A 56,184-nucleotide genomic window follows, 5' to 3' on the forward strand; every position below is an offset into this window, starting at 1 on the left:
CGGGGCCGTCGCCCTTCGAGGCTCGCCGAAGAGGCGAGCACCTCAGGGTGACGGTCGGAGATGAGCGCTTGCCGCTTGACATCAGCCTCCGTTCCACGGCTGTTGGCTCTGCCGGACCACCGAACTCCATGTGAGGACTTTAATGCCCACCACTTCGGTCGGCGTCTTCAAGATAACCACCAAAGGCCCCGGCGACGTTTCCGGCCTCATGAGCCTGATCGGCTCGGGCGCGATCGATCCCGCATCGATCCTTGCCATCCTCGGCAAGACCGAGGGCAATGGCGGCGTCAATGATTTCACCCGGGAATATGCCGTTGCGGCGCTGTGCGCGGCGCTGGCGCCGAAACTTGGTCTGTCGCCGGAGGCAGTCGAGCAGCGCATCGCCTTCGTGATGTCGGGCGGGACCGAAGGCGTGCTCAGCCCGCACATCACGGTGTTCACGCGGCAAGAGGCCGAGCGCCCGGCAGACCTGTCCGGCAAGCGGCTCAGCATCGGCATGGCACACACACGCGATTTCCTGCCTGAGGAGCTTGGCCGCTCCGCGCAGATCATGGAGACGGGCAAGGCGGTGAAAGCCGCAATGGCGGATGCCGGCATTTCCGACTCGGCCGACGTCCATTTCGTGCAGATCAAATGCCCGCTGCTCACCAGCGAGCGCGTCGAGGCGGCAGCCGCGCGCGGCAACAAGACGGTGACCACGAGCGCCTACAGCTCGATGGCCTATTCGCGCGGCGCTTCCGCGCTCGGTGTTGGCGTTGCGCTCGGCGAGATCGCGCCCGAGGTCCGCGACGAACACGTACTGCGGCGCTACGACCTGTTCTCGAAGGTCGCCTCGACCTCGTCGGGGATCGAGCTGATGCACAACGTCGTCATCGTGCTCGGCAACTCGGCGTCCTCCGCGAGCGAATTCGAGATCGGACACGCCGTGATGGATGATGCCATCGATGCCGCAGCAGTGACATCTGCCTTGAACAGCGTGGGGCTTGGAAGCACACCGCTGCCGGGCCGCGAGCTCGTCAACATTTTCGCCAAGGCCGAGGCCTCGCCTGACGGCACCGTGCGCGGCTACCGCCATACCATGCTCGAGGACACCGACATCAGCTCGACGCGCCACGCCCGCGCGGCGGTCGGCGGCCTGATCGCGGGCCTTGCCGGCACGGGCGCGGTCTATGTGTCCGGCGGGGCCGAGCATCAGGGGCCGGCCGGTGGCGGCCCGGTTGCGGCGATCGCGCGGCTGATCTAAAGCGCGATTGACATCGCGCTTCAGGTTGTTGTTTGGGCATGATCTTGTCGGAAAACCGCTGCGCACTCTTCCGGATCATGCCGGATTGAGCGGCCACCTCTCCGCCCGGCGCAACCCTGCCCTTCGCGCCGGCTCAGTTGATAAACGCGGGCCCTTGCGAAAAAGGTGACGCGACACCTCAAGGGGATTTTGACTTCATGACTTTGCCGATGACCTGGAACGAGTGGACGCAGCACGATGGCGTTGGCCTGGCGGCGCGCGTCCGCAAGGGCGAGCTGACGGCAAAGGAATTGGCGCGTCAGGCCGCGGCCGCCGTGGCTAAAGTCAACCCGACGCTGTCGGGCGTGGTCGAGCTGTTCGAGGACGTGATCGCCGATCCCGCCAAGGACGGCGCCAATCTCGCCGGTCCCTTCGCCGGCCTGCCCTTCCTGATGAAGGACCTCGGGCCGACCATGAAGGGCCGGCTCCAGGAGATGGGCTCGCTGTTGATGCGCGACAATCGCGCCGCGGCCGACACCTTCCTCACCGGCAAATTCCGCCAGGCCGGACTCAATCTGATCGGGCGCACCACGACTCCGGAATTCGGCGTGTGCTCGTCGGCCGACAATCCCGCGGTCTACGTGACGCGCAATCCCTGGAATACCGACTACACCACCTGCGGCTCGTCGGCGGGCAGCGCCGCAATGGTCGCGGCCGGCGTGGTGCCGATCGCGCATGCGACCGACGGCGGCGGCTCGATCCGCATTCCCGCCGGCGTCAACGGCAATATCGGCCTGAAGGTTTCGCGCGGCGTGTTCTCGCTGGCCCCGCACATGTCCGACCTCACCGGCCTTGTCTCGATCCAGGGCTGCCAGTCGCGCAGCGTGCGCGACACCGCCGCCTTCGTCGATCATGCAAGGGGACCGGCACCCGGCGAGTTCATGCCGTTCTGGACCACGGCGCAGCCTTACAGCGAGATGATCAAGCGCGATCCCTCGAAGCTGCGCATCGCGCTGTCGCACAGCTGGGGCGACTACAAGGCGACGCCGGAGCTTGCCGCCGAGCTGGAGAAGACCGGCCGCTTTCTCGAAGGTCTCGGCCATCACGTCGATTACGCACTCCCCGCGCTCGACTTCCGCGCCGCGTTCGAGGCGCAGACGCTGTGCTACATCTCGAACTTTGCCGTGGTGATCTCCAACATGCTCGCCGCGCGCGGGCTGGAAAAGCCGCCGGAAGATCTGATCGAGCCCATGAACATCCGGATCTGGGAAGCCGGCCGTCACACCACCTTCGCCGAGCGCGCCAAGATGCAGGGCGTGTTCAACACGACCTCGCGCGGCTTCGGCGCGTTCTTCGAGCAATGGGACGTGATCCTGACGCCGATCACGGCGCTGCCGACGCCGAAGGTCGGCACCAGGGAATACCTCACCATCTCCGACAACCCCGACGTGCTCGACTGGTTTGGCAATCTCTGGCGCTTCTTCGCCTTCACCCCGCTCGCCAATCTCTGCGGCATGCCCGCGATCTCGCTGCCGATGGCCGCGCAGGACCACGGCCTGCCGCTCGGCATCCAGGCGATCGCCAAGCAGGCCAATGACGGCCTCCTGCTCCAACTGGCCGCCCAGATCGAGCGCGCGCTTGACGGCAAGTGGAACGGCGGGAAGAGACCGAAGGTGCACGTCGTAAACGGATAAGCGGAGACCCGCTCACGGTTTCGGCTTGGCCGCGTCGTCCGGCGGCCAGGCGCCTGCTGCCTTCGTATACTCGTTCTTGATCCGGTCGAACGTGATGGGTCCGATGATGCCATCGCCGAGAAGCCCCTGACCGACCTGGAAATCCGCGATTGCTCTCCGATAGCCGCCGCCGGCGGCGTCATCATCGATGGCGCCCTTGTACGTGCCCAGGCGCAACAAAGCCGTCTTGCCGACCCTTGGAGGGATCACATCGCGCGGGGCGGCGAAGTCCGGCAGCGCCTGCGGGTTCTGCGCCAACGCGGAGATTTTCTCCGCGCTGAACTGGTTGATCAGCCCCGCGTCCACCAGAAATTTGAGATTCTGCGCGGCCTCTTTCTTGTCAGCCACGGCAAGCGCTTTCTCGATCAGAGAGAACTCGAATTTCTCGCGCTCGAGCCGTGTGTTCCAGAAGCCCTGCAAGACCGCGCCGACTCCCGTGCCGACTAGCCCGACAAGGGCCAGCAGCAAGGGCGATGTCACCCAGAACGGAGCGACAGATCTCGGTTCTGCATCCGGCATCGGAGCCTCCACGGCGCTCCGACGAGATTAGCGCGGCGGGACGATCGACGGTAGTACCTGCGCCACACTGAAACTGCTGCGCAGCCTCAGTTCTTCACCGCCGGGATCTCCTCCGGGCTCTGCTGCTGGCCCTGCTTGTACATCGCCAGCGCCTTGTCGAGCGCTTCGCGCAAGGCCAGCGCGGCGGCGACGCTGCAGCGCAGATGCGCGGTCTGGACCACGTCGACCCTGACGGCGGCCCCAACCGGCATCAAGAGGTTCGCGGCGAGTTCGATCTGGATCGCACCGTTGTGGTGGCCGAAGCAGGAGGCGCCGTCGAAGTAGATGATCGGCGCTCGTTCCGAGCTCGAGCTGGAAATGGTGACGGGCCCCGGGTTGGCGGCGGGCGTTTCGGGGTCGGCCATGGGCACTCCTTACGGCTGGTCGAACGAACGAAGCGCCCACCATCGTTGCTTCGGCCGGCCCTGTCGAGGCCAAACCGGCCGTAAGCGCGACGAGATCGCGCTTCAGATTGTTGCGGGGTTTTGCGCGGCGCCCGGCACTGGTCTAGAACGTTGCCATGTCCGAGCCACCTGCCACGCTCCCGTTCGAGGAACTCGCCGAGGCCATCCGAGGCCGCCGGTCCGATTACGGGCATATCAGCGGGCTCCAGCTCGACCGCTTCGCGCCCGGCGAAGCTTGGTCCAGCCTGCCCTACCGTCCCGTCTTCGTCGGCGACACCGAGACTGGCGTGCTGCACGGCGGCGTCGTCACCGCGATGCTGGACGAGAGCTGCGGCATGGCCGTGCAACTTGCGCTCGACGGCACGCGCGCGATCGCAACCCTGGATTTGCGCATCGACTACCAGAAGCCGGCAACGCCGGGCCTCGACATCAAGGCGCATTCGGTCTGCTATCGGACCACGCGCTCGATCGCCTTCGTTCGCTCCACCGCCTATCAGGAATCCGAGGACGATCCGGTCGCGACCGCAACCGCCTGCTTCATGATCGGCGCCAACCGCACCAACATGCTCGCCGATCGCAGGATGGATTCGCGTGATATCCGGACGCTCGAAGCGCCGGAGGATCCGGACGGCCCGTTCGCCCGCAGTCCGTTCGCGCGCGCCCTCGGCATCCGCATCAATGCGGACGGCACGCTGGCGATGCCGTTCTCGCCAATCATCATCGGCAATCCGATCCTGCCCGCGATCCATGGCGGCATGACCGGCGCGTTCCTCGAGACCACCGCCATCATCGGGGTGGCGCGCGAGCTTGGCACGGTCGCGCCGCCCAAGCCGATCGGACTCACCGTCAACTACTTACGCTCCGGCCGCGCGCTCGATACGTTTGCGAATGTGTCGATCGTGAAACAGGGCCGCCGCATCGTCGCCTTCGAGGCGCGCGCCTGGCAGGATGATGCCGACAAGCCGATCGCCACCGCCTTCGGCCATTTCATGCTGCGGCCGACGCCTGGAAACGACGAGGAATAGGCGTATTTTACTTGACGGCCGGGGTTTGGAACCACAACGATAGCGCGTTACCTTCGAAAGGTATTGGGTTGCGGCATCCGATCGACATCGTCGCCATGTTCGCCGCCATCTGGCTGTTGGCGGCGCTCATGCTCGACGTGCTGACGCCGAAGGAGCTGACGGCGGTGATGATCGCCATCGCGATCGGCCCCGCGATCGTCATCACCGCGGTCTTCTATTATCTGCGCTGCCCGCGCACCGATTTCGCGGTGATGTTCGCCGCGCTCTGGCTGATCTCGGACATCGCGATCGCCTTCGTCTCGCCGAAGGAGCTGCCGCTCTGGCTGCTCGTGCTCGGCTTCATGCCGGCCATGCTGATCGGCATCGTGCTGCACTGGCAGCGCTTGCAGCGCCGCCACGAGCGCTTGCCGTTGCCGTCTGCGAAGCGGGGCTGAGGCGATGTCCACCTCTCCCCATGGGGGAGAGGTCGGATTGCTATGGCGCGCAGTTGCGCGCCTGAGCAATCCGGGTGAGGGGCCGCGGCACTCACTGAGACAAGAACCCCTCACCCGGATCGCATTTTCAATGCGATCCGACCTCTCCCTTCGGGAGAGGTGAACAAACCGCCTCGGCTGAATCACCGCGACAGCAGATTCGTCTTCGCGAGATCGATGACCTCGTCGCCACGGCCGCTCATCACCGCGCGCAGCACCCAGAGGCTGAAGCCCTTGACCTGTTCGGCCGTGATGGTCGGCGGCATCGACAATTCCTGCTTGGCCGTGACGACGTCGAGCAGTGCCGGCCCGTTATGGGCCAGCATCTCCTTCATCGCGCCGGGGAGCTCGCCGGGGTCCTCGACGCGCTTCGCAAAGATGCCCATCGCGCGCGCCATCGCCGCGAAGTCCGGATTCTCGAGATCGACATTGGTGTCGACGAAGCCGGCGGCCTTCATCTCCAGCGCGACGAATCCGAGCACGCCGTTGTTGAAGACGACCACCTTCACCGGCAGCTTCATCTGCGTCAGCGTGATCAAATCGCCCATCAGCATGGTGAAGCCGCCATCGCCCGACAGCGAGATCACCTGACGGCCGGGCTGGGCGGCCTGCGCGCCGATCGCCTGCGGCATCGCATTGGCCATCGAGCCATGCACAAGGGAGCCGATCAGCCGGCGACGGCCGTTCATGTCGAGATAACGCGCGGCCCACACGGTGGGCGTGCCGACATCGGCGGTGAAGACGGCGTCTTCGGAAGCGTGGTCGCTGATGACCTTTGCCAGATATTGCGGATGGATCGGTTTGCTGCCGGGCGTGCCCTTGGCGAGCGAATCGAGTCCTTCGCGCGCCTTCTTGTAGTGCGCGATGGCATCGTCGAGATGCTTGCGCTGCGTCTTGGGCTTGAGCAGCGGCAGCAGCGCCTCGATGGTGAGCTTGACGTCGCCGACGAGGCCGAGATCGATCTTGGCGCGGCGGCCGAGATTTTCCGGGCGGATGTCGATCTGCGCGATCTGGCAATCGGTGGGGAAGAACTGCTTGTAGGGAAAATCCGTGCCCAGCATCACCAGCGCGTCGCAGGCATGCATGGCGGCGTAGCCCGAGGAGAAGCCGATGAAGCCGGTCATGCCGACGTCGTAGGGGTTGTCGTATTCGACATGCTCCTTGCCGCCAAGTGCATGCACGATCGGGCTCTGCAGCGCCTCCGCGAGCTGCATCAGCGGCGTATGCGCGCCGGCGCAGCCGCGGCCGCAGAACAGGGTGATGCGCTCATTGGCATTGAGGAGATCGGCAAGCGCCTTCAGCTCGTCGGCCTGCGGCACGACTTTCGGTGCCGACAGCGCAAGCCCGCGATTCGTCGACAGCGCGCGCTTCGGCGGCGAGCGAAACGCGACATCGCCGGGCATCGCCACGACGGCAACGCCGCGCAGGCCCACGGCCGCACGGATCGCATTCTCCAGCACGAACGGAAGCTGGCTCGGATCCGACACCAGCTCGCAGTAGTGGCTGCATTCGCGGAAGAGATTCTGCGGATGGGTTTCCTGGAAATAGCCGCCGCCGATCTCGGAGGACGGGATCTGCGCCGCAATAGCGAGCACGGGAACGCGGCTGCGATGCGCGTCGAACAGTCCGTTGATCAGATGCAGATTGCCTGGGCCGCAGGAGCCGGCGCAAACCGCAAGGCTGCCGGTCATCTCGGCTTCGCCGGCCGCCGCGAACGCCGCGACCTCCTCGTGACGGACATGGATCCATTCGATGGTGCCGCGGCGGCGCAGCGCCTCGGTGATCGCGTTCAGGCTGTCGCCGACGATGCCGTAGATGCGCTTGACGCCGGCCTGTTCGAGCGTTGCCACGAACAGATCGGCCACGTTGTTGATCGCCATGTCGGTCTCCTGATTCAGCCAGTCGCATGTTTACGGTGCGCGAATATCAACATCGCGACACAATGCGGCACAATAAGCTATGACAGGATCACTGCTTGTTTATCGGGGACTCAGTCTTTCGCAATCGCCCGATCGTAGGCCGCGATCGTCACCTTTGCGAGAGAAGCGACATCGGCCGCCGACATGCCGGGCTTGTAGAGGCTGGAACCGAGCCCGAACGCGGTGACGCCGCCTTTGATGTATTCGGCAAAATTCTGATCCGAGACGCCGCCGACCGCGGCGATCATGACACCTGGAGGAAGCACGGCTTTGATCGCGGCAATACCCGATGCGCCGAGCACGCTCGCCGGAAAGAACTTCAAACCCGATGCGCCGGAGCGCGCCGCAAGCAGCGCTTCGGTCGGCGAGAACACGCCCGGCAACGTCACCATGGCGTATTGATGCGCACGCGCGAGCACCAGCGTATCGACGTTCGGCGAGACCATCAGTTTACCGCCGACATCGTTGAGGCGATCCACATCGGCGGTCGCCAGCACCGTACCGGCGCCGATCAGCACATTAGCCGGCGCGAGCTTCACGGCCGTGGCGATCGAACGGAACGGGTCGGGCGAGTTCAGCGGGATCTCGATCGCGGTCATGCCGGCCTCGATCAGCACACCGACGATCGCCTCGGTCTCCTCCGGTTTGATGCCGCGCAGGATCGCGACCAGCGGACGCTGCATCGGCGGAAATGGAACGCTCATCTCGAAAATCCTTCTCAATTCGTCCAGATCGCGGCGGCCGCCATCGACAGGCCGCGGCGAACGGCGTCGTCCGCATCGATCAACGCAACCGTCACCGACAGCGCCTCAAAGGCTTGCCGATACAGCGTCGCGAGCCGTCCCGAGGCGATCAGCGTGACGCTGGTTTTCGGCACACTGCCGGAGAGGCCAGCGGCAAGCTCGGCGCCGATCAGCGTGCCCGACAACGTCTCACGCGCTGCGGCCGGCGTGCCGCCGAACAATAGCTGGCGCGAGCGCGCCGTGAACAGGAGATTGGCGGCAAAGGCTGGCGCGTCATGCGCGGCTTTCACCGCCGCCTGGAAGCTCGCGATATCCTCGGCATCGTCGGCGCCCGCGACCGCGAGCGACAGAATCGTCTCGCGCGAGACGACGCTGAAGAGCTCGCCGGTCATGAAGGTGGAGAAATGCGCGACCGTGCCGTCCTTGACGCATACCCATTTCGAATGGGTGCCCGGCATGCAGACCAGCGCGTCGCCAGCCGATTCGAGACCGAGCGCGCCGAGCAATTGGGTCTCCTCGCCGCGCATCACATCGGGTGCTTTTGCGTCGCGCTGCGCGATGCCGGGAAGGATGCGGATGTCGCGCGCCTCACCCGGCACGCGCGCGGCCTGCTTCAGGATCACTGCAAGCGGCGCCGGCGTGTCGACATAGCCGGCCTCGACCCAGCCGGTCTTGGCGCCGGCCATGCCGCAGACGAGGACGGGCAGATGCGCGGGCGCATCGACAGCGGCAAGGTGCGATTGCAGCACGCCGGAAAATCCGGCCTTGGCCGCCGCCAGCATGCCCTCGCTGCTGCGGCGTTCGGCCAGGACATGGCCGGCCCGGTCGACCAGCCACAGGCGAAAGCTGGAGGTGCCCCAGTCCACCGCGACATAGGCGGGTTCGGTCATCGTGGCGCGTATCCTTCGTCTCACCGGCAAGACGCCGTCTCGCGACAATGAGACGACGCTTTCGCAAATCTGACCCGGGATATCGGCTATTGCGGCCGCAAACCAGCGTTTTCTCGCAAGGCTGACGCGCAACACGCGCTGGCACAGCGCTTGCTGAAGCCTCCCCACTCACATCCGTGAACCGCGCAACAAGACGCGTCAATTATGGAGAGGAAACCCATGCAGATCGGCTATTTCACGATGCCTTCGCATCCGCCGGAGTGCGGCCTGAAGGAAGGAAACGACTGGGACCTGCAGGTCATGCGCTGGCTCGACGAGCTCGGCTATCAGGAGGCCTGGGTCGGCGAGCACCACACCGCGCCCTGGGAACCCAATCCCACGCCGGACCTCTTGATCGCGCAGGCCCTGATGCAGACCAAGAATATCCGCATCGGGCCGGGCGGCTTTCTCTTGCCCTATCACCACCCCGCCGAGCTCGCCAATCGCGTTGCGATGCTCGACCATCTCTCCGAGGGCCGGCTCAATTTCGGCGTCGCGGCTAGCGGCCTGCCGAGCGACTGGGCGATGTTCAACGTCGACGGCATGAGCGGGCAGAACCGCGACATGACGCGCGAAGCGCTGGAGATCATTTTGAAACTCTGGACCGAGCCCGCGCCCTTCACCCACAAGGGAAAATTCTGGACGGTGACCAAGCCCGACACGATGTTCGACTTCCTCAAGCCGCACATCAAGCCGCTGCAGGCGCCGCATCCGCCGATCGGCGTTGCGGGTCTGTCGAAGAACTCGGACACGCTGAAGCTTGCCGGCGAGCGCGGCTTCATCCCGATGAGCCTCAACCTCAACCCGGCCTATGTCGGCAGCCATTGGGACTCGGTCGAGATTGGCGCCGCCAAGACCGGTCGCAAGCCGAACCGGCAGGACTGGCGCCTGGTGCGCGAGGTGTTCGTCGCCGACACGGACGAGGAGGCCTGGAAGCTCTCGACCGGCGACATGATGGGCCGGATGATGAGCGAGTATTTCCTGCCCCTGCTCGGTCATTTCGGCTTCAAGGACTATCTGAAGCACGCGCCCGACGTGCCCGACAGCGACGTCACGGTCGAATATTGCGCCAAGCGGAACTGGATCGTCGGCTCGCCAGCGACCGTCGCCGAGAAGATCGAGAGGATCTACGACGAGGTCGGCGGCTTCGGCGTGCTGCTGGTGTTCGGCTTCGACTACAAGCACAAGGCCGAAGCCTGGCACCACTCGCTTTCGCTGCTCGCCAACGAGGTGATGCCGCGCCTGAAGCATCTCGGCTCCGCGAAGAAGGCGGCTTGACGGAGCTGCGGGTGCGGCGCGACCCTGCCGCACCCGCCACTGTTTTGGAGATGTCCGCGTGAGCGTCGACGCAAAAGACTTCAAACAAGCGATGCGCCATGTTGCCGGCGCGGTCGCGCTGGTCACGGTCGGCGCCGAGCACGGCAAGCGCACGGGGCTCACGGTGACGTCGGCCTGCTCATTGTCGGAAAGCCCACCCTCGCTGATCGTCTGCGTCAACCGCAACGCCAGCGCGCATGCCCGCATTTGCGAGGAAGGCGCCTTCGCGGTCAACTTCCTGCACGAGGATCACGCCATGCTGGCGCTGACTTTCAGCGGCCAGAAGGGCGTCAATGGCGATGATCGTTTTGCGTTCGGCCAATGGACGCGGGGAGCCACCGGCGCGCCGGTGCTGACGGAGGCCGTCGCCGCGTTCGACTGCGTGCTGGCACAGGAGTTCGAGACCAGGACGCATTCGATCTTCGTCGGCGAGGTCCGCGGCGTGTCGCACACGGATGCGGCCAAGCCGCTGGTGTACCTGCGCAGCAGTTTCCACACGCCGCAGGAAATCCGCGAGACCGTTTCAGTCGGGGATCTCGATTCGCGGCATCTGAGCTGGACGGATTTTTCGTAAGCGTCGCTCTCGCCACAAGTACGGTACCGTAGGGTGGGCAAAGCGGAGCGTGCCCACGTGCTGCAAGATGTGGTTAGAGATCGTGGGCACGGCGCAAGTGCGCCTTTGCCCACCCTACGATTCCGAGCCGATTGGACCGACGGTGCGCTCCCTCGCCCCGCTTGCGGGGAGAGGGTTGGGGTGAGGGGGAGTCTCGCCGGGGGCGGTGATAGTTGGACTCGCGGAGAGTCCCCCTCACCCGGATTGCATCTGGCGATGCAATCCGGCCTCTCCCCGCACGCGGGGAGAGGCGAAGAGCCCGCGGCACGCTGCGCAACGCTACTGCGCCGTCTCGATCTTCATCGCCTTGATCTTCCGATACAGCGTCGCGCGGCTCAGCTTCAGCGCGCGCGCTGCGTCCGTGACGCGACCGCCATGCTTGCGGAGCGCCTCGATGATCGTGGCGCGTTCGGCGGCTTCGAGATCGATCTCCGCCGTCCTCCCGCCAAACGGCGGCAGGTCGAGATCAGCATCCGTAATCACTCCGTTCTCCGCGGTGCACCCCGCAAGCCGGAGCACGTGGCGGAGCTGGCGCATGTTGCCGGGGTAGGGATAGGCCAAGAGCCGCGACCAGGCTTCGTCCGACAGGCGGCAATCCGGCGCCTCCTCGCGCGCGATCTGGCGGATGACATCGTCGCGGTCGGCGCGCTCGCGGAGCGCCGGCAACCGCACCTCCATGCCACGCAGGCGGAAATACAGATCGGCGCGGAACGCGCCCTCCTCCGCCATGCGGCCGAGATCGCGGTGAGTGGCGCTGATCAGGCGGATGTCCACCGGCACCGGCTTGAGCGCACCGAGCGGCCAGACCTCGCGGTTCTCCAGCACGCGCAACAGCCGCGTCTGCAGGGCGATCGGCATGTCGCCGATCTCGTCGAGGAACAGCGTGCCGCCGTCGGCCTGCACGATCAGGCCCTTCGAACCGTCGCGGCGCGCACCGGTGAAGGCGCCGGCCTCGTAGCCGAACAGCTCGGCGTCGATCAGGCTCTCCGGCATCGCCGCGCAGTTCAGCGCGACGTAATTGTTGCGCGCGCGGTTGCTTGCGGCGTGGATGGCGCGCGCGAACACGTCCTTGCCGACGCCGGTTTCGCCATGGAGCAGCACCGGCAGATTGTGATCGCCGATGCTGCGGAGCCGCTTCACGCTTTTGATCAGGCCGGGATCGCGGCCGGCGAGCCGATGCAATGCATCGTAGCGGTCGACAGGCCCATCGCGGCGCGGCGCATGCGACTTCGCCCGCAGCGGCGGTGCGACGTGACCCTGCCCCAGCAGGCTGCCGTCGGCGCGGCGCAGCTCGACCATTTCGTCCGCATGGCAGGGATGATCGAGCTTGATATAGCGGGATAGGTCGATGCCCGATGCGATCAGCCCGTCGGTAAGGCCGAGGAGCGCGCGCGCCGAACGACAGGCGCCGACGATGCGGCGGTCGTCGTCGTAAGCGAGCAGCCCCCTGCCCCCATCACCAGGCACCGTCGCAATCCAGGCATTGCGGAAATGGCCGCGGAAGATCGCGCCTTCCATCCGCCGCGTCGCCTCCATCGTCACCGCCAGCGCGAGCTGATGCGCGGCGCGCTCGAGGTCCTCGCGACAGGAGGTGATGTTGATGGCGCCGGCGAGCCGCCCGGCCTGGTCGAACAGCGGCGCGACCGCGCAGGAGAACATGTGCCACTGCTCGCGAAAATGCTCGTCGCGATGCACCAGGATCGGCTTCTGTTCGGCGAGCGCAGTGCCGAGCCCGTTGGTGCCCTCAAAGGTCTCGGCAAAATTCGAGCCGGTGTAGATCTTCCAGTCCAGAAACATCTTTGCGTCGGCCTCGCCCGGCAGGCGGCTGAACAGCATGGTCGCGTTCGCGTCGGCGAGGTTCACGCAGTAACCGGCCTCGCGCAGCACGCGGGCGAGATCGTCGAGCTCCGGCATCGCGAGCCTGATCGTCTCCTCCATCGGCTCTGTAACGTGGCGGATCTCGGCTTCGGTGAGCGTTTGCGGCGGGCCCTGCCGGGCGGGATCGAGCTTGTGGCTGATCAGGCAGCGCCGCCAGGAATTGGCGATCCGCGAAGAGGCGTCGACGTCGGCCACATGATTGGCCACGGACAAGACACGGGCGACATGGTTCGAGGCCGAAAGGCTGGCCATCGCGGACGTCTCCACCCTGTATTATTGTGCAAAGTCTGGCACCACAGGCGGGGATGTCAATCGGGAACCGGGTCGCAAGCTATTGCTGCACTGCGCTCACCACGTGTCGATACACGGCCGCTTCTTCTTCGTCCGCGCCGGCGGCTTCGGCACCGAACGGAGACCCGCCATGATCCAGCGCCGGGTCTCGGCGGGGTCGATGACGTTGTCGATCTCGAACACCGAGGCGATAGAGACCGCCTTGCCGTTGGCATAGAGCTCGGCGACCTTGTTGCGATAATAGGTTTCGCGCTCCTCGGGATCGGCGATCGCCTCCATCTCCTTGCGGAAGCCGAGGCGGACATAGCCTTCCAGGCCCATGCCGCCGAACTCGCCGGTCGGCCAGGCCGCGGTGAAGAAAGAGGCGTGGAAGCCGCCGCCGATCATCGACTGTGCACCGAGCCCATAGCCCTTGCGCAGCACGATGCCGAACAGCGGCACGGTGAGGCTCGCGCCTGTCACGAACATGCGAGAGACGTGGCGCACGATCGCGGTCTTCTCGGCCTCGGGGCCGACCATGAAGCCGGGCGTGTCGCAGAGCGAGACAACAGGCAGATCGAAGGCGTCGCAGAGCTGGAGGAAGCGCGCGGCCTTGTCGCCGGCATCGGCGTCGATGGCGCCGCCGAGATGACGCGGATTGTTGGCGATCAAGCCGAACGGCCTGCCTTCGATGCGGATCAGCGCGGTGATCATGCCGACGCCGTAGTCGCGGCGCAGTTCCAGCACTGAACCCTTGTCGGCAACGAGATCGATCACGCTACGGATGTCGTAGACGCGCAGGCGATTCTCGGGGATGGCGCGGCGGAGCAGGCGCTGATCCGCAGCTTCCCAGTCGATCACCGCACCCTGGAAGTAGGACAGGTATTTTTGCGCGACCGAGGTCGCCTCCTCCTCGTCCTCGACCAGGATGTCGATGACGCCGTTCGGAGACTGGAACGAGACCGGGCCGACTTCAGCCGGGTGATAGACGCCGAGCCCACCACCCTCAATCATCGCGGGACCACCCATGCCGATCGAGGCATTTTTGGTCGCGATGATGACATCGCAGCAGCCGAGCATCGCGGCATTGCCGGCGAAGCAGTAGCCGGAGACGACGCCAATCACAGGCACGAGGCCGGAGAGCTTTGCGAACTGCACGAAGGAGGGACCATCGAGGCCGGTCATGCCGAGACGGTCGGTGTCGCCGGGCCGACCACCGCCGCCTTCGGCGTAAAACACCAGCGGCACGCGCCAGTCTTCCGCAAGGGTGAGCATGCGGTCGATCTTCTTGTGGTTCATGTGGCCCTGCGTGCCCGCGAGCACGGTATAGTCATAGGCCACGACGATGCAACGTGCCCCCTCGGGTCCGAACTGATCGGCATTCACCGTGGCGACCCCCATCACGAGGCCGTCGGCCGGCGTATTCTTGATGAGATCGTCGAGCTTGCGCCGGCGCCGCTGCGCCGCAATCGCGAGGCTGCCATACTCCATGAACGAGCCGTCATCGACGAGCTGCGCCACGTTCTCGCGCGCGGTGCGCTGGTTGGTGTTGCGGCGGCGCTCGACCGCGGCCGGGCGGTTTTCATCGAGCGTGTTGGCCTGGCGCGCGATCAGCTCGGCCAGATCGGGGCGGATATGGTCGAGATCGATGTCGGCTTCCACTGCCGTGCTGTCGGCCGCGACGTCGAGCGGCTCGAGATAGAGGATCGGCTCGCCATGCAGCAGCGTGACGCCATCGCCCGCGACGAGCTTTGTCACACGGCCGCCCTGCTCGGCCATGACGAGATGCTCCATCTTCATCGATTCGATCACGGCGAGCTGCTGGCCCGGGCGCACGATCTCGCCTTCCCTCACCTGGACGGTGACGATGGTGCCTTGCAAGGGCGCGGCGACCAGGACGGTGCCCTCGGGCACAGCCTGCGCGGCATGCGCTTCAGGGGCATGTGCGCCGCCGTGCTCGGTCGCGGCAAAATAGAGCGGCCTGGCCGCGCCGTCGGCCGCCTCGACCAGTTTGGCGATATTGCGATCGATGAAATTGGTTGCGATGCGGTTGGTCCTGAAATCGGGATGCGCCAGCACCGCCTGAAGGAAGGCGATGTTGGTGACCACGCCGTCGATCCGGAACTCGCGCAAGCTCCGGGAGGCCTTTGCCACGATATCATGCCAGGCTTCGCCTGGCGTATGCACGATGACCTTGGCCAGCAGCGAGTCGAAGGCAGTGCTGGTCTTGTAGCCGGCATAGCCAAAACTATCGACGCGGACGCCGGGGCCTGATGGCGGCTCGAACAATGCGAGCACGCCGCCCGTCGGATGCGTCGCGCCGGTTGCGTCCAGCGTCTCCATGTTGACACGGAGCTGCATCGCGTAGCCGCGCGGCTTCGGGATCGAACCCTGCGCAAGGCCGAGGGAGGCCAGCGAACCGCCTGCAGCAATCGCGAGCTGGGCGCGGACGAGGTCGAGACCGAGCACCTCTTCGGTCACGGTGTGCTCGACCTGGAGCCGCGGATTGGCCTCGATGAAGGCAAAGCTGTCTTCGGCCGTGCCATCGACCAGAAATTCGAACGTGCCGAGATTGTCATACGAGGCGGCCGCCGCGAGCTGCTTGGCTGCCTCGATGATCCGCCCACGCAAGCCGTCGGTGAGCGACGGGCTCGGCGCCACCTCGATCAGCTTCTGGTGCCGGCGCTGGATGGTGCATTCGCGCTCCCAGAGATGCGAGATCGCACCATGATGGTCGCCGACGATCTGCACCTCGATGTGGCGCGCCTGGCGGATCAGCCGCTCGGCATAGACGCCGTCGAAGCCGAACGCCGCCTTGGCCTCGGACTGGCAACGCGCATAGGCTTCAGCAAGATCGGCTGCGTTCTCGACCACGCGCATGCCGCGGCCGCCACCGCCGGCCATCGCCTTGATCACGATCGCCGCATTGCTGCCGAGCGAGGTGAAGAACGCCGTGATCTCCTCCAGCGACGACGGTCCGCTGGTGCCGGCGATAACAGGCACGCCGCAGCGCTTTGCCAGTTGGCGCGCCGCGACCTTGTCGCCAAACAGCTCCAGCGCGGCCGGCGTCGGACCGACGAAGGTGATGCCTGCATCGGCGCAGGCTTTCGCGAACGCCGCATTCTCGCTGAGGAAGCCATAGCCGGGGTGCACGGCATCGCAGCCGGCGCCCTTCGCCGCTTGCACCACGGCGTCGATATCGAGATAGGCGCGCGCACCGCGGCCGGGGATTTCGACGGCTTCGTCGGCCACGCGCACATGCAGCGACAGCGCGTCATCCGCAGGATGGATCGCCACCGTCGCGATGCCGGCATCGGCCGCCGCGCGCGCAATGCGAATGGCGATCTCGCCGCGATTGGCGATCAGGATTTTTTTGAACGACATGCGGCGTCTCCATGCCCGCGAGCCCAGCGCGGGTCGGCAGGGTCGATGTCCCTGCTTCCGCACTTTGACCGCGATCGTCAAGGGCGGGAAAGGTGGAAGCGATCAGCGCTCCCGTCGGCCGGAATATCAATGATCCGCGCGCGAGGAGATCAGGCGAATAATCCGCGCCACGGCAGACGGGATCGGTGCGATGACGGGGACAGTGAACATCGGCTGAAGCGCGCGCGCAGCTTCGCCAAGCGGTCCGCCGCCGATGATGACAGCCTCCGCGCCATCCTGCGCGATGCAGGCCTCCACCGCACCCGCGAGCGCGGCCTGCAGCCGCGCCGGATCCCGCATCAGCTCCTCTGCGTCGCCGTCGGCGAAACGGGTGCCGGTATAGAGCGATCGCAATCCCAGCGTTTCGGGCAGGGCGTCGATCTTCGCACCCAGCAGCGGCGTCGTGGTCGCCACGCCGAAGCGGCGACGGCCATTGTCCGCAGCCGCCAGCATCGCGGACTCGCCGATGCCGACCGCGGGCAGGCGCGATGCCGCCTTGATCCCGGCAAGACCGGGATCGCCGAACGCCGCGACGATGATGCCGTCGCATGCGGCGCTGCGAGCCAGCGCGATCTCCTCGACTTCGGCCACAGCTGCCTCCAGCGCCTCGGCCGAGACGATCATCGCTGGCGCACGACTTGCCGTTGCGCCGACGATGTCGAAGCCGTCGCCGGCGGCGGATCTCGCGATCGCGACCATCATCGCCGTGGTCGCTTCATTGCTGTTGGGATTGATCAGGAGGATGCGGCGGCCGGCCATGCTATCCGCCCGCCCGTGCCCGCGCGCCGATCTCCTGGAAGATCGCGGTGAGCTCGTCGACCTCGTCCTTGTCGTCCCGCGGCGTGATGCGCTTCTCCATCTCCTCGATGTGATGACGCATGGCATGGATCGCGCCGGCCTTGTCCTTTGCGAGGATCAACGCGCCAATATCAGGATGGGCGTCGGGCGAGCAATCCGGCTCGCCGGGCTGCTCGAAGGTCGCGATCGCCAGAGAGGTCCGCAGCATCAGCTCGCGCGACATGTCGAGCAGCACCTGGTTGCCCGCGAGCTTGGCGACTAGGATATGGAATTCGGCAGTCAGCGACAGCGAGGCCCAGCGGTCGTTGCGGTCATGCCTGGCCTCGAGCTCCATATGCGCCTTCAGCTCGGCCTTGCCCGCCTTGTCGAGCCGATCGATCGCGGCAGCGACAGCCGCGGTCTCGATGATACGGCGCGCCGCAAAAATGTCCTGCGCCTCCTCCCAACTCGGCCGGTAGACGAAGGCGCCGCGGTTCGGGATCTGCATCACCACTTTTCGCGAGGCGAGATGCGACAGCGCCTGGCGGATGTGAATCCGCGTGGTGCCGAAGGCGCTCGCGAGCTTGTCCTCGCCGAGCTTGGCGCCGGGCTTGAGCCGCTTCTGGCTGATCGCCGTCAGGATGCCCTGCACCACCGGATCGTCGTCGACGCTGCGCGGGTCGACGGCTTCCGGCACCACGCGCTTCGGTTCGGCACGCTTCGCCTTGCGCTTGAGATGACGACTTCGCTTCATGCCCCGCTTTTACAGGATTCCCGGATGTTGCCGCAGCCCATTTTTTGTACAAACCGGGCAGAATACTGTTTACAATACAAGCATTGTATTGGCGCCAATTTTTGGCGCCTAACAATTAATACAGCAGCTGCAACGCCTTAGCCGCGAGACCGCGCTGGCACAGCGATTGCTAACCCTCCTCGCGCAGGACAACGCGAAGGATGGAGCAGACGTTGAGTGACGGGCGCGGGCATTCGCTCGATCTGAAGGGCATCGGCCACGCCTTCGGCGCGACGGTCGCGCTCGACGAGATCAATCTCGCTGTTGCAGCCGGTGAGCTGATCGCGCTGCTCGGTCCGTCCGGCTGCGGCAAGACCACGATGCTGCAGATCATCGCCGGCTTCCTGCGCCCGTCGAAGGGGGAAGTCCGCTTCGACGGCGCGCGGGTCGAGCACATCCCCGCCAACCGCCGCCGCATCGGCATGGTATTCCAGAACTATGCACTGTTTCCGCATCTCACCGTGTTCGAGAACGTCGCCTACGGCTTGCGGGCGCGCAAGGCCGCGAAGGACGTGGTCGCGGCGAAGGTCGAGCAGATGCTCGGCCTCGCCCAGATGGCGGCCTATGCGCGACGGCTTCCGGGCGAGCTCTCCGGCGGACAGCAGCAACGCGTGGCGCTGGCGCGCGCGCTCGCGATCGATCCGGGCCTCGTGCTGCTCGACGAGCCGTTCTCGGCGCTCGACAAGAATCTGCGCCTCGACATGCAGATCGAGATCAAGAGCCTTCTGAAGACCTTTGGCGTCACCTCCATCATTGTCACCCACGACCAGGAGGAGGCGCTGTCGATGGCCGACCGCATCGTCGTGCTCAATAAGGGGCGGATCGAGCAGATCGACAGCCCCGATGCGCTGTACGACCGTCCGGCGAGCCTATTCATCTCCAGCTTCATCGGCCACACCAATCTGCTGCGGGGAACCGTCACCGAAACCGACCGCGTGCAGCTCGATGCAGGGCCGGAAATCGACCTCGGTCGCTCCGTGCAGCGTCGGCGCGGCACGCCGGTGACGATCTCGGTGCGACCGGAAAACATCGCATTCGGCGCAGAACGCCCGGGCGCCATCCCCGTCACCATCCGCGCCACCGTCCCGCTCGGGGCCGTCAGCGTCACCGAGGGCATCACCGCGAGCGGTGAAGCCGTGAAGATCAGCCAGGCGCGTGCGGCCGGCATCGCGAAGGCGCAGACCGGCGACGCGGCCTGGCTCTCCATCAACGACACCTCGCGCGTCAGCGTTTTCAGCACGCCGATCGACGATCTTTCAAAACATCAGCAAAGGAGCGTTTGATATGAGTCTATCACGGAGATCGCTGCTCACCTCGGGTTCGGCCGCGCTGGCAGCGGCAAGCCTGGGCTGGCCGACATCGTCGCGCGCGGCGTCCTCGATCGTGGCGACGACCTATCCCGGCAGTTTCGACGAAGCGTTTCGCGCGGTGGTCGGTCCGGCCTTCAAGAAAGGCAGCGACGGCGGCGTCACCTTCACGCCGCTGCTCGGCGTGGACCAGATCGGCAAGATCCAGGCCTCGCGCAACGCCCCGCCTTTCGACGTGGTGCTGTTCGACGAGGGCCCCTTGATTCCGGCGATCGCCAGCGGCGTGCTGGAGAAGTTCCCGGCCGAGCAGTCGAAATCCTTTGCCGACGTTCCAGCCGCATTCCGTCATCCCGACGGCTACGCGCCCGTCATCACCTGTCAGTTGATCGGCATCGCCTACAATCCCAAGAAAATCACGACGCCGCCGACCTCGTGGGAGGATCTCTGGAAGCCGGAATACAAGGGGCGCGTCGGCATCACCGGGCTCGGCTCCAGCCTCGGCACCGCCTTCATGGTCGAGATCGCCAAGCTGAACGGCGGCTCGGAGACGAACATCGAGCCGGCTTTCGAGGCCATCAAGAAACTGCTGCCGAATGTCGGCGCGATCGCCGCTTCGCCCGGCGCGCTGGCGGCGCTGTTCCAGCAGGGCGAGATCGATATCGCCTTCAATTTCTGGAACAACGTGGCGCTGCTCGCCGCCAAGGGCGTCGACATCGCCTTCGCCAAGCCGAAGTCCGGCGCCGTCGTGATCCGCACCAGCGCGCAGATCGTCAAGAACAACCAGGACCCGAAGGCGGTGCTCGACTATCTCGACACGGTGATGTCGGTCGAGACGCAGAAGGGGCTGGAAGCCGCGCCCTGGGTGATGATGCCGACCAACAGCAAGGTGGCGCTGACAGGCGCGAACCTCACCGTGGCCAAGAGCGTCGATGATCTCGTCGCCAACAATGTCCTGCTCGACTGGACCAAATTCCAGGCGATGCGCGGCGAATGGATCACCCGCTTCAGCAAGGAAGTGAAGATCTAGATGAACCCGGCCGGCACGAGCGCATCAAGAGAGATGCTGCCGGTGGTCCCGCTGGCGGCGCTGTTCTTCGCCGCCTTCGTGCTGCCGCTGATCGCGCTCGTCGCGGTCAGCCTGTTCCGCACGCCCGAGTTCGCAGATCTCTCGCCTGCTCAATACCTGCGCTTCTTCGCCGATCCCTTCAGCATCAAGGTGCTGACGGATACGCTGTGGCTGGGCGCAGAGGTCGCGCTGGCCACCCTGATCCTCGCCTACCCGCTCGCGCTGGTTTATGTCGCGAGCGGCCCATTCATGCGCACCCTGATCACCTTCCTGATCATGCTGCCGCTCTTGACCAGCACGGTGGTGCGCACCTTTGCCTGGATCGTCATTCTCGGCCGCGACGGCATCATCAATTCGGCGATGCTGTCACTCGGGTTCTGGCAGGCGCCGGCGCGCTTGCTCTACACCTGGCAGGGCATGGTGCTCGCGCTGACCCAGATCCAGCTTCCCCTGATGGCGCTGCCGGTGATCAACAGCCTGCTGCGGCTCGACGGCAATCTGACGCGGGCAGCGGAGGGGCTCGGCGCAAGCCGCGCCCGTATCTTCATCACCGTTATCCTGCCGTTGACCCTGCCGGGCGCCATTGCAGGCTGGCTGCTGGTCTTTGCCGCGGCTGCAACCGCCTTCATCACCCAGACGCTCGTCGGCGGCGGACGCATCATCCTGATGCCGTCCTACATCTACCAGCAGGCGGTCGGCGTGCAGGACTGGCCGTTCTCGGCCGCGCTGTCGCTGATCTTCACGCTGGCTGTGACCGGCATCGTCTTTGCCATCGGCGCGCTGTCCCGCCGCTATTTGCGAGGCGTCGATGCAGCGTAGTTTGATCGATCGCGTCTATTCCGGCGTCGTCGGCGGCATCACCGGATTCGGCATGCTGTTGCTGCTCGCGCCGACGATGGTCGTCCTCGTCATCTCCTTCACCGGCGGAATTACCCTGAAATTTCCGCCGCCGAGTTGGTCTCTGCGCTGGTATGTCGAGCTGCTGCAATCGCGGGAGATCATCGAGCCGGCGCTGACCAGCCTCAAGGTCGCAGCGGCCGCGACCATACTCTCCGCCGTGCTGGGCGGCGCGGCGGCGCTCGGGCTTGCACGCAGCAAGCTCAAGATGGCGCGCGTACTGGATGCATTGTTCATGTCGCCGATGGTGCTGCCCGCAATGGCATTCGGCCTGTCGTTGCTGCTGGTCTTCAACCTGCTCGGCATCCGCCTGTCGGCGGCAACGCTGGTGCTCGGCCACACCATCATCTGCGTGCCCTTCGTGATCCGGATGGTCGGCGCCTCGGTGCAGCAGCTCAATCCGGTGCTGATCACCTGCTCGCTCAGCTTGGGAGCCAGCCGCTGGTACACTTTCCGCCGAATCACGCTGCCACTGATCCGGCGCGGCATCGTCGCAAGCTGCTTCGTTGCGTTCCTGACCTCGTTCGACAATGTGCCGGTGTCGCTGTTCCTGGCCGACGCGCGGACCGAAGTGCTTCCGATCAAGCTGTGGGCCATCCTCGAAGGCAGCCTCGACGTGCGCGTCGCCGCCGTCTCCGGCGTCATCGTGCTGGTGACGCTGGCCGGCCTCGTCTGCGCCGAAATCTTCGGCGGTGTCAGCCGCCAGATCGGGAAAGGCTAGCCATGCCGATCGAGCGCGATCTTCGCGGCTATGGACGGGCACGCCCCGAGATCATCTGGCCCAACGGCGCCCGCGTCGCGGTGTCGCTGGTGGTGAATTTCGAGGAAGGCGCCGAGCTCGCCGTCGAGCAAGGCGATGCCGAAACGGAGCGCTATGGCGAGGTCGCTTCGACGTCGCCGCCGGGCGTCCGCGATCTCGTGCAGGAGCAGGTGTTCGACTACGGCATGCGCGCCGGCCTGTGGCGCTTCCTCGACGCTTTCGCTGACGCCGGGATCCGCTCGACCTTCATGATGTGCGGCCGCGCGGTCGAGCGTGTGCCCGATCTTGCCCGCGCAGTTGTCGAGGCCGGGCACGAGCCCGCCGTGCACGGCTGGCGCTGGCTGCCCCACGGGCTGTACGGCGATGCCGAGACCGAGCGCCGCGATATCGAGAAGACACGCGACGTCATTGCGCGCGCGACGGGCGTGACCCCGGTCGGCTTCATGACGCGCGGCAGCCAGAGCGCCTGGACGCGCGACATCCTGATCGACCTCGGCTTCGCCTACGATTCCAATGCCCTCGATGACGACCTGCCCTATTGGAGCCGGTCACCGCAGGGGTCGATGCTGATCCTGCCCTATGGCTTCGACACCAACGACATGAAGTTCTTCCATCCGAACGGGTTCGTGCAGCCGGAGGATTTTTCGAGCTACGTCGCCGCGGCGCTGGCGACGCTGATCGAGGAGGCCGGGCGCGGCCGATCATCGATGCTCTCGATCGGCCTTCACCTGCGCATCTGCGGCCGGCCCGCGCGCTTCCGCGCCGTCAAAGCCATTCTCGCGGAACTGGCGCGGCTGGAGGACCGCGTCTGGATCGCAACACGCGCCGACATCGCGGCGCATTTTCGTGCAGCTGCCAGTATTTCCTTGCGCTAGGCCGCGCGCACGCCGGCAACGAAAGCGCTGACCTCGTTCTCCAGCGACTGCAGCTTCTGGGACAGGCGGCCGCTCGATTGCAGCACGAGGCCGGCGGCCTGGCCGGTCTCGGCTGTCGCATCGGTGACGCCGGAGATGTTGTGCGAGACCTGGTCGGTGCCGGAGGCTGCCTCCTGCACGCTGTGGGCGATCGCCTGCGTCGCGGCGCCCTGCTCCTCGACCGCGGCTGCGATCGACGAGGAGATCTCGTTGACCTCCATGATGGTCTTGCGAATGCTTTCGATGTTGCCGACGACCTGGTTGGTCTCGGCCTGGATCGCGGTGATCTGCGCGCCGATCTCGTCGGTCGCCCTGGCGGTCTGGCTCGCCAGCGACTTCACTTCGCTTGCGACCACGGCAAAGCCCTTGCCGGCTTCCCCGGCGCGCGCGGCTTCGATGGTGGCGTTGAGCGCGAGCAGATTGGTCTGCGAGGCGATCTGGTTGATGAGGTCGATGACCTCGCCGATTTTGTGCGCAGCGGCGGCAAGACCCTGCACGGTGTCGTTGGTGCGCTGGCCGTCGGCGGCGGCCTTGTCGGCCACGGAAGCGGCCTGCGCAACCCGCTGGCTGATCTCGGTGATCGAGGCCGACAGCTGGCCGGCGGCGGAGGCCACCGTCTGCACATTGCTGGAGGCCTGCTGGCAAGCGGTCGCAACGAAGCTGGCGCGGTCGGTCGCCTTGTTCGCCGTCTCCGACATGCCCTGCGCGGCCTGCTGCATCGCGCGCGCCTCGCTGAAGACGTCGCGCACGACGGCCTGCACGCTCGCCTCGAACTTGCCGGCGAGATCGGCCATGGTCCTGCGCTTCTCGTCGTCGGCCCGCTGCTTGGCTTCCTGCTGCTCGGCATGCATCCGGCCCACGGCCGACGCATTGTCCTTGAACACCGCGAGCGCCTTGGCGAGGGCGCCGACCTCGTTGTTGCGATCGGTGTAGGGCACCTCGAACGCGCTGTCGCCGGCGGCGAGGCGCTCGGTTAGCGCGGTGATTCTTGCGAGCGGCTTGGTGACGCTGCGGCCGATCACGAAAGACGCCGCCAGCACGAGCACGAGCACGGCGAGGCACACCAGCGCATAGGTCATCGCGTCCTGCCGGAACACGGCGTCGACGTCGTCGAGATAGATACCGGTGCCGATGATCCAGCCCCAGGGCGCAAAACCCTTCACATAGGAGATTTTCCCGACCGGCTGATCGAAACCGGGCTTCGGCCAGAGGTAACTATAGAAGCCCGCGCCGTGCTTGTTGACGACGTCAACGAAACCCGAGAACAGCCGGTTGCCGGTCGGGTCCTTCATGTCGGAGAGATCTTTGCCGTCAAGCTCGGGCTTGATCGGATGCATGATCATCTTCGCTTTCATGTCGTTGAGCCAGAAATACTCGACCCTGTCGTAGCGTAGGCTTTTGATCTCAGCCATCGCACTGGCCTGCGCCTGCTCGCGCGAAAGCTTCCCCTCGCTTTCGAGCTTCTGGTAATGCGCCAAAATGCCGTAGCCGACATCGACCATGTGCTGCGTCTTGGCCTGACGGTCGGCGATCATCTGCGTGCGCAGGGTCGACAGCGCGATCGGCGCCAGCGCGATCATGCCGAGAAGGCTGATGCCGACAATCAGGACCAGCTTGAAACTGATGCGGGAGAAAATCATCGGGACTCGCAATTTTTAGCGGGCTGATATGCCAGTTTATCCCGTTCGCCTTAGCAAACCTTTAAGCATTCGGGTTCCCGAAATTCCGTAAATTCAGCGGGCGCCTGGGCGACGATCGCCTGCATTCCCTGTGAGCGCACTTTAGAATTCGTCGACATTCACACCTCTGCAAAATCTAGAAGACCTCGATATCGGCCTTCCCAGCGTTGACTTGTGGGAGCCTCCGGCGGAACGATCGGCGCAGATAGTCTACGCTAGGCTCGAAGCTCCATGCATCAATCGACATCCACCAAATCGCTCGACCTTCCCGCGCTTTGTGCGGCGGAGCGGCTTTTCGTCTGGGGCTTCCGCGCCAAGGCGCGCAGCGGAACGGCCGTTCCGACCGCGGCCGACATCCAGCAGGTCTACGATCATTTTCGCGTTGGCGATGCCGTGCCGTCGCTGGAGTCCATCATCGAGATCTTTGCCTGCACGGCGCACACGCCGATCGAGGTTCATTGCCCGACCTGTCCGCGCATGTCGGAGAGCGAGCATGGAATCTTGCACGCCATCGCCGCGGCCCAGCAGGACCGCCTCGACGTCGCACGAGAGCAGTTCGAAAGCTGGCTGCCGCCGGTCGGCGCGGATTGGGCGCTGGCCCCGGTCCGGGGTCTCGCAACGATCTTCCGCATGGCTGGCCTCATCCTGCCCGACCGGCGCGTTCAATCATTCCACCTCGGGCGGACGATGGCGATGAAGAGCTGGTTCGTTGGAAGCCCCACACTGCACTGACGGGTTGGCGGTGATGCAGGACGCGCGCGGTTCTGTGGCAGTCCCGGAGACCGGCGAGCCGCCGCTCTGCCCGCTGCGAGCGGCGCTTGCGACGCGCCCATGCGTCGAACATTACGATGATTTCTGCCGCGTCGCGCTATCGCTGTTCCGCTTCATCGGCGCTGCCTATGCGACCGGCGCCTCGGATTGCTGGGAGGCGGCGTATCGCTTCGCCGACGAAGCGCCCGATATCGCCGACAGTCCGCTGCTGGTCGCGCGCGTCGCTGCGCTGGTCAGGATTTTGCGCAGCGGCCGGCCATGCGAGCTGTGCTTCATGCCGCCGTCGTGCAAGCGCCTGTCGAAGGACGAAGCCCAGCTGATGCGGCTGCTCGCCGTCGCGCGCAGCAAGCAGGCTGGCGAGCTCGAAACCATCGTGTGTCAGCTCGTCGGCAGCGGGAACGAGATCGCGACGACGCGCGCCGTCACCGCGCTGGCCTTGTGCTGACGCTTTGACCGGTTCTACTCGCAAAGTGAGCCGCCCTGCGCTATCGACATCGTCGTGGCGGCGCAGTGCTCGATGTCCGCCATGAAACCTCCAGACGGCTCCAGCGATCACCACCGCTGGGGCCGTCGTTCTCGTGCCAATAGCTAGTTGCCCGTCTTGTCCAGCACGAGATCGATCGTGTGCGCCGCGATCTTGCGCAATTGAGGCTCATCATCGAACGCGCGTTCGAGCACGGCAAGACCGCGCGTGACCGTGATGATATGCAGCGCCGCCGTCGCAGGATTGCCGTTGAATTCGCCCCGCGCGGCGCCCGCCGTCAACGTCTCCTGAACCAGCATGGTGATGCGCGAGAGGAGATTCGCGAAGGCCTGACGCGCGTCCTCGTCCAATCCTTCGCCCTCCGTCGCACCTAACTCCATCAACCCGCGCGTGGTCGGACATCCCCGCGGCGGCGAGCCGGAGCGGAAATTGGTGATGGTGAGGTCGAAGAACGCGGTAAGGCGCTTCCGCAATGTGCCGGTAGCGAGCGCCTTTTGCAGGGCGAGGAGATAGTCGCCCGCATAGCGTTCATAGGCCTGAAGGAACAGCGCCTCCTTGCTGCCGAAGGCATTGTAGAGGCTGCCGCGCTGGACACCGGCGTCGCGCGCGATGTCCGACAGCGAGGTGCCGCGCACGCCCTTGCGCCAGAACTGGTCGAACGCGATGCGCAGGACGTCGTCGTGATCGAACTCGCGTGGTCTCACATCCAGCTCCCCGGAGCGTATTTGACACTGCGTCAAAAACATGCTTCCTCGACATCGTGTCAAAAACTAATTGGGATCGATAGCCCGTTTCGTCAACGGGCCGAACGGCAGGCGCTCGCGATGCGCCCTGGCCGATCGGCTTCGCATGCAAAGGGACCAGCTCATGCCTCTGCTTCACATCTCGATGCGCGCCGGCAAGCCCGAGGCGTACCGGCAGGCGATCCTCGACGGCCTCTATCGCGCCATGCGGGAGGCGCTGAACGTGCCGGAGGGCGACGAGTTCATGACCATCAGCTAGCTCTCGCCCGCAAATTTCCGCTGCGGCAATGCCTACGGCGTCAACCGCAGCGACGATGCCCTGCTGATCCAGATCACCGTGTTTGCCTCACGCACGCCCGGGCAGAAGAAGGCGCTGTACCGACGCATCGCGGAGCTGCTCGGCGAGAACCCCGGCATTCGCCCCGAGGACGTGTTCGTGAATGTGCTGGATGCGCCCGCGGAAAACTGGTCCGTCGGAAACGGCATTGCGCAATTCGCGTAGAGGCCGACGTTCCGCCTGTGCGCGGAACGCTATCCGCCGGCGACACAGATCTGCATGATCCCGTCGAGCTCTGCCTTGGAGAGAACTCCGAGCTCGGCGATGAAGACGATCCGCGACCGCGGCCCGCCAGGTGCCGGCGCATCGCCCGGTGCGAGCGTGGCGCGACCGGCGGCGAATTGAAACACCATCTGGCGTCCGGGCTGCTCGCTCGTCTCGAACAGGCCCTTCGCGCGCGCCAGCTTTGGTGCCAGACGGCCGATGGCCTGTTGCAAGTGCGGCAGCGACAATGGCTGGTCCGAGGTCCAGCTCAGGGTCTCGAACCGTTCCTCGGCGGGGCGTTTCGGCCCCGGCTCGCGCGGCGCGGGCGCGCGGTCGACGGTCGCGGGAAACAGCAGCGCGGACGGAAGCTCGCCGTGTTTTGCATCGACCACCACGGCCGGGACGCGCTGCGCGCGGATGGCCTCGCGCATCCGGCTACCCGCACCCTCGTCCGTCAAGTCCAGCTTGCTCAAAGCCACGATGTCGGCGACGCGGAGCTGCGAACGATGCAGCGCGTCGTCGAAGGCAGACGGCGGCGTGGCTGAGTCCATCACGCAGAGCACCGTCTCCAGCGGCGCCTCGCGCAGGATGACGGGGTCCATCAAATTGCGGACGATGTCGGAGGGATCGGCGATGCCGCTGGTCTCGATGACGATGTATTCCGGCTTCGGATCGCGCCGCAGCAGCGTCGAGAGCGTGCGAAGCAGATCGCCTTCGAGCGAGCAGCAGATGCAGCCATTGGCGAGGCTGACCACGCCGTCGCTCGCACCCGCGATCAGCTCCGCATCGATGTTGATCGCACCAAAATCGTTGACGATGGCGGCGATCCGCCGCCCCTCCGCATTCGCCAGCAGATGGTTGACGACCGTGGTCTTGCCAGCCCCCAGAAAGCCCGTGACCAGGAGAATGGGGACCGGCATGGATCAGCTCTCGACGACGGGACGGCGCACCGGCTTTCCGGGCCGCGCCGCCACATCGAGTACGCCGTCGCTGATCAGCACCTCGCCGCTGACGACCAGATGCCGCACGCCCTCGGACGCCCGGTTCATCGCCGTGAAGGTCGCGCGGTCGGACAGCTTCTCGTAGTCGAACACGACGATGTCCGCATCGGCGTCCTTGGCGAGCCGGCCCTTGGCGCGCATCGCAGGCGTGCTCTGCGACAGAATCTCGGCCGGGATCAGCGCGCATTTGCGCACGCCTTCCAGCAGCGACACCGCCTTGCGCTCGCGCACCCATTCGCGGATGAATTTTGTGAAGCAGCCGGCCGAGCGCGGATGCGAGGTGGCGTCGTCCGGCAGCGGCCAGGCATCGCCGGTGTAGGTCTTGCCGTCCGAGGTCGTCCACGGCATCGCGTCGGATGCAATCGCGCCGCCGGGATAGAGCACCGACATGTCGAGCAGATCGCGGTGATGCGCATTGTGCTCGGTGTCGAGGATGTGCCAGAGCACCAGCGAGGACGGCTCTTCCGCCTGCGCCTTCAACAGCTCCTCGCGGTCGTGGAAGCGGTAGCCGTCGGTCACGCGCTGCACGGAATCGTAGCCGGTGCCGTTGCGCTCGACGAATTGGGGATCGCTGAAGAAGGCGGCCGCCAGCACGGTCGAGCCGGTGCCGTAAGGATAGGCCTCGACCGTGATGGGCAGGCCCTGCGCCTGCGCCTTCTCGACCAGAACGCGGCAGCGCGCGATGTCGGTCTTGCTCGACGAGTTGAAATGGCAGATGTGCATATGCGCGCCGGTGGCGCCGGCATAGCCGATCAGGCGAATATAGGCTTCCACCGCGCTTTCGGGGTCGATGCGCGACATGAAGGCGACGTGGGTGAAGGTCGGCACGTCCTTGGCGGCGGCCAGCTGGCAGACCGCGGTCAATTCCTGCACGCCGGCACCCGGCGCATAGGCGTTCAGGATGCCGATGCCGATGCCGCCCTCGTCCAGACCGCGCGACAGACGCTCGAGGACGCCGGCGACCTCCGCGTCGGTCGCAACATTGTCCATCCAGCGGCGGTCGCGCATGGCGTTGCCGAACGCTTCCAGCGAGCTCTCCGCATTGGAGCCCGTCATGGCGCCGATGCGTGCAAAGGCCCAGTTGGTCGCGGCGCCGTAATTCAGCACGCGCCCCTCCCGCGCCTGGCGCTCGTACCAGGATCCGACCGGCAGCACGCCGGCTTCGAGATCGAGCGTCGTCGTCACGCCGTCGAAGGCCTGCATGCGGTCGGCCGGGATCGACTGGCCGTGCGCGTGCAGGTCGATGAAGCCGGGCGCGACGACGAGGCCGGTGGCGTCGATCACCCGCTCGGCGCCGCCGAGGCCCGTGCCGACAGCCGCGATCTTGCCGTCGACCACCGCCACGTCGCCAATCGCGTCCATTCCACTGGCGGGATCCACCACCCGGCCGCCAGAGAGTACCAAACCGCTCATATCGTCACTCCGAAAAGCTATTGCCAAGATCTCCAAAGGCCCGGCGGCCGCTTCGGAGGCGCGGGCGCATAGTGCAGATTTTGGGGTGAACGACCACCACCGTGGATGCCGATGCAGCATGCTTGTGAGGGAGGCCGATGCTCGCTAGTGGATAGATAGCGAGAACGATACATCTTAAGGTCGCAAGTATCTTGCCCCCATGCTTTCGCAGCCTTGCGGCATGATTGCCGAGTGCAGCTTCGCATTGGCTCCTCTTGCAAAGGCGCAGCGGTTCGATACCGGCAAGTATCGAGTCATATCTGACGGATCAGTCCTTGTGAGGCGCCGGGCCTGACAGTCAACACTTGAGCACTCAGGGGCCAACCCCGCATGCTTGACCTAGTCCGACGCAACCCGTCCAGCGTACTGCCTGCCTAGAGCGCTCACTTCCTCGCGTCAGTTCTCAACGCCGAGCAATTCGCCGGACCTTTGTCGGCTCGGCGTCGTCTTTTGCTGCTGTTGCTGATCGAGCTTCTGCCGTTGCCCATCAGACTTTAGCCTGCCATCAGGAACCTCATACTTGTCGACCTTTTCTTCTGGAAGCACGTACCGCCGGCCAGTAAGCATCGAATTGGTGATGCCATTTCCTCTCGGATAGAACGCATCCGTCGACTTGATGCAGGTGAGTTCGGGTGGATCAAGCCGCAGCTTCTTGAACTCGTCCTCGCGACTCCTCGCCTCGACCACGCAAAGTGCATAAGCTGCGCGCCACTGTGCGTTCAAGTCGTAGCCGCCTGCAACATCCTTCAGCACGTCAGCGACCTTTTTCTTTTGCGAGACTCTCGCTGTCGGGAAGGCCATGCTGATCTTCACCTTGTGTATGTCTGTGCGGGATCCCGCGAGATTCGCCGTAGCGCTCACAAGACGGAATTCTTTCGGAACCGGCGCGAGCGTCACCGCTCCGCCAGCCTTCCCGTCGAACGTCGTGGTGAATGTGAGTTCGTCGGTGAAGGTGTCCAGAGCTCCTTCCTGAACCGCAATCTTCAGGAACGAAGTCACCGCTCGCGCCAATCCGATCGTGCCGGTGATCGGATACACCGGACGGACGGGTTGAGGCTCGAATGGAGGACGGTCCGTCGGGGTATTTGGAAAGTGCTCGATAGAGCGGTCAATGTCATTGCAGAACTTCCACCACTTCTCCGTCAGAAGGCCTCCGAACTTGTCCTGGTTCTTGAAAGTGCGCTTGGCCTGTCTGGTCGCATTGGCGTTCCCGCCAGCGTTGAGATCGACCGTGCCTGCAGGGTTGAGCGTGGGCAATCGGAAGCCAACGCTCGCGTCGGCGTGATTGGTTTCCGTGATGTCGAAACTCCATTCGTAGGCAATCGCAATATCCATGTATTGCTGCCAATCGCCTTCCAGATCGATCTTGGGAAACCGCTTCTTCATCAGCTTCAAGTTAGCCGGTTCACCAATGGTGTTCGGGTCAATCCCCGTCACCGGCTTGTCCTCGTCTGCAAACCAGACCTCGACCTGATGGACGAGACCGAGCCTGAGCTCGCAGCGGGCGGCTGCCACGATCGCTTCCGTCGGGATCGGGGACACATCATCGACCAGCGGATGGATGGAGCAGCCGGCCAGCGCGGCCGCGGCGAAAATCGTGCAGATGCGACCACGCCCTAATTGACAGATCGACTTGGCGATACCCTTGCTCATAACGCCCCCACCGACTACTCAAAACACAACAGATCGAAAAAGCGCGGTCAGCCCGGACGTGTGCGCCGGAGGTCGCGGCTGGCGAACCGGCGGCGCCCTCCACAGGCCGTCGACACGGAGCGGTCTAGCCCGTCGCCGGGCTAGGGCCGCGCAAGCCTGCATCGCTGATCATTGTACCAAGGGCGGTCGAGCCCCACGGCGCACCATGCGAGCTCCAGGCCCAGATCATTTGCGATAATAGCGAAGTAGATCGGTCGCCAAGTCTTCACCGGTAGACTAATCGGCCCGATCGTGCCTTCGCAGAAACGGCGAGGCAGGCGATCTTGCGGCCAATATTTCCGAACAATCTCCTTCGCGCGCACGTCGAGTGCTGCGAAACCCGAAGCCCAATAGCTGCTGGGGTATTCAGCGATGATCCTGCCAAGCACCGCAGGATGATTGCACCGGGGCACGTCATGATACCTCGGTGGCGCCCACTCGCCTTCGGCCAACCGACCGGCGGACCAGGCGGCTGGCACGCACATCGCGCTTGCGGCAATGAAGCTCAGGGCCGCGGCTCGCGAGCATCGCGTCACGCGCCTGCATCCTTTAGGCACCTGCAGCAGAGGGATAATTGACAGGACAATCGAGAATATGAATCCCGTCCGTCTAAAAGCCGGCGACGCGGCTTCGACATATCTCAAATCGCGTGGCGTTGCCGCCAGACGCTGGCGTGTGGCCCCCATGTCCGCCCCCGCAGAACAATAATATCAGACTGCAAGTGCAGCGACAGGTTGTCAAGCGAGCCTCGCGCTACGCGCGGGCGGAACAATCAAATCGAGATCAGGGCAAGGCGGCATCGAGAAAATGGCGCTCCCTAGGGGAATCGAACCCCTGTTTCAGCCTTGAGAGGGCCGCGTCCTAACCGCTAGACGAAGGGAGCGTGAGGGCTAGCCAATAGCCTCGAAATTTGTCCGCCGCAAGGACCGAAGAGGCGTTTTACGGCTCATTGGCAAATTTCAGCTTTCCGGCCGGTTTCAGCGTGTGGGCATCGAAGGTGCGGATCTCGGTGACCCCGCCGATATCCAGCGTGACCATGAGGCGGTCGCCGGCGACCCCGGTCGCGACGATTTTGGCGCCCTTCGGCAGGGTGGCGGTGACGTCGCCGGCGGTCTCCACCGCCCTTCCCTCCGACTTGAAAAGGCGGTAGCCCACCGCGATCAGGACGGCGCAAATCGCCAGCGCCGTGGTCAACCCCGCGATCAGCATCATCCGCCGCACCCGCGCGAACAGCGCGGCCTGCTCGGGGCTCGGTTCGGGAATAGCGGTATCAGACGTCGTCATGGAAAATATGGGCTCTGCGCAAAGGTTGGAGGTTGTCGTCGAGGGCTCCGAGGGCTCGGCCCGGCTCGACCGCGTGCTGGCGGCGCACCTCACCGACCTGTCGCGATCGCGGCTGAAAGCCCTGATCCTGGCGGGCGCGGTCAGCCTGAAGGCCACCGCCGTCCGCGACCCCGCTTATCACGTCACTTCGGGCGATACGATCATAATCGACGTGCCGGAGGCGGCCCCGCCGGAGCCCAAGGGCGAGGACATCGCCCTCGATATCGTGTTCGAGGACGACGACATCATCGTCATCAACAAGCCGAAGGGGCTGGTGGTCCATCCCGCGGCCGGCCACGAGACCGGCACGCTGGTGAACGCGCTGATCGCCCATTGCGGCAGCTCGCTGTCGGGGATCGGCGGGGTGCGCCGGCCCGGCATCGTGCACCGGCTCGACAAGGATACCACCGGGCTGATGGTGGTCGCCAAGAACGACCTCGCCCACGCCTCGCTCACCGCCCAATTCGCCGACCACGGCCGCACCGGACCGATGCGGCGCGGCTACATGGCTTTTGCCTGGGGCCTGCCGGGCCGCCATCGCGGCACCGTCGATGCGCCGATCGACCGCCACCCGCATGCCCGCGAGAAAATGGCGGTGCGCCAGGGCGGCCGCGAGGCGGTGACACATTGGGAGCTGCTCGAGAGTTTTGCCGGCCGCGACGGCAAGCCGATCGCGGCCCTGCTCGCCTGCGAGCTCGAAACCGGCCGCACCCACCAGATCCGGGTCCATCTCGCCCATATCGGCCACCCCCTGATGGGCGATGCCGTCTATGGCCCACATTTCAAGACCAAGGCGAACCAGCTGGGCCCTGAGTCGCAAGCGGCTTTGACAGCTCTTGGGCGGCAGGCCCTGCATGCGTATCTGCTGGTACTCAAGCACCCCCGGACTGGAGAACTTCTCCACTGGGAGGCGGGCTTACCGGAGGATTTGCTTCTCCTGGAGAGTACCCTGAAAGCGGCGCTATGACGCAGGGGCTTTAAGAAAAGCGTTACATTACAAAAAGTTATAGCAGCCACACGGGGACGTGACGTCAGCAATCCTTCCCTTTTTGACCCCCGATAGGGTATATTGCGCCTGCGTTGGAAATGACCAACGGAACATCGCAGTCCGGCCGGCTTTGACACAGCGGTCGTCTGCCTGGTCCGCCGCTATCGGGGGCCTGAACCTAGGAGGGCTTCATCATGGCCCGTACCGCTGCTCTGCCGGTCCTCAATGGAGAATCCGGCCTTTCTCGCTACCTCGCCGAGATCCGCAAGTTCCCGATGCTGGAGCCCCAGCAGGAATACATGCTCGCCAAGCGCTGGCGGGAGCATGACGATCGCGACGCGGCGCACCAACTCGTCACCAGCCATCTCCGTCTCGTGGCCAAGATCGCCATGGGCTATCGCGGCTACGGCCTGCCGATCTCCGAGGTCGTCTCGGAAGGCAATGTCGGCCTGATGCAGGCGGTGAAGCGTTTCGAACCCGAGAAGGGGTTCCGTCTCGCCACCTACGCGATGTGGTGGATCAAGGCGTCGATTCAAGAGTACATCCTGCGTTCCTGGTCGCTCGTGAAGATGGGCACCACCGCGAACCAGAAGAAGCTGTTCTTCAACCTGCGCAAGGCGAAGAGCAAGATCAACGCCCTGGACGAAGGCGATCTGCGCCCCGACCAGGTGAAGGTCATTGCCAAGCGCCTCGGCGTGACCGATCAGGACGTGATCGACATGAACCGCCGCCTTGGTGGCGACGCGTCGCTCAACGCGCCGATCCGGGACGACGGCGAAGCCGGCGAATGGCAGGACTGGCTGGTCGACAATACGCCCAACCAGGAAGCCATGATGGCGGAGCACGAGGAATATGATCACCGCCGTGACGCCCTCAACGGCGCCATGGGTGTGCTCAACCCGCGCGAACGCCGCATCTTCGAGGCCCGCCGCCTCGCCGATGAGCCGATGACGCTGGAAGACCTTGCCGCCGAGTTCGGCGTGTCGCGCGAGCGCGTCCGCCAGATCGAGGTCCGCGCCTTCGAAAAGGTGCAGTCCGCGGTCAAGGGCACGATCGCAAGGCAGGAACAGGCGGCGCTGGAAGCCGCGCACTAAGCGCGAGGCATCAGCGGCCTGCGAATTGGCAGATCGATGAGAGACAGAAAGCCGGCGGAAACGCCGGCTTTTTTGTTGTGTGAGCCTCCGCATGGTCGCGAGTCGCGCCGGGGCGGCATCTTGAACGCAGGTGACGGCCCAACCGACCAAAGATGATCGGGCCACATCATCAAGAACGGACACGCGCCGTGTCGATCATTCTGCAATCCACCGTCGGCGGCTTTTCCGCCCAGTTCATGCGCAAGCTGCCGCTGGTCGAACAGGCGATGCGCGAGCACGGGCTCGAGCCGTCGGAGTTCGTGATCTCGAAGGACTACGCGAGCACAGCGACGATCCCGATCATGGGCCCGTTCTTCTTCAGCTACAGCGTCTTCTTCGGCGAGGAGACGTTCACCGTCACCGAGCCGAACGACATGGTGTTTCTGGATTACTTCCTCAAACGCGTGCTGGCTTCGGACGGCCCGCCGGAATTGCCGCGGCGGCCGGGACTGATGCGGCGGTTGTTCGGCTGGATGGCGGAGGCGGTGTAGATGCCCGTCATTCCGGATTCGCGTTACGGGCGCGCCCGCGGGACTACTCCCCCCAGGTCCGCGCCAGCGTCGCGAGCCAGCAACCCTCGCAATAACGAGCATCCTTGTAGTCGATCCAGTTGTGCGCATAGACGTGGTCGAGCGGGATGTCGTAGCGCGCGCGCAGCACCTTCACGAGGATCCTCCACGCCGCGACCTGCGCCTCGGTAGGGCCTGCCGTGACGTCGGGATAATTGCCGGCGAACTCGACGCCGATGGAAGTATCGCGCACCACCTGGCGGTAGGTCGATCGGTTGTCGATGTATTTGTTGTCGTTGCGGTTGGCGCCGTCGCCATGGGTCGGCACCAGGTTTTCGGCGACGGCCCAATACACGGTGCCGTCGGTCTCGACCCACACGGTGACGCCGCGCCGCGTCGGGTTCTTCGATTGCTCCTGCGCGCCGCCGCGGGCCGAACCTGCCGGTCCTTCGGTCTGGTGCACGATGATGTTGCGCCAGGCATGAGCCTTGGCGACATCGCCCCACGGCGCGAGCCAGACGATCTTCAGGCCCGGAATGTCCGGCGTGCCGGAGCTGCGCGCGAGCTTTGCGAACTCGGCGTCGGTTGCAGCGGCGGGGGTGATCAGAAAGAGCGCGCCAAGAGCGGCGGCGACAAGGCGGGGTATCATCATGCGGGTCCAGATGCGGACCCAGCCTAGCACGGCCTCAGGCGAATTTGCGCGCGGTCTCCGCACTCCCACCCGGATCGGGCGAAAGCGGCGGGGCCGGATCGTAGACGGCAAAATCGTTCTTGCCGTTCTTCTTGGCGGCATAGAGGGCGTGATCGGCATGCGCGATCAGACGGTCCGGGAATTGGCCGATGCCGCGGTCCCATTCGGCAACGCCGATCGAGATCGCGATCGGGATGTCCTTATCCGTACAGGCGGCGGCGTCCTGGCGGCAGGCCTCGAGCACGCGGCGGGCGATCGCGGCCGCCTCGCGCAGCGACGACGACGGCAGCACCACGCAGAACTCGTCGCCGCCGGTGCGGGCGAGCATGTCGCCGGGCCGCAGCCGCGTCTGCGCCATCAGGGTGAAGTGGCGCAGGCATTCGTCGCCCGCGGCGTGACCATGGGTGTCGTTGATGGTCTTGAAGCCGTCGAGGTCGATCACCAGCAGCGAGAACGGCTCGCCGCTGCGCTCCGAACGGGCGCATTCCTCGGACAGGCGCTGCAACAGATGCCGGCGGTTGGCAACGCCGGTGAGATCGTCGAGCAGCGCGAGGTCGGCGACTTCGTTGCGCAGCCGCTCGATCGCCATCAGCAGACAGGCGAAATTCCAGCCCATGGCCAGAAACACCAGGAGCAGGATCATCGCGGCCTGCAGGCCGTTAAAGTTGATCGCCGTGATGGCTCCGCCGTAGCCGACCAGCACCGCGCCGGAGCGGACTGCGTGGACGGCGAGTAGCAGCGTTCCCACGATCGCAGCGAGGCGGGCGCCGGGATTCTCCCGGCTCTTCTGCCTGCCGACCAGCAGCGGCAGCGTCAGCACGATCGGCGTCGACTGGGCCAGCGAGTAGATCACGACCCGCATCGCCATGTCGTCGGTGACGAGCAGGAAGAACGCAAGGCCTGCGCTGCACAGAAGAGAATGTCCGATCGCCACGGGCCAGGATGTCGGGCGGTGATAGAACCTTGCCACGCCCATGCAGGCGAGCCAGGACGAAAAGATCATGATGCCGCCGCCGCCGATCAACGGGAAGCCCGGATCCATCACTGCACGCAGCATCGAGACGGCCGCACCCAGGGCCCCCAGCACCGCAGATGCGGTCCAGTACCGCGCCGCCTCGAACTTCGGATAGGCGTGGGCGACATAGGCCCAGATCAGGCCCAGCGCCAGGAAGTTGATGATGATGACGGTCCAGAGTGTCGGCACGCTCAGCATGGCGACTGCGGGACGCGCATGGTCCCGCCCTCTTCGTTCGGCAACTGCCAGTTCATACCCGCCCCCGCTTTCTGGCGGAGAACAATGCGCGGAATGCACTTAACGGAACCTCACCGCGATCTGCGAAAGCGCGTGCTTGGTTTTGGATTCATGAACGCCCCGCGCGCGTTTTCGGATCGTTAGGCATGTCGCCCGCGACGCGCGCCGCGGCGCTACGATGCGGATTCGCGGACGAAAATCACCTGAAAATGCATCTGAGCTGTGGATAACGGGATGACACAGATGTGACGGCTGAGGGCAGACAGCTCCGAATCTGCTGAGTTTGCCATCGAGGATGTTGCGAGGCTGGCCCTCCGCCGAGCATCCCTCGTGTCGCGTTTAACCATGAACCCTTGAGAGGATACTATGGCTAAGAAAGCGAAGAAGGCGAAGAAGGCGACGAAGAAAAAGGCCAAGAAGGCCGCGAAGAAGAAGTAGCCAGCATGTTCTTTGCCCGGGTGGAGCCTCGCTCCGCCCGGGCGTCGGGTGAGACCAAGCGAGTTTGAAGATAGCGGGCGCGAGGCCCGCTTTTTTGTTGCCTTGCCTACCGCTCCGCAAACGCCAGCTTGGCGCCGAGCGCGGCAAAGCCTGCCGCAAAGCTGCGGCGCAGCCAGGCCATGACGCGGGGGCGGGAGATGACGCGCTCGCGCACCGACGCGGCGCAGAGCCCGTAGACCACGAACACGGCAAAGGTCATCGCCATGAAGGCGCCGCTCAGTTCGAGCATTCGCGCCAGCACGTGCGGCTCGTCCTCCGCGATGAATTGCGGCAGGAAGGCGAGAAAGAAGATCGACAGTTTTGGATTGAGGATGTTGATCAGGAAGCCTGTGACGATGACCCGGCCGCTCGAGCGCTCCTTGATCTCGCCCTCGACCGCGAGCGCGCCGGTTTCCCGCAGCGCCTGCCAGGACATGTAGAGCAGATAGAGCACCCCGCCCCATTTCAGCGCGGCGAAGGCGAGCGCGCTGGTGTGGAGCACGGCGGCAAGGCCCAGCATCGCCGCGACCATGTGCGGGACGATGCCGAGCGTGCAGCCGAAGGCGGCCGCGACACTGGCGCGCGAGCCGCGGGTGAGCGCCGCAGCCAGCGTGTAGAGCACGCCGGTGCCGGGCGAGGCGACGACGATGAGCGAGGTGAGCAGGAAGGACCAGGACATGGGCCGACCTTACCAGTCCGCCCCACGGCAAGAAAGCCGGATCACGGCCCTCGGCATGTCAGGGCAATTGCGCGATCTCGGCTTCGCGCAGCACGTCCAGCGGGGCCCACGGCTTGGCCCAGAATTTCGCACCATCGGGCAAGGGCTGCGCCAAGGGACGGCCGGAGGTGACGACGACGTCAAGCCGGGGATTGCGATCCTTGGCGACGTGCGCGAGCTCGACGCCATTCATGCGGCCGGCGAGCTGGACGTCGGTCATCATCAGGCAGAGCGCGCCGGCGTTCTTCTCCAGCACCCGCTCGGCCGCCTCGGCGCTTTCGCACTGGATGACGTCGTAGCCGCTCTCTTCCAGCAGGACACATAGCATCTCCCGCTGCATGAGGTCGTCCTCAACAATCAGCGCTGTGGCACGAAATGGCTTGGCTTGTCCCATCGACGGCTCCAATGCTTGCCCCGATAACGTATGTTAAAAGCCGGGGCCGGATCCGGTTCGGTTTCATTTCAAAAAAATGTAAATCATGGTTCCATGAGTGAGGGCTTGACGGGGGGACATCATGACGGCGATTCGCGGCGCGGCCGCCATCACGGGAGCAGCCAGCGGCATCGGCCGCGCGCTGGCCATCGAACTCGCAAACCGCGGCTGCGACCTTGCGCTGGCCGATCGCGACGAGGCCGGGCTGAAGACCCTTGCGGCCGAAATCGGGGGCGCGCGCAAGATCAGCGTGCATCGCGTCGATGTCAGCGAAGCCGCCGACATCGCGCAATTCGCCACTGACGCGATCACCGCGCATCCGCACCTCAACATCGTCATCAACAATGCCGGCGTGGCGCTGATGGGGACGTTCGAGGAGATCGACCAGGCGCAGATGGAGTGGCTGTTCGACATCAATTTCTGGGGCGTGGTGCACGGCACGCGCGCCTTCCTGCCGCATCTGAAGACGAGGGCCGAGGCGCACATCGTCAACCTCTCCTCGATCTTCGGCATCATCGCGCCGCCCGGACAATCGGCCTATGCCGCGGCCAAATTCGCGGTGCGCGGCTTTTCCGAGAGCGTGCGGCACGAGCTTGCGGTGGCGGGCAGTCCGGTCAAGCTCTCAGTGGTGCATCCGGGCGGCGTTGCCACCGCCATCGCACGCTCCTCGCGCACCGGGGTCGGCGTCACCGACAACGCCCGCCGCTCGCAAATGATCGAGCGGTTCGAGACTGCGGCGAGGACCACGCCGAAGGACGCTGCGCTGCGCATCATCAAGGGTGTCGAGAGGAACGAGCCCCGCATCCTGATCGGCAACGATGCAAGGTTCATGGACCTGTTGCAGCGTTTTCGTCCGGCGACGTATTGGGCACCGCTGCAGCGGAAGCTGGAGAAGATGGCGAAGAGGGCGTGAGGTCAGGGCGCAATGGCACCGCCACACCCACCGTTGTCATTCCCCGCGCAGGCGGGGAATCCAGTACGCCGCGGCTTATCGAGTGAACCACAACCGTCTCGGCGTACTGGATCGCCCGGTCGAGCCGGGCGATGACACCGATGATGAGGCTCCTCACTGCCCGGCCAGCCGGTCGGCGAAATAGCCGATGGTCTTGCGATACACCACGGCCCTGTTCCACTCGCGCATCGCCTCGAAATTGGCGGTGCCTTCGCCGTAAGGCTGGCCCATCTTGAAGCCGTTCGTGTGCAGCAAATTCGCGGTCGAGGCCAGCACGTCGGGGACGCTGTGGCGGAGGTCGACATGGCCGTCGCCGTCGAAATCGACGCCGTATTTGATGTAGGACGACGGCAGGAACTGGGTCTGGCCGATCTCGCCGGCATAGGCGCCGATCAGGTCGCGCAACGGCAGATCGCCGCGCTGCACGATCTTGAGCGCGGCGAGCAGCTCGCCCTGGAACAGATCCGTGCGGCGGCAATCATGCGCGAGCGTCGCCAGCGTGCGGATCACCGGCAGCTTGCCGATGTCCCCCTTGCCGAAATCGCTCTCCAGCCCCCAGATCGCGACTAGGATATAACGCGGCACGCCGAACTGCTGCTCGATGCGCGAGAGCAGTGCGGCGTGGCGCTGCAACAGGGCCTTGCCGCCGTTGATGCGGCCGGGGCCGACGCGGGTCGAGACGTACTGCTCAAAGCTCTTGTTGAAGGTGTAGCGCTGGCGCCGGTCGAAGGCGAGCACCGCGCCGTCCGGGGTGATGCCGCTGAAGGCCGCGCTGGTCACGCTGGCCGAGACGCCGGCGCCTTGCGCCTCGGACGTCATGCTGGCGACGAAGCTGTTGAAGTCGCCGCCGCAGCGCGCGGCCTCGGCCGATCCGCCGGCGAAGCAAACGACGAAGGCGGCGGCGGCAAGCGATCTCAGCATCCGAAACAATCCTCATGACATGAGCGCGAAACATGGGCGCGAAGCGGGATACCGATCATGCCCGGGAACAGGATTCGCGTCAAAGCGACAGGCGAGCCCTGGCCGGATGCCCGCCTCCAGCTGCACCGAAACAAAAACCGAAAAACAACCCCATGCACAGTAGGCGCCCGATCCGGCATCTGCGGTTTTACCGAATTCGCTTGACCCGTCGGGCAAAACAGGTGTAGTGTAGCAACATCGGAGACTCCGGCGGTGACGTCAGGCCGCGCGGCATCCCGGCGAACGACGTGACGCTGTGAGGGACATGGCGCAGTGAACGACATGGCCCAGCCAACGACACAGCCAGCGAACGATATGCCGCCGCCCTCCCTGCTCCGCATCCCGCTGCTCCGCCTCCTCGCCATCAACCTTGCGATCGGCGCTTGCGCTGCGATGCTGCTGGTCGGCGGCCTGCTCTGGCTCAACCCCGGCCATCTGCGCGAGCTGATCTTCGCCGATCGTTCGCCCGGCATTCCGCTCCTGGTCCTGCTTGCGTCCTTCGTCATGACCTTCGGCTCCGCCGCGATGGGCAGCGCGATCATGGCGCAGGGGCGCAAGGCGGATGACGACAGGCAGGGCGGCGGTCGCACATCGCAACTCACGGTCCAGGCGCTGGCACAACGATCGCCGCGAGCCGACATCCGCCGCAATGCACGAGCGCATTAATTGGTTATGACACCTCACGCGACCGGGGAGAATATGCAACCAAATGCGCGCGGAGGATGCACGCAGCTCTCGCTGCATCGCGATAGCTTGCGAAAATGAACAAAGTGATTTGGCCGTCCAAGCAATTGCTTCGACCGAAAACCAACGATCGCGATCGACGCATATCTGATGCGCGGGCTGCGACATCAGCACGCCGACGATTTGCCTTGCCATTGCGGAGCGAAGGGACTAGCCTTCTATTCTAGGTTGTTGCCCCGCCAGCCCCGGGCGACCCTGAAGACCAAAATAAACGGCGGGCTTTGCGGCCCGCCGTTTATTGAGGGTCCGGACCAGACCCGAAGCGATTGACGCTTCCATCCCCCTGAACAAGCCTTTTCGATCGGCGATGCGGTGATTTCCGCGTCCATGGGCGTATTCCACCCGCGAAGTCATTTGACTGCGGCGCCCTGATCGAGGACAAGCCGCCATGGCCAAAAAACCCGGAACCAATCCCAAAGGCGAATTCGCCTTTTTCAACGTCTTCTATGAAGACGATTCCCAACGCTCCAACCGCCGCGTGCCCTCCGAATTGCTCGGCGGCCTCGACGGCGACGAACCCGCGCGCAACTTCATCATGGAGCAGGACCGCGAGATCGCGGAGAAGAGCGGCCGCCCGGCGCTCGAGATCAAGCGGATCGAGCGGGTGGGGGCGAAAAAGAAGTAGGCCGAAATCGACCGGCGACGCCTGGCGGCCAGGTCGCGGCCGCACTCGCCGGCATTATGCCAGGGGCGGAGTCGTCGGGCTGGGGCGGTTGATCAGAGGTGTGATGCACGTTGGAAACCGTGATGACCGATCGCGGTCAAAGAACGGCAGGTGAAGGAGGCTTCGGCAACCAAAGCAGAACGGCGAGCTTTCGTCCCTTGCGACTTATGGCCGGGTTGCCCCAATTTCCCTTTAAATTTCGCGACATCTAGGGAAACAGCAGCGGATCTCCGACCTTCAATCGAAACTCTAGAAATGCCACAAGCGCTTTTGCCGACTGAGATAGCTCTATCTTCCTTTTCAGACCCATACTCCCGTCTGCGCAAATCTCAGCGTAAGTCATGCTCTCGTTCTCGGGGACGAATATGGGATCCCAATAGAATTCGCGAATGCCCGCTGGCCGCTCCGCAAGAGTACCATTTGTCTCTCCTCGAAAGCAGCGAACGCTCAGCCCATCGCAATATCCTATCACTGCGCGGGCTACGACCTTTCTGCCCTTACTTTGGGTCTCGGAAATGAACTTCTCTGCGCCAAGCGCGTCCCACATGGGCTGAGTGAGGCCGCCAGGATAGTTAGCGCTAAGATGATCGGCAAAAATTAGACCTGCGTGCTCGACGATACACGGAACAAGCAGGTTTTTATAGGCAGATACAGCCTTGTGTCGAACCATCTCTTCAATGTCCCGCTCAAGGGGTTCGGAAGGCTTACCGTCGCGGAACTCGAACCTAAAAAGTTGACCAACCGCAACGCGATCGTCCGTTGGGGTCGCTATCAATGTTGAGCGGCAAATCTCTTCGACCTCCGCCTTCTTGTAAGCGCTAGTAGTGGAATAAACGATCGTAGCAACCGAGCTCACGATGACAGCTCCGTCAACAACTCCGCAACAGCGCGCGTTCGATCCAAATCAAACGTTGAGATTACCTCGATCTTTCTCTCGCGAAATAGCTGCAGCTCAAAGTCCGACGGATTTGTAACAACAATGTACGCCCGCTTGCCGGCAAATGAGTGGGGCAATTCTCCAAATTTTTCATTCACGGTTCTAAATAGATAAGCGATATTTGGATCGCGAAAACTATACCCAACAAAGAGTATCGCCCTGCCAAGAATATCTGAACGAAACTTCAGGTCCATTGCGGACTCCAACCGCATCCGACGTTCATAGTGAGATTCCGAGAGCACCATCTCGTCCGGCGCGTTGAAATCCCCGTGAAACTTGATGACTTGAGTGTCACCGCTATGGTTCAAATCTCTTTCTGAAGTCGCAACTTGCACCGTTCGTCCATGAAGTCGGAGCGAGCGCTCCAAGAAGTCGTCAAAATTTGTGGTGTAGAACAGCTTGCACTTAGACAGACTGGCGAGCGCCGCGTGGATCGTAGATCTTTGCAACTCAGTATCGGTTGGCTGCATTTGCGAGAACAACCAGTTGGTTAGGGGCGCCACGCCATTCTTCTTCAAGCGAAAATATTCAAGTATCTGCAGATCAGTCCCTCGAAACCGAAGAAGCTCCGGATTCTCTGAGCCGAGCTGTCTGACGGCCTCATCAACCAATTCCCGACCAGGAAAGTCCCCGGCGTTCTGTTCCGTTCACGATCCAAGTTGCCGACATGGACACGCCAGCTCCGACAAACGGCAAAACTCTGCCATCTCGGTAGAGGCGCCGCAATTCCGGTGGACACATCATGACCGCTTCCGTGCCAATATTCTCGTCAACGAGTGATGATGAGGAATCCTGTTGTGAGGATGTTCCTCATGTAGGGTCTCATCAGAAAGATCTTCGATGTGCCATTCGCTATAAAGATTGCTGTAGAAGCTATGCGGCAGGAGACACGGCTCGAAGTCAGGATGAGCCGACAAATCATGATCTCGATCATTAAAGGCGCAAATAACATGATAGCCGCCCGCCCTCGTCGATCTTGCGAATCTCTCGTGGATATTAATGATCTCGGTCTCGCACCTTAGGCAATGAAATAGACCATACGCCAGGACTACATCGTAATAGTCGACAGTGAGGACACGTTCGACAATGTCTCCCTCAAGCCACTCTACACTAGCTTCTGGATGAAGACGCCTTGCGTGATCCAGAGCGACTCCCGAGATGTCGATTGCCGTGACACGAGCTCCGAGCGCCGAAAGGAAAGCGGCGTTTTTTCCTTCACCACACCCGGCATCTAATACTCTCAGGCCGGAGCAGCCGCCCAGCAAAGCGACTAGCTTTCGAACATAGCTGCCAGGCTCGCACCCCCAAAAGCAGGAGCACGATTTATATCCGGCGTCATAGCCTCCTTGATCTCGCCCCTTCATACAAATTCAACTCCGTTCCGAACCGGTCGAGCGCAGCATCATACTCATTTCGACCAGTCCAGTTGTATATAATAGCATCTGCATCTTGAATGAGATAGCGAACGTCTCGCTCGACAGGAGCGTTATAAAGGTCGAAGAATTTGCTTGGCGGCATGTTGTGCCGCTCCCGAGCAGAGTACAGCTTATATGCAATATCAGGAGCAGCTTGGACGTAGACCGATGCCACGTCCCGTTTCGAAAATTCGCGAATAAACTCTAGTGTCTCTCGATGCCTTATACCGTCCACTACAACGCGAGGAGCGTCACTCGCGTTGGCAATATTGCATATCGCCCGCGCGAGTTTGCGAGGCCCGTTCTTAGAGGTAATAAAGCGCTCGGCCGCAGCCTGAAATGTGCGACGACTAGTACGGGGTATCGGAGGCAATTGAAGGATCTTCGCAAGAACTTTGCCGCTGTTTATCTCTCGGTACTTGAGCCAATCACGAAAGAACTCTGTCGCCGCTGATTTTCCGGATCCGATTGTCCCAGCAACCACCAACAAATGAGCCCCGCCGAAGGGCTTCTTCCGTATGATCCTGTACGACGGTTGAGACTCGACGACTGGTCGAAAGAACGCCCGCCAACAAAGTTGGGACCAATATTCAAATTCGTTGAGATCGACCTCGTCCCTCTTGATATCAATCCACTCAAGCTGATTGATTGACGCTTCGCCGCGACGAGGCTTTGACCAAGCACCCCAGTCCTTCACTTTATATTCGAAGACGATAGCTACATGTCTCCTACCGACATCAGAAGAGTCATCGTTGATCACACCAAGGTAATTAAGATGCCTGTCGGGGGTTTCTTGCGAAATGCCGTGGCTCAGCTCTTCGCCCAACTCACGCAATGCGCTACTTTTGATGCCAAGATCGTCATGAGAGAAGAGTGTGTGATCGTGTTCCGTAACATGGCCACCGAATCCAATACATCGGCTACCCCGAAGAAAAGCAGCGATATTGTTGTAGGAGCCTCGACGAAACGAGAGCACCTTTCTCCCGTGTGTAACCAACACGTAAGTTAGAACTTGCTTTCGATCATCTTGGGTCTCCGCCTGAATTCTCGGAATGTACGAGACGGATCCCGATTGAACTAGCTTTTTTAATATGGCGGGCTGCAGCGCTCGAAAGCCCTGAAAGTCAAGAAACCGCGTATAATGATCGCGCGGCACTGTTAGCGCGTGCTCCAGCGGCGAAGGATATGCTCTACGTTGAGCAGTAAACGGTCTGGCGTACCGAGGAGCTTCCTCTGCTTTCGAAAGTAGATCTGGGCTCCCGGAGATGGGACTATCCAACAGATAGCGAAGATAGAACCGCCCTCTTCGCGTTCTTATAAACCTTGATCGTTCACCGTTTTTGAGAATATCGATGCTCAAGCGAGCTTGCATAGACTTTTGCGGTGTCTTGCTGTCCCAGCTCTCTACAAAGCCATCTTCGATGCCCAGATTGACAAGGTCGCGAGCCCGCAGCGGGAGCTTGTGCTTGTCGAGCACCCGTTCGGCAACTTCCAAATATCTCTGGACGCGCCCCATTTGATTACTACGATCGCTGGGAGAAGTTCGACCCGTAATTTGTTCGCTGCAATTCTCAATTCTAAAAGAAAAGGACGAGCTTTGCTCGTCCTTTTCGACTTCTTCACATATTAGGCAATCATCAATTATCCAAGAAGCTCCGCAGCTTCCGCGACCGTGACGGATGCTTCAGCTTCCGCAGCGCCTTCGCCTCGATCTGGCGGATACGCTCGCGCGTCACGCTGAACTGCTGTCCCACTTCTTCCAGCGTATGATCGGTGTTCATGCCGATGCCGAAGCGCATGCGGAGCACGCGTTCTTCGCGGGGGGTGAGCGAGGCGAGCACGCGCGTGGTGGTCTCGCGCAGGTTCGACTGGATCGCGGCGTCGATCGGGAGGATCGCGTTCTTGTCCTCGATGAAATCGCCGAGGTGTGAATCCTCTTCGTCACCGACAGGGGTTTCGAGCGAGAGCGGCTCTTTCGCAATCTTGAGAACCTTGCGGACCTTCTCGAGGGGCATGCCGAGCTTTTCGGCGAGCTCCTCAGGAGTGGGCTCGCGGCCGATCTCGTTGAGCATCTGGCGGGACGTGCGCACGATCTTGTTGATCGTCTCGATCATGTGCACGGGGATGCGAATGGTGCGGGCCTGGTCGGCGATCGAGCGCGTGATCGCCTGCCGGATCCACCAGGTCGCGTAGGTCGAGAACTTGTAGCCGCGGCGGTACTCGAACTTGTCGACCGCCTTCATCAGGCCGATGTTGCCTTCCTGGATCAGGTCGAGGAATTGCAGGCCGCGGTTGGTGTACTTCTTGGCGATCGAGATCACCAGACGGAGGTTGGCTTCCACCATCTCCTTCTTGGCCTGGCGTGCCTCGCGCTCGCCCTTCTGCACGGAGTGCACGATCTTGCGGAACTCGACGATCTCGAGGCCGGTCAGCGCGGCAAGCTGATGCACCTCGTGGCGGAGGTCCTTGATGCGGTCCTTCTCGACATGGACGAAGTTCTTCCAGCCTTTTGCGGACAGCTTCGAGACGCGGTTGAGCCAGCGCGGATCGAGCTCCGAGCCGGTGTAGTTGCGCAAAAAGTCTTCGCGCGCGACGCCGTGGCTGTCGGCAAGGCGCATCAGGCGGCCCTCATGCGAGACGAGGCGCTTGTTGATGTCGTAGAGCTGCTCGACGAGTGAATCGATGCGCGCCTGGTTGAGGCGCAGCGACTTCACCTCGACGATGATCTCGTCCTTGAGCTTGCGGTACTTGCGCTCCTGGTGCGGCGACAGCGAGGGCCCGTGCGAGGTGCTCTCGAGCTGGTTCTGGATGTCCTGCTCCTGGAGCTTGCGCAGCTTCTTGTAGCTGTCGGCGATCCTGTCGAAGATCTCGACGACCTTCGGCTTGAGCTCGGCCTCGATTGCCGCGAGCGACATCTGGTTCTCGAACTCGTCGTCCTCGTCCATGTCGGCTTCGGCGGCGGCTTCGCCCGGATCCTTCTCCTCGCCACCCTGGGCGGGGGCGGGCTGCGCGGCGCGGAAGGGGGTCGGCGACGGGGGCGCGGCGGGCGGAGCGACATGCGCGGGCGCAGCCGCACTTGCAGCGGCCTCGCCGCCCTCGGTGGTGGCTTCGCCGTTCTCGCCGGCGGGGCCGGCGATCATCGCGGTATTCATGCCGGCCTTGGCGTCGGGGCCGGCATAGGTCGCTTCGAGATCGATGATGTCGCGGAGGAAGATCTTGCCTTCGTTGAGCTCGTCGCGCCAGATGATGATGGCCTGGAAGGTCAGCGGGCTTTCGCAGAGGCCTGCGATCATCGCCTCCCGGCCGGCCTCGATGCGCTTGGCGATCGCGATTTCGCCTTCGCGGGAGAGCAACTCGACCGTGCCCATCTCGCGCAGATACATGCGCACGGGATCGTCGGTGCGCTCGCCCGGCTCGCTCTTCTTGACCTCGGTGACGGCCTTCTGGGTGACTTCGACGAGCTCGTTATCGGTCTCGTCGTCACCCTCGTCCTTCTCCTCCTCGCCTTCGGTATCGTCGGCTTCGGTGACGTTGATGCCCATGTCCGAGAGCATGGACATGATGTCCTCGATCTGCTCGGGCGAGGTCTGGTCGGACGGCAGGACTTCGTTGAGCTGATCGAAGGTCACGAAGCCGCGCTTCTTGGCCTGCTTGATCATCTTCTTCACGGCCGCGTCGGACAGATCGAGCAACGGCGAGGGCGCGTCCTGGGAATCCTTCTCGGGAGCATCCGCTGCCTTGTCGTCTTTTTCCTTGTCCTTCGCCTGCAGCGTCTTTGCCTTGGTGGCCATCCATTGCTCCTAAACGCGCTTCACACGGGCGGCTTGCCGCGCGCCTTGCGTGAAATCACTTGAACCTGTTGCTCGACGCTCTCGCTTCGTCAGCTCTCGACACGGAAAGGGCGGCGCAAATATCTCTCGCCACCCCGACCTTTCTCTCGCCGGATTTGCCTAACGCTTCGTGAGCCTCTTTGTCGCGGCGGATGCAGGTGTAGTGCCAACAGCGGTTGCGCGGATTCATTCCTGACGCGTCTGTTCTGCCTGCGGCCGCGGGGGCCAAAGTGCTACAAGACCGTTAAGCCTCGATTAACCCTGTTTTTGCCGCCAAATCATGGATTTGGCGAGTCTTTTAGCGGTACCTGGCGCGGCCGTCCGCATGATTCTTTCATCACACGCTCTTCTGGAACCGGCCCGATAGTTCGCCAAAACCCTCGATCAGGGCCTCGGTACCATCGACTTCGGCCAGCCGGGCCTTGACGTCACGCAGCCATGCCAAATTGGCCTCGCTGGGGTCCTCCCCCAAGGCCAGCTCGGCGTCCTTCAACTCCCTAAGTAGTGAATGGTATTGCCGATGCAAGGCGACGAGCTGGTGCCAGGTGGCGAGAACGTCGTCCTTCGCCGCGCCCTCGCGGGCCCCCCACACCGCCGCGGTGGTGATGGCAGCCTCAACCCGTTGAAGGGATTGTGAAAAACCACCCTTCTCAAGGTCGGCGCGCATCTTTTCGGCGAGCTCGCCGGGGTCGGGCGAGTGGTGATGGTCGTGGGCGAAGGCGGCGATGATGCCGGCCCGCAGCTTATGGGCCTCGGGATGGGCCAGCTCCAGGGCGGCCACCTCCTCCAGATGCTCATGGAGCAGCCAAGGGTGGTTGATCAGGCATTGCAGGATCAGGGCTTCGCGGCGGGACATCGCGCTGCGCTGGCCGCGCATGATCGGGCTGTTCGCGAGCTGGGGGCTCGCCGCCTGGTAGGGGCCGGCGGCCAAAGGGATCGGACCGGGCGGGCCACGGCGGCCTTGTCCACCGAACGCCTGGCCGCCGAATCGATTCGGCTGCCCCCCGCCGCGGGGCGGGAACGGCCGGCCGCCGCCCTGGCGGAAATTGCCGCGGCCGCCAAAGCCGCGGCCGCCTTCGGGGGCAAAGGTGCGCTGCAGCCGGTCGGCAAAGTCGTCGCGATAATAGCGCCGCACCACCTCGTCGCGGATGCCGTTGCAGAGCTCCTTGATGCGGGCCTCCAGCGCGGCCCGGCGCTCGGGCGTGGCGAAATTGCCGCCCTCGAGCTCGCGCGACCAGATCATCTCGGCAAGGGGCTTTGCTGCCGCAAGCACGTCCTCGATCGCGCCGCGCCCACCGGAGCGCACGAGATCGTCGGGGTCCTGTCCCTCCGGGAGCAGCGCGATGCGCAGGCTCTTGCCTGGCGCGAGGAACGGCAGCGCGAGATCGGCGGCGCGATAGGCCGCCTTCTGTCCGGCGCGGTCGCCGTCGAAGCAGAGGATCGGCTCGTCCGCCATCCTCCAGAGCAGCGCGAGCTGGCTCTCGGTCAAGGCGGTGCCGAGCGGCGCGACGCTGCCGGCAAAACCCGCGGTAACCATGGCGATGACGTCGACATAGCCTTCGACCACGATCAGCGGCGCGCCGTCATAGGTGGCTTTCCGCGCCGTCTGGTGATTGTAGAGATTGTCGCCCTTGTGGAAGAGGGGCGTCTCCGGCGAGTTCAGGTATTTTGCCGGAACGTCCTTCTCCAGCGCGCGTCCGCCGAAGGCGATGACGCGGCCGCGGATGTCCGTGATCGGAAACATCACGCGATCGCGGAAGCGGTCGTACGGCACGGGAATGTCGTCGCCGCCAATCAAGAGGCCGGTTTCGACCATGTCCTCGACGGAGACGCCAAGCTTGCCGAGATGCTCCTTCAGAGCGAAGCGCTCCGGCGAGGCATAGCCGAGGCGGAACTGCAATTGCGTCGCCGGCGAGATGGCGCGGTCGGCGAGATAGCCGCGCGCCTTGGCTCCCAAGCGCGAGGCCAGCGTCTCCGCAAAATACTTCGCGGCGAGATCCATCACGTCATGCAGCGAGCGCCGCCGCTGCTCCTCGCGCGCCGCATGGGGCGTCACCGCCGGCAGCGGCAGGCCGGCCATGTTCGCGAGCCGCTCGACGGCTTCGGCGAACGGCAGGCCGTCGGTCTCCATCACGAAATTGATGATGTCGCCGTGCTTGCCGGAGGAGAAGTCGTGGTAAAAACCCTTCTGGTCGTTGACGTAGAAGGACGGCGTCTTCTCCTGCTGAAACGGCGACAGCCCCTTCCACTCCCGCCCCGCCTTCTTCAGCTTGACGCGCTTGCCCACGACCTCGGAGACCGAAAGCCGGGCACGCAGCTCGTCGAGGAATTGGGGCGTGAAGCGGACCATGGGTGTGTGTAGCGCGAACCGGGTGAGTCGGGCGAAGGATCAGGGATATAGGTGCGGGGTGGCCAGAAGTCAGGTTTGGGCGGGTTATCCTGACTATTCGACCTATGCACAGGGCCCTCACTGTCGTTTCGAGACGCCCTTTCACCGTCATCCTGAGGTGGCCGCTTCTTCAGCGGCCCTCGAAGGGTGACGGCCCGGCTGCATCTTGGCCGATTCATCCTTCGAGGCTCACACCGCCTTGCGGTGTGAGCGCCTCAGGATGACGGGGCTGGCGGCCCGGAATGATGGGAAAAGCTTGCCCCCCGCCCGGTTCCACGCTTCCATACGCCCATGTTCAGGACCTTTCGGGGCGGCCAGAGCGGGGGCTGGCGTGTCACCTCGATATCGCCCGTGACGGGCGAGCCCCTGCCCTTCATGCCGGCGCTGTCGGTCACCGACAGCGAGGCGATCTCGTTGCCGCAGGTGCCCTCGCGCAATGCCTGGCGGCTAACGGGCGTCGCCAGCAGCCTGCGCTACACCGAGCGGCCCGAGAAGGAGCAGCTCGTTGCCGTGCAGGCCGGGCTCGGCCGGGTGGAAGCGACGAGCGCGGCGCTGATCCCGATCCGCAAGTCGCAGGCCTGGTGGGACCTGACGCAGGAAGAGCGCCGCAAGATTTTCGAGGACAGGTCGCACCACATCGCCAGCAGCCTGCGCTTTTTGCCCGCGATCGCGCGGCAGCTCTATCACTGCCGCGACCTCGGCGGTCCCTTCGATTTCCTGACCTGGTTCGAATACGCGCCCGCGCACGCCTCGCTGTTCGAGGAGCTGGTGGCGATGCTGCGGCGGACCGAGGAATGGACCTATGTCGAGCGCGAGGTGGACGTGCGGGTGGTGAAAGAAGTGTTGTCGGCCTAGTGCTCCAGGAAGCGGCCGGACTCGATGCGGGGCAGATCGGTGACGGGCCAGTTGTAGACGTAGGTCCAGGCTTTGCTCGCGGTGCCGTCAGGCAGCGTCACCTCGATCAACCGGCGCAGATATTCGGTCGGCTCGGGAAAGCCTTCGCCACAGGCTTCATACATGTCCAGCTCGCGCAACAGCTCGTCGGGCACGCGCAGGTGAAACAGCTCGCCATGCACGAGGTCGGAGGCCGCATCCGACAGCAGCAATCCCGGATAGTGCCTGATGAGAAACAGTTGCCCACGGCAGGTGGCGTCACCGATGAAATCGGCGTGCTGCGACAGCAGCCTGGCCATCGGATGGTCGAAGCCGCGCATCAGGGTGCCGTAGACGAAGAGGCGATCGGAGGTCATGGGGCTCTATAAACTCTCCGCGCCGTCATTGCGAGGAGCGCTTGCGACGGGCAAAGCCGTCATCGAGTCCTGCGGCGGTTGCGACGCCAGTTCGAGCGAGATTCGCTCTTGTGAGAAATCGTTCGCTTCGGCATCGTGGGACGCGACAATCATGTCGCGCGGGCTGTTGTTCAATGATTGCCTGCCCGATTTTTCGAGGCGACTGCTTTTTCCATAGGCAATCAGGATGGCTTTCAACACGGCCGAGGCGACGGATCAACTGCTCGGCGAGGGCGATATTCCACCAGTGCATGAGGTCAATGCAGGAGGGACATCGCCCTTCCTGCTCACCGCGGATCACTATGGCCGGCTGCTGCCGCGCGCACTCGGCGATCTCAGCCTGCCCGAGAGCGAGCTTGTCAGGCACATCGGCTGGGACATCGGCATCGCCGGCGTCGCCGAGCGGCTCGCGAACATGCTGGGCGCGCATCTGATCGCACAGCGCTATTCGCGGCTCGTGATCGACTGCAACCGGTCGCCGGGCGTTGCAAGCTCGATCCCCGTGATCTCCGAGGCCACCGCGATCCCGCGCAACGAGGTCATCTCCGAGAGCGAGCGCGCCGCCCGGCGGCGCGAGATCTTCGAGCCTTATCATGATCGCATCAATGCGGCGATCGACCGCCGCCTGCACGACAAGCGGCCGACGGTGCTGGTCTCGCTGCACAGTTTTACGCCGGTCTATTCCGGCGTCGCGCGGCCATGGCACATCGGCGCGCTCTACAATCGCGATACGGTGCTGCCGCAGTTGCTGCTCAAGCATTTGCGCAGCCAGGGCGATCTCGTCGTCGGCGACAACGAGCCCTATGCGGTGAGCGACCTCAGCGACTACACCATCCCGGTGCATGGCGAAGCGCGCGGCCTCGTCAACACCGGCATCGAGATCCGCCAGGACCTCATCGCGGACCAGTCCGGCCAGCAGCAATGGGCCGAGCGGCTGGCGAGGATCTTCGCGGAGATCGAGATAGAGCTGCGGGCCGAGCTGTTGGCGTGAGGCGCGCCGCGCCCGCTCATTTGGCCCGGATCAGCGCCAGCCAGATGCCGCCGCCGATCATGAAGCCGCCGGAGACGCGCGACACCAGGCGGGTGCGGCGCGCCGAGAAAATGCCGCGGATCTGACCGGCCAGCAGCGCGTAGATTCCGTCGGTCAAGCCGGCAAGCACCATGAAGGTCACGCCGAGCACCAGGACCTGCGACAGGTGGTCCTTGCTCATGTCCATGAACTGCGGAATGAACGCGCCGAAGAACACCAGCAGCTTCGGGTTCGACAACGCCACGACGAAGCCCTGCAGGAGAAAGCCGCCCCGCGGCGGAGGCGGCGGCGCATCGGCGTTGACGCCCTCGACCGGAGACCGGATCAGCTTGATGCCGAGCCAGACCAGATAGGCCGCGCCCGCAAAGCGCACCCAGTTGAACCAATAGCCCATCGTCGCCATCAGCGTGGTGAGGCCGACCGCAAGGATACCGATCACGATCAGCAGCCCCACCTGCACGCCGAGAATGTTGGTCAGCGCCGCACGCGTGCCGTGACGCAGGCCGTTGGCGATGACGAGGGTCACGATCGGTCCCGGCAGCAGCGCGAGCGCAATGCAGGCGGCGACGAAGGCGAGATAGGCTTGCATGGACATCATGGGAGGGACTCGGCTGAGCGTCTTTGCGGGTATTAATGCATGGCACTTACGTCCCGTCCAGCGCCGCTGTGACCCCCGCCTACGCAGCGGAACGCGTCCGACGGGCCAGCCATCGCGCGCCGTACCGTCAATTCCTCGGCAGGCCGGCCACGGCGCGCGCGGGCCCGGTCAGTTCGAGGATCTGCAAGCCGGTGTTGGCGCGGTCGACGATGTAGATGTAGCCGCGGTCGTCGGTCTCGACATTGTTGGTCTGGATCGCGACCTTGCAGCGCTCGCCGCCCTCGACCGGAATGCAGCGCTTGTCGGTTGCCTGCGTGATCGCCGGGATGAAATAGCCGACTTCCTTCGGATGATAGGGATCACGGATGTCGAGCGCGCGCACGCCGGCATTGAAGAAGGCGATGAAGGCCATCTTCTTGTAGTAGACCGGCGCCATGCTCTCGTTCGAGGAATGCGAGCCGAACCGGCCGCCGCGCCGGCAGAACTGCCCGCTCGCCTCCGGCACGGTGTAGCTCGAGATCATCATCGGCCGCGTTTCGGTGGTGACGTCGGCGAACCACACCATCTGCCGCGCCTCGCCGCATTCGTTGAGGATCGCCTCGTCGACGATCATGACGATGTCCCGCAGCTTGCCGTCCTTGTCCTCGGCAAACTCCGCGACGGGCATGTCGAGCATCGGAAACGTCGTGTGCGCGCCGTTGAAGGCGGACATCGGCAGCCGCGCAATCTCGGGAAAGCGCAGATTGTCCGGCGTCGACTCCTTCGGCCCGGTCAAAAGCTTCTCGCGATCGACGATCTGCAGGATGCCGCCCTTGTTGGTGCCGTAGCCGAAATAGACGCGGTTGCCCGCGGGCCCGGTCGAGATCGGTCCGTGCAGCTCGGTCGGCACCGGGCCAGTCGAACCGGGCTCCTGGCCGGGCAGGCCGAAGTCGCGGATCTTTTGCGGATGTGCGGGATCAGAGAGATCGTAGATTTGCGTCATCCGCCGCGTCCGCCAGTCCGGCGCCCCCGAGACGAGAAAGGCGATGCCGGTGTCGCATTCCCACCAGTTCTTGTGGGTGTCCTTCAGGCCGCCAATGCGCGTGACGAGCACGGGATTGGCGGGATCGGCGACGTTCCATATCTCATGCGCCTCGCTGCCGAAGGTGCGCAGCATGTAGACCGCATTGGGATCGCCTTTCGGCAGGGACTTGCCGTCGCAGACCCGCACCATCTGCGCGCCGCCGCCTTCATACTTGCCCTCCTGCCCCGGCAGATGCCGCAGATACTTGGGATGCGCGGGATCGGTGACGTCGACGATCGAGGTTCCGTTCGGCTCGGCCTGTCCCGTCATCGGATTGAGGGGGTTCGGCACATCGTCGGTGCCACCATGATGGCCGATATAGGCGATCCAGCGGTCGCCCTGATGATGGATGGTCGGCTGATAGGCGCTGCGCGCCTGAAGATCGTTGCTGCCGACCAGCTTCATGTTGGACGCTTCGGGCGGCGCGCCGATCGTCTGCTTCGGAGTCTGGGCAAAGGTGCTGCCGGCAAAAAGGACGAGGCCGGCGGCAAGTGAGACACAACGGAACATCTATGTCCTCCCGGAACCAATCTGCGTTGGCTGCTGCAACGCTAGCACGGCGATCTGGGCGCCCTGAAGACACCATCTTGACATGCAACCATTTGGTTGCCTATTATCGCTGCCATGGATGAAGTCTTCAAAGCGCTCGCCGATGCATCGCGACGCTCGCTGCTCGACAGGCTTCACGCCAACAACGGCCAGACGCTGAACGAACTCTGCGAGGGCCTCGCGATGACGCGCCAGGCCGTCACCAAGCACCTTGTCATTCTCGAAGCGGCCAATCTGGTCACGACGATCAGGCACGGCCGCGAGAAGCTGCATTACCTCAATCCGGTGCCGATCCATCAGATCGGCGAACGCTGGATCAGGAAATTCGAGCGCGACAAGCTCGTCGCGCTCAGCGAGTTGAAACGTCAGTTGGAGAAGCGCGATGAGTAAGCCAGAGTTCGTCTACGTGACTTATATCGAGACCACGCCGGAAAAGCTGTGGGAGGCGCTGACGTCGAGCGACTTCACCCGGCAATACTGGTTCGGGGCCGAGGTCAAATCGGACTGGAAGATCGGTTCGCCCTTCGCGCTGACGCTGGACGGCGAGGTCACCGATTCCGGCGAAATCCTGGAGGCCGATCCGCCGCGGCGCCTGTCCTACAGCTTCAAGCACCACAAATACGAGGAGCTGCGCGGTGAACCGATCTCGCGCGTGGTCTTTACTCTCGAACCCTTTGGCACACTCGTGCGTTTGACCGTTCTGCACGATGGCTTCATCGAGGGCGGAAAATACCTCGGCGCCGTCTCCAATGGCTGGCCGGCGATCCTGTCCCAGCTCAAGAGCCTGCTCGAGACCGGGAAGCTGCTCGGCATTCCGCGCGCAGCCCTCAACAAAGGATTCGATGCAAAATGAACC

54 protein-coding genes, 1 tRNA gene and 1 pseudogene (1 of these 56 only partly in view) are annotated in these 56,184 nt (G+C 64.1%); 25 read left to right on the forward strand and 31 right to left on the reverse strand.

Annotated elements, in window-relative coordinates; translation table 11 throughout:
- Positions 1-142 precede the first annotated feature (142 nt).
- Complete coding sequence (atzD, locus tag HYH08_RS28505) at positions 143-1,243, forward strand: cyanuric acid amidohydrolase (protein WP_220013156.1); 1,101 nt, start codon at positions 143-145, stop codon at positions 1,241-1,243.
- A 197-nt stretch (positions 1,244-1,440) separates the two neighbouring features.
- Positions 1,441-2,916 (forward strand): amidase, encoded by a 1,476-nt coding sequence (locus HYH08_RS28510; protein ID WP_220013157.1) that lies wholly within the window; start codon positions 1,441-1,443, stop codon positions 2,914-2,916.
- A gap of 12 nt (positions 2,917-2,928) precedes the next feature.
- On the opposite strand, the gene HYH08_RS28515 is transcribed toward HYH08_RS28510, so the two are convergent.
- The gene (locus tag HYH08_RS28515) at positions 2,929-3,474 is read right to left on the reverse strand and encodes a peptidoglycan-binding domain-containing protein (protein WP_220013158.1); all 546 of its coding nucleotides are present in this window, start codon (positions 3,472-3,474) and stop codon (positions 2,929-2,931) included.
- 86 nt (positions 3,475-3,560) lie between these two features.
- A complete protein-coding gene (locus tag HYH08_RS28520) occupies positions 3,561-3,878 on the reverse strand; it encodes a hypothetical protein (protein ID WP_220013159.1) in 318 nt (105 codons plus the stop codon).
- A gap of 155 nt (positions 3,879-4,033) precedes the next feature.
- Between HYH08_RS28520 and HYH08_RS28525 the strand changes: the two genes are divergently transcribed.
- Together HYH08_RS28525 and HYH08_RS28530 are read left to right on the forward strand one after the other, a co-directional pair.
- Positions 4,034-4,942 (forward strand): PaaI family thioesterase, encoded by a 909-nt coding sequence (locus HYH08_RS28525; protein WP_220013160.1) that lies wholly within the window; start codon positions 4,034-4,036, stop codon positions 4,940-4,942.
- 68 nt (positions 4,943-5,010) lie between these two features.
- A complete protein-coding gene (locus HYH08_RS28530; protein WP_220013161.1) occupies positions 5,011-5,376 on the forward strand; it encodes a hypothetical protein in 366 nt (121 codons plus the stop codon).
- A 182-nt stretch (positions 5,377-5,558) separates the two neighbouring features.
- On the opposite strand, the gene poxB is transcribed toward HYH08_RS28530, so the two are convergent.
- The 3 genes from poxB to HYH08_RS28545 form a co-directional block, all read right to left on the reverse strand.
- Positions 5,559-7,295 (reverse strand): ubiquinone-dependent pyruvate dehydrogenase, encoded by a 1,737-nt coding sequence (poxB, locus tag HYH08_RS28535; RefSeq protein WP_220013162.1) that lies wholly within the window; start codon positions 7,293-7,295, stop codon positions 5,559-5,561.
- Positions 7,296-7,405: 110 nt separating this feature from the next.
- Positions 7,406-8,038 (reverse strand): 2-dehydro-3-deoxy-6-phosphogalactonate aldolase, encoded by a 633-nt coding sequence (locus tag HYH08_RS28540; protein WP_220013163.1) that lies wholly within the window; start codon positions 8,036-8,038, stop codon positions 7,406-7,408.
- Positions 8,039-8,052: 14 nt separating this feature from the next.
- Positions 8,053-8,967: a 2-dehydro-3-deoxygalactonokinase gene (locus tag HYH08_RS28545; protein ID WP_220013164.1), complete on the reverse strand. Its 915-nt coding sequence runs from the start codon at positions 8,965-8,967 to the stop codon at positions 8,053-8,055.
- 219 nt (positions 8,968-9,186) lie between these two features.
- On the opposite strand from HYH08_RS28545, the gene HYH08_RS28550 reads away from it, so the two are divergent.
- The gene (locus HYH08_RS28550) at positions 9,187-10,284 is read left to right on the forward strand and encodes an LLM class flavin-dependent oxidoreductase (protein WP_220013165.1); all 1,098 of its coding nucleotides are present in this window, start codon (positions 9,187-9,189) and stop codon (positions 10,282-10,284) included.
- 58 nt (positions 10,285-10,342) lie between these two features.
- Complete coding sequence (locus tag HYH08_RS28555; RefSeq protein WP_220013166.1) at positions 10,343-10,897, forward strand: flavin reductase family protein; 555 nt, start codon at positions 10,343-10,345, stop codon at positions 10,895-10,897.
- Positions 10,898-11,215: 318 nt separating this feature from the next.
- Here HYH08_RS28555 and HYH08_RS28560 read toward each other — a convergent pair whose 3' ends face one another.
- From HYH08_RS28560 to HYH08_RS28575, 4 genes are all read right to left on the reverse strand, one after another.
- Positions 11,216-13,066: a sigma-54-dependent Fis family transcriptional regulator gene (locus HYH08_RS28560; protein ID WP_220013167.1), complete on the reverse strand. Its 1,851-nt coding sequence runs from the start codon at positions 13,064-13,066 to the stop codon at positions 11,216-11,218.
- Between the two features lie 96 nt (positions 13,067-13,162).
- Positions 13,163-16,468 (reverse strand): acetyl-CoA carboxylase family protein, encoded by a 3,306-nt coding sequence (locus HYH08_RS28565; RefSeq protein WP_220013168.1) that lies wholly within the window; start codon positions 16,466-16,468, stop codon positions 13,163-13,165.
- A 126-nt stretch (positions 16,469-16,594) separates the two neighbouring features.
- Complete coding sequence (locus tag HYH08_RS28570; protein WP_220013169.1) at positions 16,595-17,266, reverse strand: aspartate/glutamate racemase family protein; 672 nt, start codon at positions 17,264-17,266, stop codon at positions 16,595-16,597.
- Between the two features lies 1 nt (position 17,267).
- Positions 17,268-18,038 (reverse strand): GntR family transcriptional regulator, encoded by a 771-nt coding sequence (locus HYH08_RS28575; RefSeq protein ID WP_220013170.1) that lies wholly within the window; start codon positions 18,036-18,038, stop codon positions 17,268-17,270.
- Positions 18,039-18,238: 200 nt separating this feature from the next.
- Between HYH08_RS28575 and HYH08_RS28580 the strand changes: the two genes are divergently transcribed.
- The 5 genes from HYH08_RS28580 to HYH08_RS28600 are packed head-to-tail and all read left to right on the forward strand — an operon-like array spanning position 18,239 to position 22,982.
- Entirely contained in the window at positions 18,239-19,360 is a 1,122-nt protein-coding gene (locus HYH08_RS28580; RefSeq protein WP_220013171.1) for an ABC transporter ATP-binding protein, read from the forward strand.
- A gap of 1 nt (position 19,361) precedes the next feature.
- Positions 19,362-20,411 carry an ABC transporter substrate-binding protein gene (locus HYH08_RS28585; protein WP_220013172.1) on the forward strand — a complete coding sequence of 350 codons (1,050 nt, stop codon included), beginning with the start codon at positions 19,362-19,364 and terminating at the stop codon, positions 20,409-20,411.
- Entirely contained in the window at positions 20,412-21,269 is an 858-nt protein-coding gene (locus HYH08_RS28590) for an ABC transporter permease (protein WP_220013173.1), read from the forward strand.
- Positions 21,259-22,068 carry an ABC transporter permease gene (locus HYH08_RS28595; RefSeq protein ID WP_220013174.1) on the forward strand — a complete coding sequence of 270 codons (810 nt, stop codon included), beginning with the start codon at positions 21,259-21,261 and terminating at the stop codon, positions 22,066-22,068. Before HYH08_RS28590 ends, HYH08_RS28595 begins: the two co-directional genes overlap by 11 nt.
- Before the next feature lie 2 nt (positions 22,069-22,070).
- Positions 22,071-22,982 (forward strand): polysaccharide deacetylase family protein, encoded by a 912-nt coding sequence (locus tag HYH08_RS28600; protein ID WP_220013175.1) that lies wholly within the window; start codon positions 22,071-22,073, stop codon positions 22,980-22,982.
- Here the strand turns inward: HYH08_RS28600 and HYH08_RS28605 are convergent.
- Positions 22,979-24,661 (reverse strand): methyl-accepting chemotaxis protein, encoded by a 1,683-nt coding sequence (locus tag HYH08_RS28605; RefSeq protein WP_220013176.1) that lies wholly within the window; start codon positions 24,659-24,661, stop codon positions 22,979-22,981. The two genes, HYH08_RS28600 and HYH08_RS28605, sit on opposite strands and share 4 nt — an antisense overlap.
- A gap of 270 nt (positions 24,662-24,931) precedes the next feature.
- Here HYH08_RS28605 and HYH08_RS28610 point away from each other — a divergent pair, with 270 nt between their 5' ends.
- Positions 24,932-25,432, forward strand: coding sequence for a hypothetical protein (locus HYH08_RS28610; protein ID WP_220013177.1), 501 nt, complete (start codon positions 24,932-24,934; stop codon positions 25,430-25,432).
- 10 nt (positions 25,433-25,442) lie between these two features.
- The gene (locus tag HYH08_RS28615) at positions 25,443-25,916 is read left to right on the forward strand and encodes a hypothetical protein (protein ID WP_220013272.1); all 474 of its coding nucleotides are present in this window, start codon (positions 25,443-25,445) and stop codon (positions 25,914-25,916) included.
- Between the two features lie 143 nt (positions 25,917-26,059).
- Here HYH08_RS28615 and HYH08_RS28620 read toward each other — a convergent pair whose 3' ends face one another.
- Positions 26,060-26,659, reverse strand: a complete 600-nt coding sequence (locus HYH08_RS28620; protein ID WP_220013178.1) for a TetR/AcrR family transcriptional regulator — start codon at positions 26,657-26,659, stop codon at positions 26,060-26,062.
- A 163-nt stretch (positions 26,660-26,822) separates the two neighbouring features.
- Here HYH08_RS28620 and HYH08_RS28625 point away from each other — a divergent pair.
- Positions 26,823-27,200: pseudogene (locus HYH08_RS28625) on the forward strand (tautomerase family protein).
- 29 nt (positions 27,201-27,229) lie between these two features.
- On the opposite strand, the gene HYH08_RS28630 reads toward HYH08_RS28625, so the two are convergent.
- The 5 genes from HYH08_RS28630 to HYH08_RS28650 all read right to left on the reverse strand — a co-directional run bounded on the left by HYH08_RS28630 (position 27,230) and on the right by HYH08_RS28650 (position 32,668).
- Positions 27,230-28,159: a CobW family GTP-binding protein gene (locus tag HYH08_RS28630; protein ID WP_220013179.1), complete on the reverse strand. Its 930-nt coding sequence runs from the start codon at positions 28,157-28,159 to the stop codon at positions 27,230-27,232.
- Positions 28,160-28,162: 3 nt separating this feature from the next.
- On the reverse strand, positions 28,163-29,653 hold the full coding sequence (locus HYH08_RS28635; protein ID WP_249782299.1) for an amidohydrolase family protein: 1,491 nt from the start codon (positions 29,651-29,653) through the stop codon (positions 28,163-28,165).
- A gap of 435 nt (positions 29,654-30,088) precedes the next feature.
- Positions 30,089-31,345, reverse strand: coding sequence for a Y4kA family protein (locus tag HYH08_RS28640; protein ID WP_220013180.1), 1,257 nt, complete (start codon positions 31,343-31,345; stop codon positions 30,089-30,091).
- A gap of 847 nt (positions 31,346-32,192) precedes the next feature.
- Positions 32,193-32,267: transfer RNA gene (locus tag HYH08_RS28645), tRNA-Glu, on the reverse strand.
- 56 nt (positions 32,268-32,323) lie between these two features.
- Positions 32,324-32,668: a hypothetical protein gene (locus HYH08_RS28650; protein WP_220013181.1), complete on the reverse strand. Its 345-nt coding sequence runs from the start codon at positions 32,666-32,668 to the stop codon at positions 32,324-32,326.
- Between HYH08_RS28650 and HYH08_RS28655 the strand changes: the two genes are divergently transcribed.
- The 3 genes from HYH08_RS28655 to HYH08_RS28665 all read left to right on the forward strand — a co-directional run bounded on the left by HYH08_RS28655 (position 32,667) and on the right by HYH08_RS28665 (position 35,319).
- Positions 32,667-33,674, forward strand: coding sequence for an RluA family pseudouridine synthase (locus HYH08_RS28655; RefSeq protein ID WP_220013182.1), 1,008 nt, complete (start codon positions 32,667-32,669; stop codon positions 33,672-33,674). The two genes, HYH08_RS28650 and HYH08_RS28655, sit on opposite strands and share 2 nt — an antisense overlap.
- Before the next feature lie 215 nt (positions 33,675-33,889).
- A complete protein-coding gene (gene rpoH, locus HYH08_RS28660; protein ID WP_057747064.1) occupies positions 33,890-34,789 on the forward strand; it encodes an RNA polymerase sigma factor RpoH in 900 nt (299 codons plus the stop codon).
- Positions 34,790-34,977: 188 nt separating this feature from the next.
- Positions 34,978-35,319, forward strand: a complete 342-nt coding sequence (locus HYH08_RS28665; protein ID WP_220013183.1) for a hypothetical protein — start codon at positions 34,978-34,980, stop codon at positions 35,317-35,319.
- A gap of 43 nt (positions 35,320-35,362) precedes the next feature.
- Here HYH08_RS28665 and HYH08_RS28670 read toward each other — a convergent pair whose 3' ends face one another.
- The 4 genes from HYH08_RS28670 to HYH08_RS28685 all read right to left on the reverse strand — a co-directional run bounded on the left by HYH08_RS28670 (position 35,363) and on the right by HYH08_RS28685 (position 38,869).
- Positions 35,363-35,989: a peptidoglycan recognition protein family protein gene (locus HYH08_RS28670; RefSeq protein WP_220013184.1), complete on the reverse strand. Its 627-nt coding sequence runs from the start codon at positions 35,987-35,989 to the stop codon at positions 35,363-35,365.
- Between the two features lie 34 nt (positions 35,990-36,023).
- Positions 36,024-37,241 (reverse strand): GGDEF domain-containing protein, encoded by a 1,218-nt coding sequence (locus tag HYH08_RS28675; RefSeq protein WP_220013185.1) that lies wholly within the window; start codon positions 37,239-37,241, stop codon positions 36,024-36,026.
- Between the two features lie 583 nt (positions 37,242-37,824).
- Entirely contained in the window at positions 37,825-38,436 is a 612-nt protein-coding gene (locus HYH08_RS28680) for a LysE family translocator (RefSeq protein WP_220013186.1), read from the reverse strand.
- Between the two features lie 58 nt (positions 38,437-38,494).
- Positions 38,495-38,869 (reverse strand): response regulator, encoded by a 375-nt coding sequence (locus tag HYH08_RS28685; RefSeq protein WP_220013187.1) that lies wholly within the window; start codon positions 38,867-38,869, stop codon positions 38,495-38,497.
- Positions 38,870-38,990: 121 nt separating this feature from the next.
- On the opposite strand from HYH08_RS28685, the gene HYH08_RS28690 reads away from it, so the two are divergent.
- Positions 38,991-39,821: an SDR family NAD(P)-dependent oxidoreductase gene (locus HYH08_RS28690; RefSeq protein WP_220013188.1), complete on the forward strand. Its 831-nt coding sequence runs from the start codon at positions 38,991-38,993 to the stop codon at positions 39,819-39,821.
- Between the two features lie 153 nt (positions 39,822-39,974).
- Here the strand turns inward: HYH08_RS28690 and HYH08_RS28695 are convergent, their stop codons facing one another.
- A complete protein-coding gene (locus tag HYH08_RS28695; protein WP_220013189.1) occupies positions 39,975-40,781 on the reverse strand; it encodes a lytic murein transglycosylase in 807 nt (268 codons plus the stop codon).
- 354 nt (positions 40,782-41,135) lie between these two features.
- Here HYH08_RS28695 and HYH08_RS28700 point away from each other — a divergent pair, with 354 nt between their 5' ends.
- On the forward strand, positions 41,136-41,486 hold the full coding sequence (locus HYH08_RS28700) for a hypothetical protein (protein WP_220013190.1): 351 nt from the start codon (positions 41,136-41,138) through the stop codon (positions 41,484-41,486).
- Positions 41,487-41,952: 466 nt separating this feature from the next.
- A complete protein-coding gene (locus HYH08_RS28705) occupies positions 41,953-42,189 on the forward strand; it encodes a hypothetical protein (protein ID WP_220013191.1) in 237 nt (78 codons plus the stop codon).
- Positions 42,190-42,436: 247 nt separating this feature from the next.
- Here the strand turns inward: HYH08_RS28705 and HYH08_RS28710 are convergent, their stop codons facing one another.
- From HYH08_RS28710 to dnaG, 6 genes are all read right to left on the reverse strand, one after another.
- Positions 42,437-43,084 (reverse strand): non-canonical purine NTP pyrophosphatase, encoded by a 648-nt coding sequence (locus HYH08_RS28710; RefSeq protein ID WP_220013192.1) that lies wholly within the window; start codon positions 43,082-43,084, stop codon positions 42,437-42,439.
- Entirely contained in the window at positions 43,081-43,683 is a 603-nt protein-coding gene (locus HYH08_RS28715) for an SIR2 family NAD-dependent protein deacylase (protein ID WP_220013193.1), read from the reverse strand. The genes HYH08_RS28710 and HYH08_RS28715 overlap by 4 nt, the downstream gene beginning before the upstream one ends.
- 222 nt (positions 43,684-43,905) lie before the next feature.
- Positions 43,906-44,529 carry a class I SAM-dependent methyltransferase gene (locus HYH08_RS28720; protein WP_220013194.1) on the reverse strand — a complete coding sequence of 208 codons (624 nt, stop codon included), beginning with the start codon at positions 44,527-44,529 and terminating at the stop codon, positions 43,906-43,908.
- The gene (locus HYH08_RS28725; RefSeq protein WP_220013195.1) at positions 44,501-46,075 is read right to left on the reverse strand and encodes an HTH domain-containing protein; all 1,575 of its coding nucleotides are present in this window, start codon (positions 46,073-46,075) and stop codon (positions 44,501-44,503) included. Before HYH08_RS28725 ends, HYH08_RS28720 begins: the two co-directional genes overlap by 29 nt.
- Positions 46,076-46,217: 142 nt before the next feature.
- Positions 46,218-48,371: an RNA polymerase sigma factor RpoD gene (rpoD, locus tag HYH08_RS28730; RefSeq protein WP_220013196.1), complete on the reverse strand. Its 2,154-nt coding sequence runs from the start codon at positions 48,369-48,371 to the stop codon at positions 46,218-46,220.
- A gap of 376 nt (positions 48,372-48,747) precedes the next feature.
- Complete coding sequence (dnaG, locus tag HYH08_RS28735; RefSeq protein ID WP_220013197.1) at positions 48,748-50,760, reverse strand: DNA primase; 2,013 nt, start codon at positions 50,758-50,760, stop codon at positions 48,748-48,750.
- Positions 50,761-51,090: 330 nt separating this feature from the next.
- Between dnaG and HYH08_RS28740 the strand changes: the two genes are divergently transcribed.
- The gene (locus HYH08_RS28740; RefSeq protein WP_220013198.1) at positions 51,091-51,654 is read left to right on the forward strand and encodes a chlorite dismutase family protein; all 564 of its coding nucleotides are present in this window, start codon (positions 51,091-51,093) and stop codon (positions 51,652-51,654) included.
- Here the strand turns inward: HYH08_RS28740 and HYH08_RS28745 are convergent.
- Both HYH08_RS28745 and HYH08_RS28750 read right to left on the reverse strand, forming a co-directional pair.
- Positions 51,651-52,049 (reverse strand): gamma-glutamylcyclotransferase family protein, encoded by a 399-nt coding sequence (locus HYH08_RS28745; RefSeq protein ID WP_220013199.1) that lies wholly within the window; start codon positions 52,047-52,049, stop codon positions 51,651-51,653. The two genes, HYH08_RS28740 and HYH08_RS28745, sit on opposite strands and share 4 nt — an antisense overlap.
- Positions 52,050-52,055: 6 nt before the next feature.
- Positions 52,056-52,289 carry a hypothetical protein gene (locus HYH08_RS28750; RefSeq protein ID WP_220013200.1) on the reverse strand — a complete coding sequence of 78 codons (234 nt, stop codon included), beginning with the start codon at positions 52,287-52,289 and terminating at the stop codon, positions 52,056-52,058.
- On the opposite strand from HYH08_RS28750, the gene HYH08_RS28755 reads away from it, so the two are divergent.
- Entirely contained in the window at positions 52,276-53,079 is an 804-nt protein-coding gene (locus HYH08_RS28755; protein ID WP_220013201.1) for an N-formylglutamate amidohydrolase, read from the forward strand. The two genes, HYH08_RS28750 and HYH08_RS28755, sit on opposite strands and share 14 nt — an antisense overlap.
- Before the next feature lie 16 nt (positions 53,080-53,095).
- Here the strand turns inward: HYH08_RS28755 and HYH08_RS28760 are convergent, their stop codons facing one another.
- On the reverse strand, positions 53,096-53,713 hold the full coding sequence (locus HYH08_RS28760; RefSeq protein ID WP_220013274.1) for a LysE family translocator: 618 nt from the start codon (positions 53,711-53,713) through the stop codon (positions 53,096-53,098).
- 130 nt (positions 53,714-53,843) lie between these two features.
- Positions 53,844-55,289, reverse strand: coding sequence for an LVIVD repeat-containing protein (locus HYH08_RS28765; protein WP_220013202.1), 1,446 nt, complete (start codon positions 55,287-55,289; stop codon positions 53,844-53,846).
- Positions 55,290-55,403: 114 nt separating this feature from the next.
- Between HYH08_RS28765 and HYH08_RS28770 the strand changes: the two genes are divergently transcribed.
- The 3 genes in view from HYH08_RS28770 to HYH08_RS28780 are tightly spaced (each overlapping or abutting the next) and all read left to right on the forward strand, a layout consistent with a single transcriptional unit that may run on beyond the window.
- Complete coding sequence (locus HYH08_RS28770) at positions 55,404-55,718, forward strand: ArsR/SmtB family transcription factor (protein ID WP_220013203.1); 315 nt, start codon at positions 55,404-55,406, stop codon at positions 55,716-55,718.
- Positions 55,711-56,181, forward strand: coding sequence for an SRPBCC family protein (locus HYH08_RS28775; protein ID WP_220013204.1), 471 nt, complete (start codon positions 55,711-55,713; stop codon positions 56,179-56,181). Before HYH08_RS28770 ends, HYH08_RS28775 begins: the two co-directional genes overlap by 8 nt.
- A protein-coding gene (locus tag HYH08_RS28780) for an SRPBCC family protein (RefSeq protein WP_220013205.1) crosses the window boundary here: on the forward strand, positions 56,178-56,184 show its 5' portion. It continues 506 nt past the right edge of the window; only the first 7 of its 513 coding nucleotides appear in the window; the start codon lies at positions 56,178-56,180; its stop codon lies beyond the right edge, outside the window. The genes HYH08_RS28775 and HYH08_RS28780 overlap by 4 nt, the downstream gene beginning before the upstream one ends.

The organism is Bradyrhizobium sp. BR 10289, from assembly GCF_019455385.1.
In the GTDB taxonomy this organism is placed as follows: Bacteria; Pseudomonadota; Alphaproteobacteria; order Rhizobiales; family Xanthobacteraceae; genus Bradyrhizobium.

Excerpts from the sequence above, each read along its gene's own strand:
- HYH08_RS28740 (WP_220013198.1), top strand. The coding sequence starts at position 51,091 with ATGTTCAGGACCTTTCGGGGCGGCCAGAGCGGGGGCTGGCGTGTCACC.
- HYH08_RS28695 (WP_220013189.1), bottom strand. The coding sequence starts at position 40,781 with ATGCTGAGATCGCTTGCCGCCGCCGCCTTCGTCGTTTGCTTCGCCGGC.
- HYH08_RS28540 (WP_220013163.1), bottom strand. The coding sequence starts at position 8,038 with ATGAGCGTTCCATTTCCGCCGATGCAGCGTCCGCTGGTCGCGATCCTG.
- HYH08_RS28605 (WP_220013176.1), bottom strand. The coding sequence starts at position 24,661 with ATGATTTTCTCCCGCATCAGTTTCAAGCTGGTCCTGATTGTCGGCATC.
- HYH08_RS28590 (WP_220013173.1), top strand. The coding sequence starts at position 20,412 with ATGAACCCGGCCGGCACGAGCGCATCAAGAGAGATGCTGCCGGTGGTC.
- HYH08_RS28670 (WP_220013184.1), bottom strand. The coding sequence starts at position 35,989 with ATGATGATACCCCGCCTTGTCGCCGCCGCTCTTGGCGCGCTCTTTCTG.
- poxB (WP_220013162.1), bottom strand. The coding sequence starts at position 7,295 with ATGGCGATCAACAACGTGGCCGATCTGTTCGTGGCAACGCTCGAACAG.
- HYH08_RS28720 (WP_220013194.1), bottom strand. The coding sequence starts at position 44,529 with ATGAAGGGGCGAGATCAAGGAGGCTATGACGCCGGATATAAATCGTGC.
- HYH08_RS28515 (WP_220013158.1), bottom strand. The coding sequence starts at position 3,474 with ATGCCGGATGCAGAACCGAGATCTGTCGCTCCGTTCTGGGTGACATCG.
- HYH08_RS28565 (WP_220013168.1), bottom strand. The coding sequence starts at position 16,468 with ATGTCGTTCAAAAAAATCCTGATCGCCAATCGCGGCGAGATCGCCATT.
- HYH08_RS28690 (WP_220013188.1), top strand. The coding sequence starts at position 38,991 with ATGACGGCGATTCGCGGCGCGGCCGCCATCACGGGAGCAGCCAGCGGC.
- HYH08_RS28755 (WP_220013201.1), top strand. The coding sequence starts at position 52,276 with ATGGCTTTCAACACGGCCGAGGCGACGGATCAACTGCTCGGCGAGGGC.
- HYH08_RS28580 (WP_220013171.1), top strand. The coding sequence starts at position 18,239 with ATGGAGCAGACGTTGAGTGACGGGCGCGGGCATTCGCTCGATCTGAAG.
- HYH08_RS28655 (WP_220013182.1), top strand. The coding sequence starts at position 32,667 with ATGGAAAATATGGGCTCTGCGCAAAGGTTGGAGGTTGTCGTCGAGGGC.
- HYH08_RS28650 (WP_220013181.1), bottom strand. The coding sequence starts at position 32,668 with ATGACGACGTCTGATACCGCTATTCCCGAACCGAGCCCCGAGCAGGCC.
- HYH08_RS28585 (WP_220013172.1), top strand. The coding sequence starts at position 19,362 with ATGAGTCTATCACGGAGATCGCTGCTCACCTCGGGTTCGGCCGCGCTG.
- HYH08_RS28760 (WP_220013274.1), bottom strand. The coding sequence starts at position 53,713 with ATGTCCATGCAAGCCTATCTCGCCTTCGTCGCCGCCTGCATTGCGCTC.
- HYH08_RS28600 (WP_220013175.1), top strand. The coding sequence starts at position 22,071 with ATGCCGATCGAGCGCGATCTTCGCGGCTATGGACGGGCACGCCCCGAG.
- HYH08_RS28570 (WP_220013169.1), bottom strand. The coding sequence starts at position 17,266 with ATGGCCGGCCGCCGCATCCTCCTGATCAATCCCAACAGCAATGAAGCG.
- HYH08_RS28770 (WP_220013203.1), top strand. The coding sequence starts at position 55,404 with ATGGATGAAGTCTTCAAAGCGCTCGCCGATGCATCGCGACGCTCGCTG.
- HYH08_RS28610 (WP_220013177.1), top strand. The coding sequence starts at position 24,932 with ATGCATCAATCGACATCCACCAAATCGCTCGACCTTCCCGCGCTTTGT.
- dnaG (WP_220013197.1), bottom strand. The coding sequence starts at position 50,760 with ATGGTCCGCTTCACGCCCCAATTCCTCGACGAGCTGCGTGCCCGGCTT.
- HYH08_RS28765 (WP_220013202.1), bottom strand. The coding sequence starts at position 55,289 with ATGTTCCGTTGTGTCTCACTTGCCGCCGGCCTCGTCCTTTTTGCCGGC.
- HYH08_RS28680 (WP_220013186.1), bottom strand. The coding sequence starts at position 38,436 with ATGTCCTGGTCCTTCCTGCTCACCTCGCTCATCGTCGTCGCCTCGCCC.
- HYH08_RS28525 (WP_220013160.1), top strand. The coding sequence starts at position 4,034 with ATGTCCGAGCCACCTGCCACGCTCCCGTTCGAGGAACTCGCCGAGGCC.
- rpoD (WP_220013196.1), bottom strand. The coding sequence starts at position 48,371 with ATGGCCACCAAGGCAAAGACGCTGCAGGCGAAGGACAAGGAAAAAGAC.
- HYH08_RS28675 (WP_220013185.1), bottom strand. The coding sequence starts at position 37,241 with ATGCTGAGCGTGCCGACACTCTGGACCGTCATCATCATCAACTTCCTG.
- HYH08_RS28510 (WP_220013157.1), top strand. The coding sequence starts at position 1,441 with ATGACTTTGCCGATGACCTGGAACGAGTGGACGCAGCACGATGGCGTT.
- HYH08_RS28685 (WP_220013187.1), bottom strand. The coding sequence starts at position 38,869 with ATGGGACAAGCCAAGCCATTTCGTGCCACAGCGCTGATTGTTGAGGAC.
- rpoH (WP_057747064.1), top strand. The coding sequence starts at position 33,890 with ATGGCCCGTACCGCTGCTCTGCCGGTCCTCAATGGAGAATCCGGCCTT.
- HYH08_RS28545 (WP_220013164.1), bottom strand. The coding sequence starts at position 8,967 with ATGACCGAACCCGCCTATGTCGCGGTGGACTGGGGCACCTCCAGCTTT.
- HYH08_RS28775 (WP_220013204.1), top strand. The coding sequence starts at position 55,711 with ATGAGTAAGCCAGAGTTCGTCTACGTGACTTATATCGAGACCACGCCG.
- HYH08_RS28640 (WP_220013180.1), bottom strand. The coding sequence starts at position 31,345 with ATGAGCAAGGGTATCGCCAAGTCGATCTGTCAATTAGGGCGTGGTCGC.
- HYH08_RS28575 (WP_220013170.1), bottom strand. The coding sequence starts at position 18,038 with ATGAAGCGAAGTCGTCATCTCAAGCGCAAGGCGAAGCGTGCCGAACCG.
- HYH08_RS28630 (WP_220013179.1), bottom strand. The coding sequence starts at position 28,159 with ATGCCGGTCCCCATTCTCCTGGTCACGGGCTTTCTGGGGGCTGGCAAG.
- HYH08_RS28560 (WP_220013167.1), bottom strand. The coding sequence starts at position 13,066 with ATGGCCAGCCTTTCGGCCTCGAACCATGTCGCCCGTGTCTTGTCCGTG.
- atzD (WP_220013156.1), top strand. The coding sequence starts at position 143 with ATGCCCACCACTTCGGTCGGCGTCTTCAAGATAACCACCAAAGGCCCC.
- HYH08_RS28520 (WP_220013159.1), bottom strand. The coding sequence starts at position 3,878 with ATGGCCGACCCCGAAACGCCCGCCGCCAACCCGGGGCCCGTCACCATT.
- HYH08_RS28635 (WP_249782299.1), bottom strand. The coding sequence starts at position 29,653 with ATGAGCGGTTTGGTACTCTCTGGCGGCCGGGTGGTGGATCCCGCCAGT.
- HYH08_RS28595 (WP_220013174.1), top strand. The coding sequence starts at position 21,259 with ATGCAGCGTAGTTTGATCGATCGCGTCTATTCCGGCGTCGTCGGCGGC.
- HYH08_RS28700 (WP_220013190.1), top strand. The coding sequence starts at position 41,136 with ATGCCGCCGCCCTCCCTGCTCCGCATCCCGCTGCTCCGCCTCCTCGCC.
- HYH08_RS28745 (WP_220013199.1), bottom strand. The coding sequence starts at position 52,049 with ATGACCTCCGATCGCCTCTTCGTCTACGGCACCCTGATGCGCGGCTTC.
- HYH08_RS28550 (WP_220013165.1), top strand. The coding sequence starts at position 9,187 with ATGCAGATCGGCTATTTCACGATGCCTTCGCATCCGCCGGAGTGCGGC.
- HYH08_RS28705 (WP_220013191.1), top strand. The coding sequence starts at position 41,953 with ATGGCCAAAAAACCCGGAACCAATCCCAAAGGCGAATTCGCCTTTTTC.